This window comes from Mesorhizobium erdmanii (genome assembly GCF_013170725.1).
Classification (GTDB): domain Bacteria; phylum Pseudomonadota; class Alphaproteobacteria; order Rhizobiales; family Rhizobiaceae; genus Mesorhizobium; species Mesorhizobium erdmanii.
In genome coordinates this window covers 6,022,286-6,079,956 of record NZ_CP033361.1, presented here as the reverse complement: position 1 = coordinate 6,079,956, position 57,671 = coordinate 6,022,286, and the positions used below count along the sequence as shown (strand labels likewise).

The window sequence follows — 57,671 nt, the reverse complement described above, 5'->3', positions numbered from 1 at the left end:
GGCCGTAGAAGAGGAGCGCCTTAATCGGATCAAACACTCCAACAAGCTCCCAATCAGTTCGGTTCAGTACTGTCTTTCAGCCGCTGGGGTTCAGCTCAGTGAAATCGATCATGTGGCGTTCTACGCTACCGAAGCCTATTGCAACGCCATGCTCGAAAACATGCTTGCTTCCCAGCCGGACGCCTCCATTCCGTTGGATGCTAAACTGTTGGTGCAGAAGCTGTTGGCGCAGGAGTTCGGTAGCGAGCTCGACGCTTCGCGTATCTCATTCGTAAGTCATCATCAGGCGCACGCCGTGAGTGCATTTGCAATGTCGGGCTTCGAGCAAAGTCTGATTTTCGCGATTGATGGCTCTGGTGATTTCCTGTCGGGGCTCGTGGCGGTTGGATCTGGCACTGGAATTGCCCAACTCGCGACTTTCCCAGAGAACAATTCCCTTGGGCAATTTTATCTCGAGACGATCCGGTATCTCGGCTACGGCTTGTTCGATGAATATAAGGTGATGGGGCTCGCCCCCTACGGCGATCCCGTTCCCTATCGAGAGCTTTTCGAGCAGTTCTATGAACTCTCTGCAAACGGCGAGTATCGCGTCCACCTCGACCGCATCGGTCCGACTTTGCTTCGCAGCATTCAGGTCCGGCAAAAGGGAATGCCATTCACCCAGCAGCATAAGGATGTGAGTGCGTCCTTGCAGGAAGCGCTCGAACGCATCGTGTTTCACATTCTTCGGCATCATCGTGAGGCCACCGGGATGACGCGGTTGTGCCTGGCCGGCGGCGTTGCGCACAATTGCTCCATGAACGGCAAGCTGCTCTATTCAGGACTTTTCGAAGACATCTTCGTGCAGCCCGCATCGCATGACGCTGGCTGCGCATTAGGCGCTGCACTAATCGTGTCTGAAGAGCTGGGCCGCCCCGCGCCGCGTGCGCGATTGCAGGAGGTTTATTGGGGGCCGGATCTCGCGAGCGATCACGCTGTCGAAGAGGAACTAACGGCATGGGCGGGGCACCTGGAGTTTGAACGCACGGAGGAGGTGGCGGATCGGGCAGCCGAGTGGATGGCCGGTGGCGCCGTGATCGGCTGGGTGCAAGGTCGTTCGGAGTTCGGGCCGCGCGCGCTCGGAAATCGCAGCATTCTTGCCGACCCCAGGCCCGCCACGAACAAGGACCGGATCAACGCTATGGTCAAGAAGCGGGAAGGGTATCGCCCGTTCGCCCCATCAGTGCTGGAGGAGGATGCGCGCGAATTTTTCGACCTCCCAGGTAGTGCGTGCGAATTTCCCTTCATGAATTTCGTGGTTCGCGTGCGCGACTCCAAGCGCGGTTTGCTCGGCGCCATCACGCACGTCGACGGTACGGCTCGGCTGCAGACAGTATCGCGCAAGGCCAGTCCGGCCTACTGGGACGTCATCAATGCCTTCAAGCAGCGGACAGGCATCCCAATTCTGCTCAATACGTCCTTTAACAACAATGCCGAGCCCATCGTAGATTCAGTTGCAGACTCGATTGCCACGTTCCTGACGACAGAGTTGGATGGACTTGTGGTCGGGCCGTTCCTCGTGAAAAAACGGGCCGCAACGCTGGAGGATTGGACTGCGCTCGCGGTTTCATTGCCGCCTTATGTATCCCTTCACAAGGTCCGCGCTTACACGGCGCTCGATCGCCAGGAGACCGTCTGCGAAATCCGCACGGATCACTCCAGCCGTGACGGCGTGCGTATTTCCCATGACTTGTTCGATCTGCTGACGCGGATCGAAGGCGAAGCCGTGCTCGCGGATCTCCTCGATACAATTACGCTGGATCAGGCCCAGCGCGAGGCTCTCACAGGAGAGCTGCGAAGGTTGTGGGAGCAGCGCCGCGTTCGCATGCATCCCCCACACGCTGCTCGCGTCCAACAAACCTGATGCCAAACGCTGGACAACAGATAGCAGCTGCCGAAACACCGGTCTGCATCTTCATATGACGGTCTCCAAGGCAAGCGGTGCCGAGATTCGGTTCAACATGAAATATCCGATCTTCGGCCCGCCTATCCTCGGCTTCTGATTGCGCTGGCGCTGTCACTGACTCTGCTGATGTTAGTCCGGAAAGCAGCCGCTTTTGGAGATTCGGCGTATCGAGGGCGAGGCTGCGCGAAGGGTCGCTGGTCATAATGTTCTTGCATCAATTCTTTCAGTTTTCGCTCGGCGATTTTGGTGTCTCCAACGAGGCGCTCATCATCGTCGTCGCTGTTTCCGGGCCGCTCGCGATTTATCTCGTGCTGAAAATATCCGCGTGGCTATCACCGTTGTTCCTTGGCAACGGTGGGCGCGCGCCAGGTCGTCTAATTGGCCAACTCCGCAACGGGGTTGCCTGGCGCGTCGCCAAGTATGAGCAGGAGGCAACTTGCTTTGTGAAGCCGTACATCGCCCTTGCCCTGATTGCGCTGCGCTGGCGATTGAGACGAAAGGCCCGCCCGCATGGCTTGGCTGGTGATTTGATTGTCTCCTTGACCTCTTACCCCGCGCGTTTCCCGACACTGCATCTGACGCTGCGTTGTCTTCTGTCGCAGACGGTTGCACCGGACCGAGTCATTCTGTGGATCGCTGTCGAGGACGCCGCGCAGTTGCCCGCCGAGGTGACAGACCTCAAACGACAAGGTCTCGAGATTCGCCTTTGCCGGGACCTTCGCTCGTACAAGAAAATTATTCCGGCGCTGCTGGCATTTCCAAAAACCTACATCGTCACTGCAGATGACGATGTCTATTATTCGCGCACATGGCTGGAGGAACTTGTCGAAGGAGCCGGCGAAAAGACAGTCGTTTGTCATCGAGCCCACTCGGTTGCGCTGGATGATGCGGGACGCATTCAGCCCTACAGCAAATGGTCATACGACGTCTCTGAAACGGCGGGAATGATTTTCCCAACCGGCGTGGGTGGAGTGCTTTACGGCCCCAAAGCGCTGTCGCCGGAGGTCGTGGATGAGGACATGTTCGCCAGACTCTGTCCTCAAGGCGATGACATCTGGCTGTTCTGGATGGGCCGGCGCGTCCGCAGCACGTACATCAAGACCAATCGCAAGTGGGTCGAATTTCAGTGGAAGGGATCCCAGAGCTCTGCCTTGCATTTGAGCAATGTCGGGGCTGGCGGAAATGATGAGCAAATCGGCAGAATGATGAGCCACTATGGCTTGCCTGCCGCCAAGGGGCTTTCGCCGGATGAGTTGAAGCGGCTACCGTTCAGCGCCGAAGAAATGGTCGCCAGGATCCAGAAAGAGATTGACGAGAAGGGCATCCTCACAGCCGATGAAAGCCGGCTTTTGTGGACCCAAAGCAGCGAGCGTCCTTCCAAATAGAACAGTGCGCGCACCGCAATTTACGTCATTAAGGACGGCCAGATCGGCAGTCAGTATCAATGGTATAACGATCGTCAATGCGCCTCTCACCTGATTAGGGAAGTAACTCGCCCGGCGGTCCCAGCTGGAGCGCGTCATTCCTGGCGAACCAGTGCCCAGCGCTGCAGGTCTGTGGAACTGGAAGACCACCAGATCTTCGGCATACCCTTTATGCAGACCAACAGCCGGTACCGCCATGCATCAGCCGGCATCCCGGTGAACACGTCGAACACGGTCCGTAACCGCTGTTCTCAGGCCACGGCCTTGAGCGGCATAGGCCTGTAGGCCAAGGCAGCAGATCGTTGATCTGGCTTTGTGGATGGCCGGCGACGATCCGGGCGATCATGTCATCGAGGTAGGTGTGTGGCTCGCCGCTGTTGAGCTTGGCGGTTTATGCCGACCGCCGAACTATGCCGATTCGTTTGGTCGAGATCGTTCGGCCTTTGAGCGTTCGTATGGCTTCAGCTTGGCAAGTTCGGATTCCTTCAGCTCAAGATGTGCGTGGAGATAGTCAGCGTCGTTTCCATTGCCTCACAGGCGAACAACTGCCGCGCTTTGGTCCGTCTCCGCCCGAATCAAGCACAGGCACAGTGGTCTCGTCCGCGATAGCTTGTCTGAAGCCTTCAGCCGCCCGAACAGCCGCTCATGCACAGCGTGAAGCAGGAAATACGACGGTCTCTTTTTTCTGGCCGCAAATCGAGCGGGTGCCCTCGAATCGGTCACCTGCCGTCCTTATTGCTGCCAATGAGCATCCCGACCATAACGCCATTGCGGATTTCGCCGGCGCTTTCTTCAGGAAATCGAGGACCTGTTGGTCAAGCTCACCCGGGCGGTTAGCGTTCGCGATCCGGACATCTGTTTCGGGCAATCGCTTGATCGGGATGCGAGTCGAGGAAGGGGAGCTCACCCAAGCCACGGCCGAATGCCCCACGGGCACCTGCGCGATCGCAAGCGCCGTGGTGCTGTGCCATTCGATGCGAAGCGTGAGAGTCTTCTTCAGCCCGCGCAGAACCAGGAAGGCCGACATGGGCGAGAGCGCCGCGCCGGTGATGTTGCGCATGCCCGTTTCGTACAGGGTGTGGAGGGTTTCCGCGTCGCCGAGGATTGCACCGCCAAGGCGGCGGCCTCATTCGCCGCAACGCTTTCGAGCGTAGGTCGAGCTCAGGAAGACGAGTGGTTGAACGGCATCGGGAAAGCCAGCCGGATCGTAGCCGTGATGGATCGCGCGGGTAGCGAAGCCGAATTTGGCCTCGTCCGCAGACTGTGCCAGTTCAGTCTTGGGTTGGTGGGCAGTCTCGGGCATCGACTTCAGACGTGCTCTTGGCTTTCGGAGGGAGTGGCTGCAAACTGGTTCATATGAAATGTCCAAACGGCAGAAAAAAATGGCCCAGTTTCCAGGTCCCGGTGCTTCAACCCGCTCGCATGGCATGGGGGCGCGTCAAATCTACGAAGCGCTTCGCGAGCAGATACTCAGAGGCATCTACGACACCGGCAGCCAACTGCCGTCCTCCCGGGGTCTCGCCGAGGAACTTGGAGTCTCACGAACGACCGTCACCGTCGCTTACGAGCAGCTGGCCGCGGAAGGTTTCATCGACATCCGTCAAGGCGCGCGCCCTCGTGTCGCATCCTCACTGGTCGCACATGAGCTAACCGCCAATCCCCCAAAACGGGTCGGCCCGGACCACTTGTCAAGCTATGGCGAACGGCTGCGTGGCACTCCGCGCTGGCCCAATTACCTGCCGAACCCGCTGAAGGTCGATTTCCGATATGGCGTCCTGGCGCCCTCCGATTTCCCCGCATCGGCTTGGAAGCGCGCGATGAACGCGGCGATGGCGCAGCGGCCGGCACGGCTCGCCTATGACGATCCATGCGGTTCGCGCCGGCTCCGTCAGGCGCTTCAGGGCTATCTCTGGCGCGCCCGTACCGTGCGCTGCAACCCCGAGCAGATCGTCATCGTCAATGGTTCGCAGCAGGGCCTCGATCTCTGCGCGCGCCTGCTGCTCGATCCAGGCGACAGCTTCGTCATCGAGGACCCCTGCTACAGGATGGCGCGCCAGGTCTTTGCCAGTACAGGTGCCACGCCCGTTCCCGTCGAGGTTGACGATCACGGCATGCAGACGGAGCAACTGGCGGGGGTCACGGCCCAGCTGGCCTATGTGACGCCCTCGCATCAGTTTCCGCTCGGCGGCGTCATGCCGATCGCGCGGCGGCATCAGCTTCTGGAATGGGCCCGGGAGCAGGGCGCCTATGTCATCGAGGACGACTACGACAGCGAATATCGCTACGACATCAGCCCCGTTCCCCCGCTGCATAGCCTCGAGGATCATGGGGCGGTCATCTATCTCGGCACCATCTCCAAGACGCTCTCGCCGATGCTGCGCATCGGTTATCTCGTCGTCCCGGAGGAATTCCAGCAGGTTTTCGAAACAGCCAAGCAGTTTGCCGATCGGCATTCTCCGGTGGCGGGGCAGGACTCATTGGCCTCTCTGATCGAGAGCGGCGGCTATGAAAGCCATGTGCGCCGCGTGCGCCGCGTTAACGGCGAACGCCGGGAGGTATTGCTGACCACGCTGAAGCGGAGTTTTTCAGATCGGATAACCGTCCAGGGAGCAGAGGCTGGACTGCACGTCGTCATATGGTTCAACGACCTGCCGCAATCGCGTGAGACGGCGTTGGTCGAAGCCGCCCAATACGCCGGTCTGGGTCTGCACCCGATTTCGCCGCTTTATCATTGGCAGTCGGGAGCAGGCGAAGCCGACCGCGTCGGGCTTGTCATGGGCTATTCCGCCTTGAGCATCCGGCAGATCGAAAAAGGCGTCGAGATGCTGCGGGACGTTGTCGCTCAACATCTGAGATGTTGACGGTTCCGCACGCGGGTTAGAACACATTCGCGGCCGCTCATCGTAAACAGTTCATCGTTGAAACTTATTGCGCAGCCGGGCGACGGCCGCGCTCATGGCCGCCTGAGTTAGGTTGCTGGTGCTTGCCGCCGCCGTGAAGTTGCGCGCGGTCAGCAGTGCATCGAGCCGACAGGAGGTTCAGATCAAAGCCTTTGTCTCATCTATCCGCAAGGTGGATGCTTGTCATCGAAACAATCGATTTTGCCGATTGGACACAGCGTCGTATTGAGAATTCAAGGATGCAGCCCTAAGGGGATTGTCGATGTATGCGTTGGCTCCGAGGAGCATTTTCTGGTGTGTGCCTCCTGGTCTGCGCCGAACATTAAGCGAGCCGATCCCCTTTTCGACCAGGTACGTCGGTGATCGGCGCAAGCTGCATCGCGCCGGCTCGTCGCCACAAGCTCCCCCAAGTAGCGTAGGCGCCTACCTCAAGGATCAACTCGCTGCGGAATCAACTTAAGAGGTTCTGCAGAGACGGCCTGGCGACCATTGTGTCGGCGTTCGCATAGGGTCCCACTCAGAAGTTCAGTTTCTCGACCTGCCGCCTCGCGCGGGAGGACGTGCTCGTCGTGCCGATTGCGCGGCCGATGAGCGAATGGCCGATCGGTACAACAATTGACCGGAAAGGTCCGGAGCTATGAAACATCTTGATGACAGCTGGGAGGTGCAGAGTGAGTGCGCTGACGGCACCGGCCGTCGCAGCGTTTATCTGACGTTTGACGATGGTCCCGATCCATTTTTCACACCACAGATACTCGATGTGCTGGCGCAAAATCGAGTGCCAGCGACTTTCTTCGTCATTGGTGCCTACGCCGCCGAGCACCCGGATCTCATCCAGCGAATGATCGCGGAAGGGCATGAGGTAGGCAACCACACCATGTCTCATCCGGATCTGTCCAAATGCGGCTTGGGCGAAGTGCAACGTGAGGTATTCGAGGCGAACCAGGTCATCATGCTAGCCTGCCCACAGGCCTCGATCCGCTACATTCGCGCGCCATACGGCGCCTGGAGCGAAGAAGTGTTCACTGCTTCAGAGATCGCGGGGCTGGCGGCCCTCCATTGGTCGATAGACCCAAGAGACTGGTCGCGCCCCGGCACCGACGCGATCGTCGATGCAGTGCTCGCCTCGGTACGGCCAGGCGCAGTCGTGCTCTTGCACGACGGATGCCCTCCCGATGAGGCAAGACGGAGCACTCATGCCAGTCTGCGCAACCAGACCGTTATGGCGCTGTCCAATCTGATTCCTGCATTAGAGGCCTGCGGATATGAAATTCGCTCGCTTCCAGAACATCACTGAAATGCGAGATCCCATGAACCTGCTTTCCCAGCCAGTACCTGTGTGATCTCGCATATGAAGGCTTACAGGCCGGTTTACGCCCAGCGGACAAGCACTTCGTCGACATCGGAAGAACTGGTCGGCTCCGACCGTTGGCTAGACGTTTGTTGCCACCTGCTACAACCGAGATCAAGGCGGTCGCCAGGAAAACCTTCGAGATTTTTGCCGAGCTGGATGCGGCAAAGGAAGAACTCGCGGCGTTGGAGAATTTACAATGACGGGCGCTTTTGTCACCCGCGACGGCTCACCATGGACGCCGCACTATCTCACGGCGATCGATGGCGCGACCTGCGTCGGCTGCGGCCGCTGCTTCAAGGTCTGCTCGCGCGAGGTCATGCACCTTCATGGCGTCGATGACGCAGGCGAAATCCTCGGCATCTGCACGGGCGAGGACGACGACTTCGACGGCGAGCTCAACCGCATGGTCATGATCGTCGACCATGCCGGCCGCTGCATTGGCTGCGGCGCCTGCGGCCGCGTCTGCCCGAAGAACTGCCAGACCCACCTTGCGGCCGACAAGCTTGCTGCATGAGCCGGGGACAAGACCAGGAGAACGGCGTTGCCTTTTAGAACCTTTTGTCGCGTCCTGTCGCTGGTCTTGTGCGCCAACGCTGCGACTGTCTACTTTGCCTCCCATTCCATCGGCCGTGCAATCGTGATCACGCTGGCTTCTTCGCTGCTTCTTCAGCTGGCCTATTTCGCAAGCGTGCTCTCTCTGGTCTGGCTGCGACAATTGCTTGAATGTGGTTCACTTTCCGTTAGATCAATTCATTGGGTTTGCCGGAGGCTCACATAGCGCGACCTCCGGCATTGCGGGCTGCGTCGACAAGCAAACAACTCGCATGCCGTCTCCGACATCGGGGGATTCCGGTGCTGGTGGACGACTGGCAGGCGGACGCAGTCTATACCAGCACGAAATGCCTATCCATGCTGCCTGGCCTTGCGCCGATCACCTTTTCGATCGCGCCATCGCAGCGGTGAAGCGGCGCAAGTCGCTAGTCCAGAGCTGGTCCGCTCGGATGGGGCTGCCCGCTGCTATCCTCCTATCACCATACCGTGCCGGGCAATGCGCTTGTGGGCCTACACGAGAGCCTTTCCCGCCTGTTTGGGAAAGAATTGGAGATCGCTCGGACGCGGCACCGCGCCGTCCGTGAACGGCTGGTCGGTATTGCAAGGGCGCGGCGTAGTCTTCGTTGTAGCCAAGGAGCACCGACCCGCCGCAGCTGAATGGGGTTGGATCCCGTAGCCTTCGGCGAGAGCTGGGTCCTAGGCAGCCGTCACCGTTATGTGGGCTACGCCCCACCACTCGGCTGCGAAGGACCGCAGGCCTCCCTCAGCTCGCACACCCCCGCTCTGGACCTGCTCTCCTTGATCGTCACGATGATCCGGCGCGTGTGCCATGTTTCACCAACTGGACCACCTCAATAACTTCTGACTGGCTGTTTCCAACAGGCCAGCTCGCCAGTATCTGACCTGGCAACGCAAGGAGTTTCGCGATGTACATCCCTCCCGCTTTCCGCGACGACGACAAGGAGTGCCTGCGCGCGACCATCCGTGCGGCGCAGCTGGCGAACTTCGTTACCGTCACGGCGGAAGGGCCGCTCTCAACGCCACTGCCCCTCTTCCTTGACGAGAGCGAGGGCGAGCACGGCGTGATCTACGGGCATCTAGCGAAGGCCAATCCCCAGTGCCATGTTCCGCCGCTGGGCGAGGGCTTGGCCATCTTCATGGGGCCGGACGCTTACGTGACGCCGGCATGGTATGCGACCAAGCGGGAAACCGGGAAGGTCGTTCCGACCTGGAACTACATCGCCGTCCACGCCTATGGACCGGTCGAGTTCTTCGAGCATGCGGGAAGACTGCTGGACGTGGTGAATCGTCTGACCGACCACCACGAGAGCGAGCGCGCCTCGCCTTGGGCGGTGTCGGACGCGCCGCCGGATTTTGTACAGGCGCAACTCCGCGGAATCGTCGGCCTGCGCATGCCGATCACGAGGCTAGAAGGCAAGCGCAAAGTGAGCCAGAACCGCAACGCGACCGACCGCGCCGGCGTGGCCGCGGGCCTTGCGGCGAGCGAGCGGGCATCTGACCGCGAGGTCGCCGCTCTCATCCCAGAATAATCATGACTTCGTCGGAATCGACCATCATGTCAGAACTGACCCCACTCGCCCTGTACCTCGCCGCGGCCTCCGTGCTCGCCATCACGCCCGGTCCGGGCATCTTCTACGTTGCCGCGCGCACGCTTGCCGGCGGTCGTGCGGAAGGTATCGCTTCCAGCTTAGGCACGGGGTTGGGGGGCATGATCCACGTCCTCGCCGCAAGCTTAGGTGTTTCCGCGATCGTGCTCGAGAGCTCGGAACTGTTCTCCGCACTAAAGCTGTTCGGCGCCGTCTACCTCGTCTGGCTCGGCTTTCGCACCTTTCAAGCAGCCCGTCGCAAGGGACCGACTGGCAGCAATGACGGCCCCGCGGTGGGGCCAGTCGGACCCCGGCGGGCGTTTCGTGAAGGGGTGATGGTCGAGGCGCTCAACCCGAAGACGGTAGTCTTTTTCCTCGCCTTCATTCCGCAGTTCGTGAATCCGAGCGCAGGGCTTGTAGCTCTGCAATTCGCGGCGCTTGGCTCCGTGTCGATTGCGCTCAACACGCTCGCCGACATCGTGGTTGCCTTGGTGGCTAGCGGCATTCAAGACGGCGCGGCCGCGCGTCCCGGCTTGATCCGCCGCCTGAGGGAGGCGTCGGGCGGCGCGATGATCGCGCTGGGCGTCGGCCTCGCTCTGGCGAAGCAGCCTGCTGCCTGACTTTGAAATCCGATCGGTTGGGCATCTTTCCGGGTTGGCGGGTTCTTGCGGAGTAGCTGGATGGCTGCGAGCCAGCTTCGGTCTTGCACCCATTCAGGTCATCTCTCCGGAGGCGCGGCACCACCCGTTGCGTAAAGTCCGCTCGTAGATGAGAGAAAATACAGTGTGAGAGAAACGTGAGTTCGACTGACTCGCCTGCCTCATACCCATCATTTCAGCCCCTGCGAATCCACGCACGGTAGAAGCCAGTCAGCCGAGAATGACGGCCGTTTCATGAAAGGAAAGCCAAGCCATGCGCCAAGCATCGCCCCGCTTTGCACTCGATCACATGGCGACGCCCGGACTTGACGTCAGGGCACTTTTCGCTTTTGCCCGTGACCAGGGACTGACCGATGTCCAGATCCCCCGACTGTGCAGCAATGCTATTGCACGCAGCATGCCGACGGCTGACGTCCGGTCTGCCGCCGCCGAAGCAGGCGTTGGGATTATTTCCGTCAATGCCTTACAGCGCTTCAACGAGTGGACTCCCGGCCGCAAGGCTGAGGCGAGCAAGCTCGCCGATTATGCGGCGGCCTGCGGAGCCAAGACGCTCATGCTGGTGCCGGTCAACGACGGCACGTGGCCCGCCAATGGCGAGCGCCAAGGCAATCTCCGGGCCGCCTTGAAAGCGCTCAAGCCGATCCTTCAGTCGCGCGGTCTGATCGGTCTCATCGAGCCGCTGGGCTTCCAGACCAGCTCGCTTCGATCGAAGAACGAAGCGGCTAAGGCCATTGCCGCCATTGATGGCCAGTCCGTCTTCCGCCTCGTGCACGACACGTTCCATCACACGCTCGCCGGGGAGACGTTCTTCTCCTGCGACCTGACTGGTCTCGTGCACGTTTCAAGCGTGAACGATCCGATCCACTGGATTTACCCGGATCGCGTGCTAGTCGGTTCCGACAATGGCAGTCAGATCCGGGCGCTGCTTGATGGCGGCTATGCGGGCCCCTTCTCATTCGCTCCGTTTGTCGACGCAGTCCACCCGCTGGACGACCTCGCAGGCGCACTTGCCGCGAGCATCGACCTCGTCCGACACGGGCTATTCGCGCAAGTGCCGGTGTGAAACACGGGAGTAATTAGGGGTGCCTGCGACCCCTTTTGGGGTCCTGCGGAGAAGTCATTCGAGAGGCCTCCTGTAACAATATCTCTCGCATCCAGATGCTTGCCGGATCACTGTTGTGAAGGGCGGGCCATAGGACGGCCTCGGTGAATGCGGGAAGCGGCAGCGGAAGTTCGATGATCCGCAGGGGAAAGGTTTTTTTGAAATGCTCAACCAGCCGTAAGGGCATCGTCGCAATACGAGCTGTGCCTGAGACCATCGGCGGGATCATGCTAAAGGCCTGGACGATAACCTCGACACGTCTCTTGAGACCGTGCTCAAGCAAAAACCGTTCCTCGATGGAGGGCTTCAGCGTCCGTCCGAACTTGACCGCAACGTGCCTCATCGACATGTATCTCTCGAATGTAAGCTGCCCTGGCAGTTGCTTGTTCGTGGAGCAGCCCACGCACACGAGCGTGTCGTCGAACAGCGCCGCTCTTGGATGCGCGCTCGACATGAACAATTCTGGAAAAATTAGAAAGTCGACGTCACCGCGCCGGAGGAGCTCATCGGGGTCGTCGTCGACGGGCAGCAATTCGAAGCTGACGGCGGGTGCTTCGCGTGCAACACGCTCCACGACCTTTTCAAAAAACACGAGTGTGGCAAAATCGGAAAGAATGATCCTGAAGCGGCGATCGGATTGAGCCGGATTAAACGGATCCAAAGAAATAATCGAGCACTGGATCTGCAGGAGTGCGCCGCGAACTGCGGGGGCGAGTGTTTCCGCGCGCGGTGTCAGAACACGTTCACGGCCGCTCGTCGTAAACAGTTCATCATTGAAATAATTGCGCAGCCGGGCGACGGCCGCGCTCATGGCCGGCTGACTTAGGTTGATGCTGCTTGCCGCCGCCGTGAGGGTACGCTCGGTCAGCAGTGCGTCGAGCACGACGAGAAGGTTTAGATCAAGGCCTTTGAAGCGCATTGCCTATCACTTATCCATAGCGTGAATGTTCGCGATCTAAACAATCGATTTTACCAAACTTTCAACGCCCTGCATAGATGACCGCACCTGACATGCACCCGATCACGCCACTGCTTGTGTAGCGTGTGCTGGGAAATGACTTGCAAGTAGGCGGTCATGTCGAACTCTCCGCCTTCTTCCGAAAGGCCTATGGGCGACAGGGGCTTTCAGGCGGTTGTAGCTGGGCCGGTGCAGGGCCCAAGGTTCGCGCAATCGGCTCTGATGTGCACGGCGTAGCGGCTTATTTGGACCTGCTGCGCCGTTTCAGCACGGTTGGCGAGGTTGATTTCTTGGTAAGCGAACGCGGATTGTCCAGGGTGCATCCGGATCTTGAGAGACTCGGAACGAGCCATTCTATCCGCGTCATGCGTCCGACGCCGCAGCAGCTTGGCATTCCATTCGCTTTCGGCACGGCTCGGTACCCGCTGCGGAACCATATTGAGAGGTTCTGCAGAGACGTCTGGCGACCAGGGTGCCGGGCGTTCGCGTGGCCACACCTCATCGCAACCGCCCCTGCGCTCGACGTTCGCGAGCAGGCACTGGGTTTTCGTCCGCTCGGTTGCAGCCGGTCGGCCCTCGATACCACGCCGTGATCCGCGTGAATTTCGATCCTTGCACCGAAACTGGCGCTCGCCGTACCCAGAAACGGCAAGCAGCAACCGCAACAGATAGGCTGGAGTCTGATGCTTGATCACATAACAGTCGGAGCGAAGGGACGCGGCTTGCATCCAGCAGAGACAAACAACCGAAATCTAAGCTTTGATTTCGCCAAAGGTATACTCATTACTTTGGTGGTCGTCGGGCACTTGTTACAATACTGTATCTATCGAGGCACTGAAGCCTTCTGGCTGTCGCCGTATTTCAAGTCTATCTACATATTTCATATGCCCCTCTTTATGGCGATAAGCGGATATCTTTCTTCTGGGGCAATTTTTCGAAAATCATTCAACCAAGGCATCGGTGATCGGGCAACGCAGTTATTACTGCCAATGCTTTTTTGGTGTGTGTTAATTTGGACATTAAAGTCCGCAGTGAGTTTTCCTACGGAGAGTTTAACTAAAGGACTGTTAGATTTGTCGACAGAGGTAGTTGGAACATACTGGTTCATATGGGCGGCTTTTATTTCGTTCTTTCTAATTAGACTCTTTACAACTTTCGGTCGTCTATCGATATGGATCATAGGCCTATCTGCAATTGTTGTCGCACTTGCCCCCGTCACATTCTCAATAACCCCGTTGTTAAGATACACTTACCCATTTTATTGCGTGGGGTTCCTGTCTGCCCAGTCGGTCGGATGGCAGAACAGTATCATCTGGCGAAACAAATGGATTTCGCTGGGTTTGCTTTCGATATCGGCTTTTATATGCTTCCTTTGGTGGGGTAAGGATACTTACGCCTACAACAATCTTGTTTTAATCGAGGATGGAAAATCATTCAAACAAGTATTCCTGATGTTCGCTGGCTCTGCAGCGGCTTCTGCTGTGGCAATGCAGTTTATGTTCCAATGCTGGAGGATAGTTTATTCAACTAGAATGGCTCACTTTGTCGCGGTGGAGCTTGGTCAGGGCACGCTGCTGCTTTATCTGGTCCAGGGTGCCGTGTTTCGCCTCATGGATTTGATAAACTTTGGAGACGTCTGGGATCTCACCACCAGAATCGCGTTCGCTAGTGCGGTTGGAGTGGCGATTGTCGTTATAGCCATGGCAATTCGCAGGGTTACGCGCGACCTTGGATATGTGTCGCGGATCGTTGTCGGAGCCCCGCCGCGTCCAAGTCTGCCCAAATCTCAATCTGTAACCAATTTAGCCACGTGAAAATTCGCATCTGCAATCAACATGTTTCATAGCTCCGGACCTATCCGATCGACTGTTGTACCGGTCGGCCATTCGCTCATCGGCCGCGCAATCCCCTCAACTACGACGAGTACGTCCTCCACGCTCGTGCGCGGCAGGTCGAGATACAACGCCTCTGCGGGGGACCGTAAGCGAGTGCCCACAATGGTCGCGATGACAAGCAACCCCGTTACGGACAGATGAGGCATGCGTTTCAAAGGCCTTGATCTGAACCTTCTCGTCGTGCTCGACGCACTGCTGACCGAGCGCAACCTCACGGCGGCGGCAAGCAGCATCAACCTAAGTCAGCCGGCCATGAGTGCGGCCGTCGCCCGGCTGCGCAACTATTTCAACGATGAACTGTTTACGATGAGCGGCCGTGAACGTGTTCTGACACCGCGCGCGGAAACACTCGCCCCCGCAGTTCGCGGCGCACTCCTGCAGATCCAGTGCTCGATTATTTCTTGGGATCCGTTTAATCCGGCTCAATCCGATCGCCGCTTCAGGATCATTCTTTCCGATTTTGCCACACTCGTGTTTTTTGAAAAGGTCGTGGAGCGTGTTGCACGCGAAGCACCCGCCGTCAGCTTCGAATTGCGGCCGCTCGACGACGACCCCGATGAGCTCCTCCGGCGCGGTGACGTCGATTTTCTGATCCTTCCGGAATTGTTCATGTCGAGCGCGCATCCAAGAGCGGCGCTGTTCGACGAGACATTCGTGTGCGTCGGCTGCCCCACGAACAAGCAACTGCCACGGCAGCTTACATTCGAGAGATACGTGTCGATGAAGCACATTGCGTTCAGGGTCGGCCGCGCGCAGATGCCATCCATCGAGGAACGGTTTTTGCTTGAGCATGGTCTCAAGAGACGTGTCGAGATCATCGTCCAGGCCTTTAGCATGATCCCGCCGATGGTCTCAGGCACAGCTCGTATTGCGACGATGCCCTTACGGCTGGTTCAGCATTTCAAAAAAACCTTCCCCCTGCGGATCATCGAACTTCCGCAGCCACTACCCACGTTCACCGAGGCCGTCCAATGGCCCGCCCTTCACAACAGTGATCCGGCAAGCATCTGGATGCGGCAGATAATGTTGCAGGAGGCATCCCGCATGTGAAGTCGCGGGCTACCATGACGAGGCGCAGCGCGTCCCGCTCACCCTCCCCAAGCATGGCCGCGCGTCGGTTGTCGTCGTTTCGGCCGAGATCTTCGAGCGGCTGATAGCCCGGGATGACCCACGCCGCGCCTACGCCGCCGGCGAGACGCCGACGTTGCTGGCCAATGTCCTTGTGACTGAGCTTGACCGCCAGTCGGCCGAATACGAGGCCGGAAAGAATGACTGACCGCTTTTCCGAGCGTTCGATCGTCTCGCTGGCCTGGCGCTGGCCGCGTGACGAGGGGCGAGAGAATGCCGAAAAGGATCGGCCCGTCTGCCTCCCGATCACAGTTCGAGATCTGAGCGTGAGAGCATCCCGTCATCCTGCCGATTGCCGGTACGCCGCCTTGCCAAGGGTAGGCGGCGCTTGAAATTCCGCCGCTCGAAATCCGCCGCGCGGGTCGAACCGAATCAAAAGCCCCGAGGCATCAGGCGCGCGATCCGCCCGATGCCTGCAAGACCGCACGCTCTGACGGTTAGCAAGCGGCCGTTGTGGCCCACGTAGCGTGTTCTCGCCTGTTGGAGGATCTTTCAAATTCAGGTGGTTACCCACGTGCCAAAGCGGTCGACGGCGAGGCGGTGCGCTTCGGTCCGGCACTATTAGCTTCTCTCGTCGGCACCATCGGTCGAAACGCCGCCGCCGAGCGAATCCACCTGGACAACAACATCCGATCGCACAGAGACGAAGCCTGCAACCGACCAAAATCGTCCGCAGGATCGCAGCGCGCTGCTGATGCGATTGCATCTTTTTCAGCGTGCACTGAGGGCCGCTCTGTCAGCCGGTCTAGGGTTCGCGCTTCGGGCCGAGCAAGAACGCCGTCAGGGCGGCGAGGAACGAGGCGACGGCGCTATAGGCAAAGGCACTGGCAACGCCGGCATTGTCCACCAGCAGTCCGCCGATAACCGCGCCGGCTGCGATGGCCACTTGGAACGTTGCGGCCATCAGCCCACCGGCGCTTTCGGCCTGCCCGGGAGCGGCGTGCAGCACCATCCATGTCTGCAGTCCCACCGGCACCGCGCCGAAGGCAAAGCCCCATACGGCAACCGCAATCGCCGTGGACCAGGCCGATGCCCCCAGCATCAGCAGCGAGACAGCGGCCATCGCTATGAGCAGGGGCGGCAGGGCCGCCACTGCCTTGAGGCTGTGCTCGGCTAGGAATCCGCCTGCCAAATTGCCGAAGAAGCCGCAGATGCCAAAGGCGAGCAACAGGAGCGAGATCGTCTCGATATTGAGCGCGGGAAACTTCTCGAGGAAGGCGCGGATATAGGTGAAGCCGGCGAAGTGCCCGGAGGCGACCAGCAGGACGACCAAAATCGCGACTTTGATCATCGGATTCTTGGCCACATCCAGCAGACTGCGGAAGCTGGCCACTCCGATCGGAGGCAGCCTCGGAATGGTCATGAGTTGCACTAGCAGTGTAACGGCGCCGACGACTGCAGCGATCATGAAGGCGGTTCGCCATCCCCAAATGTCGCCGACATAGGCGCCGATTGGAGCCGCGCAAACGGTAGCGACGGTGACGCCGGTGAGGATGATCGACATGGCCCGCCGCAGGAGGTGACTTGGAACGAGCCGCATCGCCAGCGCTGCCGAAATCGACCAGAAGCCTCCGAGCGCTATGCCGAGCACGACGCGGGCCGCTAGGAGAAACGACAGCGACCCCGCAACGGCCGACAGAACATTCGACAGGATGAGCAGCAGCGTCATCGCCCACATGACAATCCTGCGGTCCAGGCGCTTTGTGATGATGGCCATCGTCGGCGCCGAGATCGCCCCGACAATGGCGGTCATTGTCAGCGCCTGTCCAGCTGCACCCTCGGTGATGCCGAGATCATGCGCGAGCGGCGTCAGCACGCTGGCAGGTAGAAACTCTGCCGTCACAAGCCCGAAGGTGCCTAACGCAAGCGCAATAACCGCACCCCATGCGGGACCAGACCGTTGATCTGGCTGTTCTGGGTCATGCAGAACTCCGTCCATGAAGGCTGTCGCAGATTCGGTCATGAACAGGGTCTCCAGTCTGGATGCGCTGCAACATCGGGCTAGCTGCGTTGACCCGCATTATCGCCAGAAGCGCCTTTCCCCGCGGCGCTGCAAGGAGGAGGGGATGTTCATCGCTTCGCGATATTTGACGGTGCGGTGCGCAATATTGTGGCCGTTTCCTTGAGCCGGACGACGATGTCATCGTCGGAAAGCACGTCATCTGCGATTCTCGGCGATCATCGCCCAAGCTTCGACCGGGTGCGAGTCGCCACCTTGGGAGGAGGCGCTCGCGACGTTGAAAAAATAATTCGGTTCGAACACGCCGCGCGGGGTCAGCATGTATGTGTTCGACTTTACCCGGCTTACCGTTGACTGAGGCACTTTGATCGCGTCGGCGACAGTCCTGAGACCGAGAGGCCGCACTTCGACGCTGTGTTCCAAAAAGGCATGCTCCTGGCGCAGGCGGATAAGCGACAATTGGGCGAGCACCACGCCTTGGTCCGTCAGTCTCGAACCACCCATCGCAAACCCGGAGCAGGGACGTCTGGAGGGGACGTTCGGCGCAAACGTGCTCCCTGGGCGCTTGCATGGAACTTCGCGGTTTTGCCATGGGTCAGTTTATAGCTTTCTACGTGCCTTGATGGGCTCTAACGGATAACAGCAAGCGTTATGCCATTTCACTTGAAGGCACCGATCCGGACTATCTTTTGCCGAATCCCTGTCGGCTTGAGCAGGGGCGCCGTGCCTGGACCGAGTCCGAGTGCGCCGCAAATCGCTTAGGCACCCGGATCGAGCAAAGGTGCTGTACTGTCGGAGTGATCAGAAGACGAAACCGTTCCGGACGGGCCGAGCCGATGCATTGCCGCATGCCGGCCGGCACCGCATCGAGCACGTAAGGCTTTGTCTATAGCGTGTAATTGCGTGCGCAGGATTGCTGCGTCGAGGAAGGTCTTTGACACCTTCTAGCTCTTCAGCACGGATCGCGCCGGTCTCCACGCGGCAAGGATTGAGTTCGGCTGGGCGTCACGGGGTTTGCATGATTGAGATTCCTTGATTTGCTCCCTCGTGCGCCTATCCGAAAACATTGTTGTGTCCGTAGGCGGACAAGAATGTCGCACGCGCGACCAAAAGATCGCCACGGCCGGCCTGCCGGTACGGTGGCCATCTTCGGGAACCGGTGGAGCAATACCCTTCCTCGTCGACTTCGGATGCGGGCTCAGCTGTGCCCGCCGCGCCGCTACGAACGACGCTGACCTTGGCGGATGGCAGACGCTTGAGGCCGGCAGCGCCGTGGTCGAAGCGGTCGGCAATCATCCGAATGTCGATATGGGCGCATGGTGGAAGCCAGACGATATCCTCTTCGATCTCTTGCGCGACAAGGAATTGCTAATTCCATACTCGCCGATGTCGCCGGCAAACATATCGCGGACGCCCATCGCCGAGAAGGTCAAGACCAGCAGAAGATCATCTGCGACTTCCTGTCGGGCGAGAACGGTCGCGAGAAAAGCGACAACTGGCTGCCGCGCCGGAGAATTCCCGGTCGAAAACCACACGAAACGCTGCGGCTTCCGCACCGCCGATAATGGGCCGACGCCCGGCCGCTGTTTACCTCCGAATGAGTCCGACATGCCGAGACGGTTCGTCGATAGCCGCGGGTTTGCGCCTATCCGGGGCGCGTTGGCTGCACGTTCCGCCCCCTTGGACCCCGCATCCGGCTCTAAATCCGGCCGCCAAAGCTCGCCCTTGCCAGCGCGCGATTGCCACGCCGAGATGCCTGCTGGGGCTCCCGGTGCACGGGCACATTAATCGATCCCGGCACGGTGTTGAGTGTTCGGAACCCGCTGCACGTTGTTCCGATCGCTTGTTGTGCTCACTCGATCACGCGCCCTGTCTCCACGCGTCTTGAGGACCATTCCCCTGCGGCTGGCTCATTGACCTATGGGCGGTTCCAGCCCGCCCGAAACCTTCGCCACCAGCTTTTTTCCCCGCCGCGTGACGCGGCTTCCTCGCGCCGCTTCGCTTCAAAAAAGCTGCCCGCTCGGGTCCTTCGCTGCCGCTGCGGCCCTGCCGGGTTCGGGCGGTCCGGACGCGCCCATCACGGTCCGCCATCGCAGGGGAATGGTCCCCGGCGACAGCAAAAGGAGACAGGAAAATGACCGCGATCGGTTACGTCAACAAGCAGGAAAACGGCAGCTACAAAGGCCAGCTCAGGACGCTCAGCGTCCGCGCCGACATCGACATCGTGCCCAATCGGAGCAAGTCCGCCGACAACCATCCCGACTTCCGGGTGCTGACGCAGGGGGTCGAGGTCGGCGCGGGCTGGATCCGAACCGGGGAGACTTCCGGCAACGACTATGTGAGCTTGTCCATCGCCGCACCGGAGTTCGGTCCGCGCAAGCTCTACGCCAATCTCGGCCGCGCCGCCGGCCAAGATGATCACGACACCTACGCCGTCATTTGGAACCCGGCCGACTGACCGGCCGGCTCAAGCCCTCGCGCCGCAATTCGGCGCGGGGGTTTCCCGCCGACGCTCGCCCGAAGGGGTGGCGAAAACTCCCACCCGACTCTTCGCCCGTCCCCACGACGACTTCGTTCGCCGATCCTCGCGGTCGCTTGTCCGAAGCGAAACGAGGACCATCATGGACGACGAAAACGACCGCGCGGCCCGCGCCAAGAAGGGCAGTCCGTTTCTGAATACCGCGCAGGCTGCCTTCTATATCGGCCTGTCCCAGCGCACCCTGGAAAAGATGCGGCTGACCGGCGGCGGCCCGAAATACCGCAAGCACGGCCGCTATGTCCGCTACCACATCGACGAACTCGACGACTGGTCGAAAGGCCGCCCGCCAGAACCCGGCTCCGACGATGACAAGGGCGGGTCCGGCTCAGCCGACGAGGGAGCCCGCTCATGAGCCAGCGGCCTTCCATCCATCTGATCGGCAGCCGTTTGCGGCGCGTTCAGGCGCGCAAGGCAATCGTCATCGCTGCCATTGGCCTGAGCCTGACAGGCTTCACGGCGCTCCCAAAGCCGTCTCCCTTGCTGGTCTGGAACGCCTCGGCTAGCGCGCCGGTCGGTCTCTATCGCGTTGGGTCTGCCACGCCTGCGCGCGGCGATCTTGTGCTCGCCCGCCCGCCTGGCTTCGTTGCCTATCTCGCCGACCAACGCGGTTATCTGCCTCGCAATATACCGCTGGTGAAGCGTCTCGCCGCGCTGCCGGACGAGCATGTCTGCGCCTTCACGAATGCCATCATCATCGGCGACGAGATCGTCGCCCGTCGGCTAAAAATCGACACGCAAGGCCGTCCGCTGCCCTGGTGGAACGGCTGCCGAGCGCTCGCCCATGACGAGGTTTTCCTGCTCGGCAACGCAAAAAATCACTCCTTCGACAGTCGCTATTTCGGGCCGGTGCCGGCCGAAAACATCATCGGGAGGCTGGTGCCGCTATGGACCGAGTGACCCTCCTGATGCTCGGCATGATCGCCCTCGCGCCATGCGCCTGTTCCTCCTCGACCGGCGCTGAGCCAGCCGTCATCTCCCGAAGTCCGCAGTTGCAACGATGGCGGCCCTTCGTATCGGAAGCAAGCGCACGCTTCCACATTCCCCAGGCCTGGATTTGCGCCGTCATCGAGGCCGAAAGCCGCGGCAAGACCGTCCTCGATGGCCGCCCCATCACCTCCCGCGCCGGCGCCATGGGTCTTATGCAGGTGATGCCCGGCACCTATCAGGAGATGCGCGTCGAGCACGGTCTGGGAGCCGACCCGCACGATCCGCGCGACAACATCTTGGCCGGAACCGCCTATCTCAGCGCCATGTATGAGCGTTTCGGATTCCCGGGCCTGTTTGCCGCCTACAACGCTGGACCCGAGCGCTATGAAGGCCATTTGAAGCTTCGAAGGCCGCTGCCGAAAGAGACCGTTGCCTATCTGAAACAGCTTGAGGCGACGGGGATTTCGGCGGCCGACATGAACGAATTCAAAGGCCAATCCGCGACTTCAAAGGGGCGGAACGCTCTCTGCGGGCGCTCTTTGTTCTTCCGTCGCGAGGGCGTTCGCGCCGGGGAAAGGAATGGCGATCTGTTCGTGCCGCTCGGCAGGGATCTCGCGCGGCCAAAGAAGCCAAATGGCTAGCGATGTTGAGGGCATCCGAGAGGGGCCAAGGGCAGAAAAGGCCGGATGCCTAATGCCGCCCGTAATCGGGGCGAGCGCCTCGCCGAGCTGCAAAACTGTGCGTCGACCGCGGATCAACTGGCGATCGCCGACGACTCGGCGGCAAAATCTGCGCCTGTGAAGCAACGCAGGAGGCGAACGATGGAATTCTTTTGCGGACTGGACGTAGCGATGGACGAGACAGCGGTGTGCGTCGTCGACGATCATGGCGTGGTGCATCTCGAGACGACGGCGGTGACAGATCCGGATGCGCTGTTTGCGGTTTTGAAGCCCTTTTTGCCGCGGCTGCGTCGCGTCGGCCACGAGGCGGGATCACTGTCGCCCTGGCTGCATCCCGAGCTCAAGAAACTCGGCCTGCCGGCCGTCTGCCTGGAGACGCAGCACGTGCGCGCCGCGATGTCGGCGCAGCGCAACAAGACTGACAAGGCCGATGCGCTCGGCATCGCCCATATCATGCGCACTGGCTGGTTCCGACAAGCTCATATCAAGTCGGAAAGCTGCTACCGGACGAAGCTTTTGCTGACGCACCGGCGCAATCTGAAGGCAAAGTTCCTCGACCTGGAGAACGCCATCCGACACTCGCTGAAGTCGTTCGGTATCCGTCTCAGCAAGGTCGGGCGAGGGGCCTTTGACCAAGCGGTGCGCGCGGCCGTGGCTGACGATCCGCTATCCGCTGAACTGATGGACGCCATGCTGTCGGCGCGCGCAGCGCTGTGGAGGCAGTATTGCCGCCTGCACGACCTCGTCGTCAAAATGGTGGCACGCAGCGAACTGTGCCGACGCTTCATGGCAATCCCCGGCGTCGGTCCGGTGACGGCGCTCTCGTTCATGACGGCCATTGATGATCCGTCGCGCTTTCGCCGCTCACGCGATGTCGCGGCCTACTTCGGGCTGACGTCACGGCGCTGGCAGTCGGGCACCTCGATCGACGTTCAGGGTCGCATATCGAAAGCCGGCGATGCTGATGTACGACGCTCGCTTTACGAGGCGGCGTCTGGGCTGATGACGCGCTTCAAGGGCTCCGACAAGGTCAAGAGCTGGGGCCAGGCGATTGCTAAACGCTCCTGCCACCGCAAGGCCTGTGTCGCCGTGGCGCGCAAGCTGGCAGTGATCATGCACGCCATGTGGAGCGATGGAACGTTCTATGTCGGCGATCCGGCGGCGAGCCAGGCGGATGCCGGCCGGCGTGCCCATGACAAGGCCCGCAAACTGCTCGGAGCGCATCGATGAGCAGAAGACCGACAGTTGAAACGCATGGCGCCAGCACGCTGACGGGCGCCATCTGACACAAGAGATCCGCTCCGGCGGATGAGGACCGATGCAGACCAGGAACGACGGAACGCACGTTATCTTGCCTGCGGCCGCGCCGATCGCGAGACGGCCGGACCGCGCCGGATTGCCTGTGACGCTGCTCCGTCACTCCGATGGAAAAGTGCGCCACGACGGTTCCCGTGCTGCAAATAAGCAGCGCTGCTACCCCGTCGCAGAGCGCGGAAGACTGCACGGCGCATCGGAACTCAACGCAAGAGTACGGGATCGTGGTGTAGAGCATAGAATAGTGTATTATCGTAGATTGGAAGGAGAACGACGATGGAAAGAAAGTCTCGCAAAATACGACCGATTAAGACGGCAAGATAAAGGCACCGCCTCCATGAGGCGGCGAAGCGTTTGTCTGCACATCGTTTTTGCCGGAGGCTGCCGGCGGCGCCAGGAGGGTGGGCCAGCGAGACGCAGGTTTCGCTTGAATTTGCCCGGAGGCTGGTATGCAGGACGATGAGTTCAGGCCGAAGCTCGGCAAGATCGGCTCGCGCGGATCGAAAGCAGGCAAGCGCTATGCCGGCCAGGTCAAGGCAGCGATCAACCGAGCCGGCGGCCGCCTCCAGCGCGGCGGTCGCTTCACGGGGAGCCGGACAGGCCGCGGCGCGGCGGCGGCCGCGCTGCTCAAGTCACGCGACCGGTATGCCGCCTTCCGGCAGCGGCGGGTGATGGTCAAGGCGCGGATTGTGAAGCTGGCCGGCAAGGGTGCGGACGGAGCGCGTGCGCATCTGCGCTACATCCAGCGCGATGGCGTCACCAGGGAAGGCGAACCCGGCAATCTCTATGGCCCCGGCAGTGATCGCATCGACAGTAAGGCCTTCGTCGATCGCGCGGATAGCGACCGGCATCAATTCCGCTTTATCGTCGCACCGGAAGACGGCATTGAGTATGACGACCTCAAGCCGCTGACGCGGCGGCTCATGGCGCAGGTGGAGGAGGATCTCGGCACCAGGCTCGACTGGGTTGCCGTCGACCATTTCAACACCGGCCATCCGCACACCCATATCATTGTCCGCGGCAAGGATGATCGCGGCGAAAACCTCGTCCTCGCGCGGGAGTATATTTCGAGCGGCATCCGCGAGCGGGCGGCCGAACTGGTGAGCCTCGACCTCGGTCCCCGCACCGACCGCGAGATTGAACAGCGCTTGCGCCAGGAAATGGAGCAGGAACGCTTCACCAGCATCGACCGGCAGCTGCTGCGCATGCGCGATGAGGACCGACTTGTTTCTACGCACGGCCGCGACGCCTTTCGCCAGACGCTGCATCAAGGCCGTCTGCGCAAGCTCGAGCGGATGGGCTTAGCCGAGGAAGTCGACCCGGTCCGCTGGCGCCTGGATGATGAGCTGGAAGCCACGCTGCGCCGCGCCGGCGAACGCGGCGACATCATCAAGACCATGCACCGCGAGCTGACGGGCAAGGGGCTCGCTCGCAGTGCCGCCGATTACCTTGTCCACGATCGACGTGAAGAGCCCTCCCCACGGGTCGTCGGCCGCCTCGTCGCGCGCGGGCTCTTCGACGAAATCAACGATCGGCATTACCTCATCGTCGACGGCGTTGACGGCAAAAGCCATTGGATAGACATCGGCAAAGGCGAGTTGACAGAACCGACGCCCGACGGCTGCATCGTGCGTGTCACATCGAGGGATACCAAGCCCAGGCAAGTCGACCGTACAATCGCCGACATCGCTGCCGCACACGGCGGCCGTTACACCGTCGATATGCACCTCAAGCATGATGCGTTCGCCACCGAAAGCTTTGCCGAGACGCATATCCGCCGGCTGGAGGCGATCCGGCGCTCCACCGGCGGCGTGGAGCGCTTGCCGAACGGCACCTGGATCATCGCGCCGGATCATCTCGATCGTGTCGCGGAATACGAGCGCCTGCGGGCCAGGGTCGAGCCTGTGATCGTCGAGAAGCTCTCTTCAATGCCGCTGGAACGCCAAGTCAGCTTCGAAGGCGCCACCTGGCTCGACCGGAACCTGGTTGCCGAGAGACCGGAGCCGTTGCGCAACTCAGGCTTCGGGCATGAGGTGCGGGAGGCGCATGCCCGTCGGCGGCAGTGGCTGATCGCGCAAGGCCTCGCGCACGAAGAACAGGACCGGGTCGTCTATCGTGCCAACATGATTTCGATCCTGCGCCAGCGCGAGCTGAACCGTGTCGCCGGCCAGCTGTCGGATCAGCTCGGTCTCTCGTATGCCGAAGCGCAGCCTGGAGAACGAATAGAAGGCACACTGCGCCGATCGGTCGAGCTTGCCAGCGGCAAACATGCCGTGATCGAGAAGTCGCGCGAGTTCACGCTCGTGCCATGGAGGCCGGTGCTTGATCGGTACATCGGAAAGGAGGTTTCCGGTGTGGCGCGCGGGGAGGCTATCTCATGGACCCTCGGACGGCAGAGGAGCGGACATAGCGTTTCGTAGTGGCGCGCACATCGCCGCCCGGCGGCAACGAAGAGATCCGCGGGTCTGCTTAGGCGGCGGAAACATCGCTTAGGCGCCCCGGATCACTGAGCCGGTGGCCGTCGCCATGTATTGGGATGCTATGAACCGCTCAAGGTCGCAGCCGTATGTGCAGAGGTTCGTGATTCCGGGCTACATGAAGCAGCGCTACTGAGTGTTCTGGGACAAAAGGGGAATTACGGTTCAAGACAGAGGTGTTCCTTCGCTGCCGAAATCGAACGCCGTGATCGCCGCGCAGTGCTCCGCGACTAGCGTCTGAAAAGCTTCAAAAGCGCGATAGCAGTGGTCCCGCTCGATGGCGAGCAAATTGGCAACCTCATCGAGATTGAGCGGCTCGCTGCCGCCAATACCGTAGCAGATGCGCCCGTCTTCGCCGACGATACGCGTGACCATCGCGCTCATACCGATGAGAAACCGGCTCGAGAAACGATGATTGTAGGCGTTACGGAAGTCCCCGGTGGCCTGCTTGAACGCGCCGCCGGCGATAGGCTCGACGCGGCGCTTGAACGACCGGAATCGTCGCCACCTCCTGCAAATCGGGTCTATATCGTCCAGATAGAGCGCTCGCTCATTCGGGAACTCGTCACGCCACCCTTGCAGATCTTTTGTCCTATCGGCTTGGTGGCACAGATGTCCCGCCGCGAAGGCGAAGCGCGACTTGGTCGCATAAGGCCTCCCGAGAGCGACCGTCCCCAGCGTGTTTATGAACTCATGTGAGACTGCGAGCTTCTCTTTATCGGAGAGTGCGGCCGCGACGCGCGCCCATGCGCGCAGCCGATGCACGTCATGCGTCAGGTCGTTGATGATGTTCGCGAGCTCCGCGGCGTAGTCAGACAGCATGCTGGAATAGGGCATCCAAAACCCGCCGAGCGGATCGGGCAGCGTCCACCAGCGATAGGGCATGAAACGACCGCAGATCTCGCTGAGGTCTAGTTCGTGCCGATAGGCGGTGTAGAGCTGAATTGCCTCTGCAGATTGCTTCTGCGTGAATTCGTCCGGTTCAGGCATTGCGGCCCGCCCAATTGACGACCGACGAGACCAGCTCATCGACTGTGCTGCTTCCGACGCTGATATCGCGGTGCGGTTCGACGCGATGATACTCGCCGAGCGGTGCGGTCCCCGCGGTGAACCCCGTGCGGCGTGCGATGATGTTCTTGGTGCGCCGGTTTTCCTGCCAATAGGTTACGATTGCCCTGTGCTTCGGCTCGTTCGGGCTGCCGGGATGCAGTGCCCGCGCGTCGGGAAAGTGCATGTGGCGATGATGCGCGTGGAGCAGCGTGACATCATAGAGCCGCGCGATGAAGGCCCGCATCTCGTCGACGCTGCCGGAGGTGCCGACATCCTTGCATTCAATGGCTACGCGCGGACGACCTACCGGAATGCCGCCGGCCTTACGGATCTCGGTCCCGACACTGCCGGGCACAATCGAGATGTCGATCTCGTGTGTCGCGGCGCTCCGACCTGCGAATTGAATGCCGTTCCAGATTTCCCACTTCCTTCGGCGGCCCCAGCGAAAGCCGATCACAGTGGCATTGCTTGGCCCCGCCGATGCCGCGGAGACGCCGGTGGGCGCACCGCCGCGTTGAATGAAACGCCGATCGGCATCACCGGGGTGGATGATCGTCCCGTCGGATCGCTGGAGCCAGACGCTGAAGCCCGCGTCTCGTAAGCCGCGCGCGAGGCTGGTCATTACGAATAGCTCGAAGATCCGCCCGGCGCCGGAGGCGTGGTCGAGCGTAGTGACGCGGCCTACGATCGTGTTGAGCGCGGTCTGGACGGCTGGGATCATGTCGTCGCCTGGCCGCGGGCGCGCGTGGTCCACTCCGCCAGCGCAGCATGCAGGGTGGAAAAGTTGTCGCGGGCGCCTGCAACATCGTCACGGCTGCTTTTCCGCTCGCCCTCGAGGTCCAGCAGTACCAATGTCACGTCCTGATCGGTCTTGCCGGATGCCTGTGTCGGTACGTCTTGAGGGTCCTGCCGCTCGATGGTCGCCTCGACGATGAAGTCGAGCGTTTCCAACGACGCCTGCAGCTGTTCGAGCGCCGCGTCGAGCCGCTCTTCGACATAGGCCGCCGCCCATTCTACCTGCTCGTCCGCTGGGATCGGCTTCGGCTCCTCAAGCAGAACGTGCGGCTCGCCGCGGGCTTTGGGTTGGGCATTGCTGCGGACGGACTGGCGCGCCGCCGCGAGCGCTTCTTCGGGTTCATCGGGCAAACGGCCGAGCCGAATTCCTTCGATCAACTCGAAGGCCAACCAGTCCAGCCGGGCTGCCACCAAAGTCTCAATCAATTCGAGCACGCGCGGATCAAGGATCGCCACAACTTTATGCCCCCCAAGCAGATTGATCCCGCAGGTACGAATTTATTCCGGCGGGCACACCGACTGTCGTCGGCGCACCAACTTTCTATGCGGTCCCCATGAATTGTTCTAGCCAAGGGACGACGTTCGACGTCATGCAGAAATTCTCCCCGGTAGGTTCTAGCGTCGGGTCGCTCCTCAACTCAATTTCTTGCCACTCGTTTCGCTGATGTGCCGGTCGAGGGCCCGCAGCGAGTCATCGAAATGCACCGCCCTGAACCAGCCAGGCCCGCGATTGGCAAGCAACTCAAGCTTCACCTGGCCGAGATGCCTACGCTGCCGCTGCCCATCGTATAGCTCGACATAGTCGAGCCTCGTGGGGCAATGCCAGGTCAAGAGTAGTGTCGGGCTCAACGGCAGATGCACGAGGATACCCTGCGCCTGTATCCCATGATCCCCATAGGGAAAGGGATTGGTGAACACGACCGGGTGGTCAGAGATCAATAAGCGCGCCGAGCCCGCTGGTTCAACCAGGCCCGGCATCAACCGGAGAAACGAATTTCGATGGTTGGTGCGCTTGACGAATGCCTCGATCGAGCCGCGCTTGGCATCGGCGTCAGTCGGCGGTGCCAGGTGCGGGTCGTTCAAATCGGCTCCGAGTTTGTCCAGCAAGTCCCGCATTTCTTCGACGAGGACGCCGGGCGTTTCACGGGCCAATTTTGTTCGTAGCATCTGGACCGTTCGAAGGTCCGCCAGCGCCAATACCTGCTGCTCGCCCATCCATGACAAAGAACGGTGCTCCGCGATCTGGGCGACAATAGCTGCTCCGGCATCATCAACCGCGTCGTACATCGCTTCGAAATTGAGCCGTCCGCCATCCCCGGTGATTGTGTTGAAGTCGTTTTCCGAACCCGCGTCCATGATCGATGACGTGAAGCTCTTGCCGGTCGTCTTGTCGAAGACGTGGATCTGGGTCCGGCCCTCGTCGCGCGCAAAGTGACGGAGTTGCGCCTGAGTTACGTAATGGTGCTTTCTGGAAGGCTTGGATGGTTTCGACATAAATTGACGATAAGCTGCACTTGCATGGCGACCAAGGCGGTCGATGTTGGCCTGGAACGACGGTCGGCAAGATAGCCACCTTTTCACAAATCATGTTTGAAAAACCGCTCGTGACACGGAAACACGAGAACGATTTGTGCGAATCTGTCTAATCATATTGAAATATCCGCGCTAAGAGCGGATAATCAGGCATGGTTCACGATCAACGCTCTGCCCTGTCAGCTCATATCGCAAGCCTGCTTTCCGCAGGACAAGTGGTCTTTACGAGCGAACAGGCGGAACGGGCGCTTGGCGTCGGACGTGGTGCGCTTCTCGATGCGGCCGAGCGCCTTCAGCGACGCAAGGCGCTGATCAGGCCTCGGCAGGGGTTCTATGTCGCGGTGCCCCCGCAGTTCGCCTCCTGGGGTGCGCCGCCGCCCCCATGGTACATCGATGCCCTGATGCGCCACGAACAGCAGCTCTATTATGTCGGCTTGCTGAAGGCGGCGGAACTTCATGGAGCCACGCACCAAGCCGTGATGGAATTCCAGATCGTCACCCCAAAACGCATGCCGAAGATCAAGGCGGGCCGCAATCTGATCGTCTTCTATTACCGCAAAGACATCGCAGCAGTGGTGTCGGGCATCGAAGATCGCAAGACGGATACAGGCAGAATGAAAATATCCTCACCCGCCCTCACGGCGCTCGACCTCCTGCGCTACCCACAGGCTGCGGGCGGGATCGACAACGTCGCGACAGTGCTCACGGACCTTGCCGAAAAGATCGATCCGTCCCAACTCGCCGCGCTGTCCGACGCTGCCGAGCGGCCCGTCGTCCAGCGTCTCGGCCACTTGCTGGAACGACTGGGCCATGCGGATCGCGCCAATCCGATGTACGCTGCGCTGACGGCGCGCGGCGCCACGCCGTGGACGGAGCTCGATCGCGATGAAACGCGCGATCCGGATTTCACGCCAGCGCCGCAGGAGCACGACGATCGTTGGCGTGTGGTCGTGCGCCGCACGCCGGAGGTCGATGAATGATTCCCGCTCAGAACATTGTCGCCTGGGGTAACGTCGTTCCGTGGGCCGATCAGCGTCAGGTCGAGCAGGACCTCATCATCAGCCGCGCGCTCATCGACATCTTCAATGACGATCTCCTGTCCGCTGAACTGCGTTTTCGCGGCGGCACGGCGCTGAACAAGCTGCACTTCCCCGAACCGTTGCGCTATTCGGAGGACATAGATCTCGTCCGAACGACCTCTGGTCCGATAGGGCCGATTCTGGATCAACTGCGTGTGGTTCTCGAGCCGTGGCTCGGCCGCGCACAATTCGATCAAAGCCCAGTTGCGCCCAAATTTCGTTTCCGAGTGGAAGGCGAAGACGGAAGCGGCGTGCCAATTCGCCTCAAGGTCGAAATCAACACGCGCGAAATCGAAGCCTACGATCCGCCCCAAGCGATACCGTTTCAGATGGACAACCCTTGGTTTGCCGGCGGGGCCGCGATTCCTACCTTCTCTCGTGAGGAAATGCTGGCCACGAAGCTGCGGGCTCTCCTGCAACGCGACAAGGGACGTGACCTCTATGATCTCTCCCATGCCCTGGATGTGTTCGCCGGACTTAACGTTGATCGGATCACCGAAATGTTCGGCCTCTATCTTCAGTTTGCCGGCCAAGCGATATCCCGGGCTCAGGCCGAGGAACGGATGTTCGCCAAACTGGCAAATCCGCGGCTGCTGACGGATATGCGGCCATTGCTGTCGGCGGCGCAGGCGGAGGCTTTGTCGGACGATGCCGCCAAGGAGGCGTTCGAGCGCGTATTCGAAGAACTGATTGCAAAAATCGCCGGCGACACCTGGGTTCGAACCGAAGAGATGAAGGAGCGGTACGGGCTAATCGGGCAGTCAATTCCGAACGTCCCATAGCGTCCTCCGTAGAGCGTGATCCGTACGATTGCTGCCGCTATCCGGATTGCCCATCGGCTCGAATCGCCTATGCTGGGCCGTGGCTGATCCGGCCATGCCGTCCACGTTGGCGAAGCCCACGGGCAGGAATGATTTGATGACCCCGTCTGAACCTCTCTCCAAGGTGCGCGGGCCAAGTGGACACGCCGCTGCAAGCACCGCCGGAGCGGTTCCATGCGTATCTACTTTTCCGATCTCGTTCGGCCGAAACAGGCCGCAAAATATCTGGCACGCGCTGCGGCCGAACTCAATTTGGCGACCGTACATGAGGCACTCGCCAGGGCGCTCGGCTACCGGGACTGGCATGAGCTCTCGATCTATATCCAGCCCAACAGTCCCGCGGCAACGGAACGCATCAGTCTCGAAGATGTCTTGCGCATCATTCTCGAGCTGGCTGACACCCTCGCCCTCCCGGAAGCCGAGGTGCAACATGCGGTATCGAGAGCGCGGTTGCTGCGAGCAGCCCCATGGTCGATCGACGAGCACATGGTCCTTCGTACCTCCCTCTGGAGGCAGCGTGTGTTCGGCCCGCCTGGTCGTGGCAAGCCCGGAACCATCGTGAGGGACAAGGCCTATGGTTCCAAGACCCCGGCCTACCTTCGCTATCCCGGCCGTCCAACATACCTGCTTTTCGACACGGGATTTGGTGAGCGGGCCGACTTCGAGGTGGCAACACCGCGCTCCCCACTCCCGGACTTCGTGCCATCACGGATCTGGTTGCCCTACGGGATCTGGAAGCTGAGCGATGGATCGGAAGTCCCGTTCTCGCGCGACTATCTGCCGATGTGGCGCATTTCGAACCATCGAACCGAGCGCATTGCGCCGTGGCTTTGGATCAAAAATATTGTCGAGGAAACGCGTTTCGCCAACTCTGGAACCGCTACATGGGCCTTCCGGCCCGGCGCGCGAAGGGGCGGTCAGCTACTTGCAGAGGCATCACATTTCCGAGTTGCCGCGGCTGACCGACATCATGCCCCACCTCTTCGAGCCCGAGGTTGATTCTTTCCCGGACGGCGTTGCTCGCCTCTATGCCACTCGACCCGGGATCGAGGCCCAGACGCCCTACGCGGAGCTTAACACCCGCATTTTGGTTTAATCGCAGTTTGTTGCCATCGCAAAAAGCAGGGCGGCCTCGAATCTGCTAGGCAGAAGTATTCAGGGGGCAAACCATATGGCTGCAGTCAACAAGAAGAGTAATCCGCCGCTAGAGTCACGTTTCAAATTCGCAGAAGACTCGTTTGCTCGGTTGACGGGAGGATGGGATTCTCACCTGCGCACTGCTGTCGGCACTGCGGACGGCGAGGCGTACCTACTGCGCTTGTTCAAGAAGACGGGCACGGCGCTCGACGATGATCTGCGGGCAATTGTCGCCCGTGGACTGAGACGGATTCGACGGGTACTTTCTTCTCGTCGTGCTCGAGACGTGCTGGTTGAGGTTCTCGAAGTTGCGGAAGACCAACACGAGCTCGCCATCGTCATGGTCGACCCCGGCAGTCCGGTTTCCGGAGCATCACAGCGCCGGAGGGCAAAGGAGGGGCGCTATCTGACGAGCGCAAGTCGTGGGGCCTTCTGGCGGAATATGGTCCGCGTCGCAGAAGCGCTCGCGCTGTGTCACGACGCCGGCATCGTGCACGGCGGCGTCAGCATGCATTCGATATTTTCACACCGAGACGACAGTGCCGATTATCGCCTCGGTGGTGTCGAGGCATGCGTCCACATTTCGGATGGCGATCTCGGAGATTCCGGGCACCTGCTTCGCGCCTCTGCTACGATCTCGTTCCGGCAGGACTGGATCGACCTGGCCGCGGTTGCAGGCGCGCTCCTCGGCCTCGAAGGCGACAACCCTCCGGCGCTTCTGTCCGTGGAACGCCGAATGCTGGAACGGCTGGCCACTCCACCGCAGTTTCAGCTTTTCGATGGCGCTGTAGTTCTCGACGAGCTGCGAAACGTCGTGATCGAACTCGACAGGGTCGGCTCGAGCTCCGATGGGGAACTGGTTCTCTATCCCTCACGGGGTGTGGTTCAGAGCGATTTGCCGGCCCTTTCTTCGGGCACCATACCCGCGGCCGATGGGGCAGCGATCATGCAGTTTGTTGCCGATGATCTGCTGTCGGCCGGCGTCCGCCTCGTCCCGGCTGGACAGGACACAGCACGCCTCATGACCGATCTCGCGATCTACAATATTCGCCTCATGAGCGACTCCGTCGGAATGATCGAAGGTGCGCACCAGCGTCGTCCAAATGAATGGATGCATGGCGCGGTCGAAATTGTTCATCGAATACACCTGTCAAGAAACAGAACGGGCGCCGAAGAGCGGGTTCAAAACCTCGGACCAGGCGCCAAGCGGTGGCGCGACCTCCTGGAACCCGTCCGGTCCGCCGACGCGACGGCGGACGTTCCAATATGGTTCGCTCTCATCCTCCTCGAAGCTTTCACCCTGCTGAGGGAACAGTTTCGACTCTATCCCGTCGACGTCATCGCCCCAGCCAACGCGGAAGCCAGCGTCGTCTGGCTGGCGCCCCACGATGACGCAGAGCGTGACGCTCAGCGCGAAACGATGGGGTTGCGTCCGGCGGCCGAAGCGCTGAGGCGCGAGTTGAAGGATGACGACGGAAAAGCCAACTGGACGCTGTCACAATCGGCGCGCCTCGCGATGGGCCGCGAGCGCGTGCCTGAACTCAGCTACGAAGGCAGCGGTCTGATTAAGGGGAAAACCGCGTTCGCTTTCGGAACCAATCTGTCGATTCAAGCCGGGCAACGGCTTTTTCTCCGGCCTCGCAAGGACACTGGCGCCGAACGGGCCATCCGACGACGGCTGCAGAATATTGTGGCCGCCAGATCCAATGTCGAGCTTCTGAGGGCTTTGGATGATCCGGCGCAGGTTGCGATGGATGAGGTGTTGCGCGACATCGCGGCACCCGGCCCGCCACCCGCCGACGCCGACATGGAGACGTCCAAGATCGAGGCATGGGGGTCAATCGTCGACGGCAGATCCATCAATGTGGTCGTTGGGCCGCCCGGCGTGGGCAAGACCTTCTTGATCTCACATCTCGTAAAAAGCATCCTTCATCAAACGCCCGATGCTCGAATCCTTGTTTCGTCTCAAAATCATGAGACACTCGTCCACATGGAGGACGAGCTTCGAAAGTTCCTCCCTGCGACCTCCACCATCGTCGTTCGTGTCGAGCGATCGCGCTCCAGCGAGAAAGAGAGCACGCTGAGGCGGAGCTCGCATTCTTTGTTGCGCTCCGTTTCGAAGCCGGACCCGGCCAGCGCTGCAATCATGACGAACCAGCTCAATCAGATCATCCAGGCGCTCAAACCTGTAGATTCGTCTGAGCAGTCGATCGCCGACCGCGCCTTGCGTGACACCGACAATCTGATGCTGCGCTCGTCAGATGTGACGCTTGCAACCACGTCGTCGCATATTCTTGAGGAGATGATCGCCGACGGCGACCAGTTCGACTGGGTCTTTATCGAGGAAGCAGCGCGGGCCAACGGCGCCGAACTGATCGGCGCCCTGCTGCTGGGGAACCGCAGGGTAATGATCGGCGATCACAATCAGCTGTCTCCCTTCGACGCGGCGGATCGCCAGAAGTTCTACGATGCAAGCCGGGCCGGCGAACTCCTGCGTGACGCGAAGGAGAAACTCGCCGCCATCTCCGACCTGCCGAGCGAGGTGGAGTTTGCCCTCGAGACGCTTAAGGCAGATCAGTTTCTGCTCAGCGACGTTCTCGCCATCGCGTCTCGGCTCGAAGAGCCCTTCAGATCGATTGCCGCGCGAGAAGAGATCAGGGCTGGGGACACCGGGCGCCCCAGTACGATCGCCAACACGCTTCGCGAGCAGAGCCGTATGCACCCGGCCATATGCGAGCTGGTTTCCAACACGTTCTACAAGCGGCTGCTGGTTTCCTCCGATCGGGTGAAGGCTCGCAAGCCGGCCGTTGAGTGCGCCGACGGGTTTCCCGCTTCTCCGGTCGTTATTCTGGACATGCCCTCGCTGAGCGTGGTCAAGAGACGCGCATTCGAGCAAACGGTGAAGCGCTCAATTCGCAACGAGGTTGAGGCGACAGCGCTGCTGGCCGCCATGAAGAAGCTGCGGCCCGTCATACGTGAGGGCGCGCCCGTGCCGACGCTCGTGGTGCTGTCTCCGTATACGGCCCAGGTCCATCACCTCGAACGACTGCTCAAGCCTGAGATCGACGTGTCCGCGGGCACCCTCTTCGGCTTCGCCAGCCCGCGAGGCGATGCAAAGTTCGTTTACACCAGCGACAGTTTCCAGGGCGGCGAAGCCGATGTCGTCGTCGCCAGCCTTGTGCGCAACAACGTCCTCGTGGGCACGAGAGCCCTTGGCTTCATCAAGAACCCTCAGCGCCTGAACGTTTTTCTCAGTCGCGCCAAGCACAAGCTCGTTCTCGCAACCAGCCGGCAGTTCATTCGTAATGCAGTAGAGGGGATCGACCCCGACGGGGTGAACGACGAACTCAGCTTTCTGCGGATCATGCTCGATGAAATCACACGCTTGTCCCAGGCCGACTTTCCGTCGGTAGGCAAAGGCGCCTGCGTTATCCCTGTCGATGAACAGGGGAGGCTATCCCAGTGAACAACATCTACATCCCGGCTTGGCACTATCGGGCACCCGGCATCGTGCAGCGGACCTGGGGATGGAGCCCGATCGAGGAAATGATTCTGCTGTCATTGGATCGAAGCCCGGGCACGATCAATGATGTCTCCCAGACGCTCAAGATCCCCCGACAGGTGGTCGGTTCGACCGTCGCCCGTCTCATGCAATTCGGCCTCGTCGAGGTCCGGATGTCACCGCAACCTGTCCTCGCCGCCAGCAGTGTCGGTCATGACTTCATACGGACCGGGCGCGCGCTTCCCGAACGCTCGACCGACCGCGAGATCGGCATCAGCGTCGTCTACGAGAAGGTCGGACTATCCGTTTTCAGGACCAGGGACATTGACACGGTCGCCGTCACCAAACTTCCTGCCACGGGCGCAATCATCAGGTTTCCGGATGGTGAGCCACCCGAGACGCACTACTCGATGATGCAGCGCGTCAACGAATTCATGGTCGGTATGCTCAGGCAAGGCGAATGGCTGCGGGGCGTACAAGCGAACAGCTCCTTCCTGGAGCCGAAATTTCTCGTGCTCGATCTCGACGAGGTGGCCGCCGGCGTGTTTCCGCAAGGGGCGAGCGACCAGCTCGTCGAAGCCCTCAAGACGACGATTAAGACCGGCGTTCTACCGAAAACCACGACCCCGCCGCCGGAGCGCCCCGCAACCATCGAGACCCGATTTGGTGTCGACCAGCTTGTCGTTGGCGCCGAGCAGCACTTGCAGCGTTTCGAGCAGATTGTCGGCGCCGCCACCTCCAACATATTCGTCCTGTCCACTTTCGTGGCCTCGCAGTCCGACGAAAAGGGCAGGGATCGCCGCGAACGCATCGTGCGATCACTAGAGGATGCGTGCAGGCGGGGGGTCAGATGTCACCTCTTCTTCGGCACTTCGCTCGATCGTGCCAAGCACGCCACGGCCATGCAGGAACTCTTTCTCCGCTTGTCCGCCACGAGGCAGACAAGGGGCTATCTCCTGGTGCAGAGGGATCCTGTCGACAGCCATGCGAAGTTCCTCGTAGCCGACGACGGTCACGATGGAGCAGTTGTGCTGATGGGCTCTTGCAATTGGCTCCACTCTCCGTTCTCGGCCGTCGAAGTCTCGGCGGAACTCAGGGAATCCCAGGCGGTGGCGGAGGGGCTGGATCTGCTCCGCGAGATAGTCTCCAAACTTTCCAGTGCCAGCCGATCGGTGGAAGCACTACAGTTCATGGTGTCCGAACTGCGGCGTCAGCGAAACATGCTGTCGACCCCCGAAGACGCACAGGCACCCGCCGCAACATTGACGATCCTGCATGCCGCCGACCACCAACGCCTGCTGCGCGTCGCCGCCCACGATGCGCAACAACGCTTCGTCTGCTGTACGAACAAAGTCGGTGCGAACATGGTGCCGGCGCTCTTCGATCCCGCCGAGGTCGCTGGCCGGCGACTCAGCGACGTCCGCATCTACTATTCGCGCCGTACTGGCCCGGTGAAGCGCAGCCATGTAACGAAGCACCGAGAACGGCTCCACGGGATAGTGGACCTCATCGGTGTGCCCGAACCGCAGCTGCATGCGAAGTTCCTGGCCTGGGACAGTGATCACGTTGTCGTCAGCAGTTTGAACTGGGGCTCGCAGTCAGGTCTTGAGGACAACCCACTGGATGAAATCGGCCTCTATCTGGAGGGCCCGAACTTGGCAACGTCGTTGCTCGATAGATTCGAAGCCGAATGCAGATGACGCCCCTCATTTCACCGGCTCCGCGTGATCGCAAGTGGGAAACTGACTGCAGCCGAGAAAGCGACGATTGGCGGGCCCGATTCTCTGTACAAGGTGGCCGGCGCGACATGTTGGACATTGACGCAGAGCGGCACCGTCGATTGTCTCAAAGCGGAGGTTGTCGCCAGCGATTTCGGAGAGCTCGCCGACGTATCGAGACGGTTCGCGGCTGTTGGTGAGCAGGAACACGCCGCGGCTTGCGCGGGTCAGAGCGACATAGAACAGGCGCCGTTCCTCAGCATACTCAAATGTCTCAGGTCGCGGCATGACCAGGTTGAGTGGTTCGTCATCCTCGATCCGGCTTGGCACCCCATAGTCGCCTTCACTGACATCGAGCAAAATCGTGTAGTCGGCCTCCAGCCCCTTGGCACGATGGAACGACAGTCCCGACACTTCGATGTTCTCGAAATCGGGCTTTGCTTCCTTGAACGGGTCGTGCTGATTGTAGCGCCAGAGCACCATCACCTTGAGCTTCTGGCGCCCATCGCCGCGCCATTGCTCCGAGCGACCGCCGAGGACAGCGTCGAGACGCTTCAGCAGCCGCCAGCAGGCGACGCCGAAGTCGGGCTTCCCCCGCTCGTTCTCTATCGGAACGACACGGATCGATCGAGCGACGGGGGGCCGTGTCGACCGCACTGACTTTTTCAGTTGCGCCGGATTGCGCTGCACGAAGCTCGCGGCAGTCTCGGCGATGAGCTGGTTGCAGCGATAGGTCTGCTCGAGCTGGCCCTGCCAGCTTGCGCCGAAGTTTGCCTCGAACTGCGTGAAAATGGTGATGTCGGAGCCTGCAAAGCGATAGATGGACTGCCAGTCGTCACCGACGGCGAAGATCTTGGTGAACGCCTTCTGGTGCTTCAGCGCCTTGATGAGGTTTGCACTCGGCTCGGAAATGTCCTGGAACTCATCGGCGAGGATCAGGGCATAGGTGCTCTGGTACCGCCCAGTTTCCACGAGGCGCGTCGCATTGGCGATCATCGAGTCGAAGTCGATGCGATTGGCCGATCCAAGGACCGGGTTTACCAATGGCCTCAGTGGCAGCTAATTCTGGACTGGCGTTAAGTGGTTGGATCGGCGTGGAATTTAACCGGTCAACCCGCTTACGGTCGGCAACGGATTGGTCAACCCAAGACCCCTGGATTGGTAGACCAAAGCAGCAGCCCAATCGACCAAGATTCAGCTCTGTACTTCCCCACAATCCTTTGAGACAGATGGCGTCAGAATGTAATCGTGGCAACGTGCGCGCGACAGCGTCCTGACTTAATTCCGGACTGCAACAGATAATTCTGGACGCCACAGTGGAATTGCGCCACCGGGCAGCAGCCTAGGGAATCGCACCAAGAATCAGGCCTGGCGCAAACTTCGAGCGGGCCCTGTGCTTGGGCGCTGACGCACGGCGCCGCTGGCCCTGCCGACCGCGAGCCGAGCTCGGCCGGTGCGCCGATCGGTTGGTGGCGCTAGCACCAAAGCTTCGTGCCAAGGCAGGGGAAACGATCCAGAAGGAGGCTGGAAGCCTGTCGCGTTTTGCGTCGCGCCGTTTGTTTGAGCGGCTGCGGACAAGTGCTCAGGGGCAGGGGAGCATGAAAAAGCTGGGGGCATCACGCGGCCATTTTCGCCTCGTTCAGTGGTAGTCGCCGTTCCTCGCACCAGCATTTGAGTCGCTGTCGAGCGTGCGGTCCGCGAGTTCGCAGTTGCATGAGGAGATGAACGCCGCCCGGCGTCCATTGCCCTTCCGTATGGGTCAATACGGTCAGGTCGCCTGCCATCATTCCAGGACAGGACAACTGATAAAGAAGGTCTCGCCGGTCTGGCGCTGACGTCCACTGTCCGACACTGTTCTGTCGCCTTTTGTTGGGTCCGCGACACCGGCCTATTTCGCTGAGCTCCTGTCTAGCCTCAGGCTAATCCGCTGAAAAGCAATCACAATGTTTTTTCTTCTGCTGGGTCGGCCAAATTGGCACGAGTTTTGAAACTCCTTCGTTGCGAGCCGGGAGCCGCCGACCGACCTTCATTTGGTGGATGACACCGCGATCGATGGATCGAAGAAAGAAAAGCAAAATGTCAAATCCGCATCAGATAGCATTCTATGGCAAGGTGGCCTCGGCGAAACCGCCCAGTACCCAAACAGGCTGCCGCCCTTGTCGACCCTTGCGCAGGAAGTCTTGATGGCCGGCTGCGACTCAAAGGCCCACCACACTCGCCTTGATCCTGAACTCGAAAGCTCAGGATAGAGTTCTGCATCTCTCCGCGCGGTATGCCTAGATAGTTACACGTTGGCCGATCTTGATAATCCGTCGGGCTACGCCGCGGAGGACGTCTCCATGCCGTCTTACGTTATTCGCTGCAGCGCCTTCCGCCCTTCCATCGCTTAGAGAGTGAAGTGCCACCATGACCGAACAATCCTTGCCGACGCTGCCGATGTGGCGCGTCGATCACATCGAGCCCTCGCCTGAGATGTTGGCGCTACGCGCCAACGGTCCGATCCACCGCGTGCGCTTCCCCTCCGGGCACGAAGGCTGGTGGGTGACAGGCTACGACGAGGCCAAGGCGGCGCTGTCCGACGCGGCGTTCCGGCCGGCGGGAATGCCGCCGGCGGCATTCACCCCGGATTCGGTGATTCTCGGTTCGCCGGGGTGGCTGGTCTCGCACGAGGGGGGCGAGCATGCCCGGTTACGCACGATCGTGGCGCCGGCCTTCAGCAACCGCAGGGTGAAGGTGCTCGCGCAGCAGGTCGAGGCGATCGCCGCGCAGTTGTTCGAGACGCTGGCGGTCCAGCCCCAGCCCGCCGACCTGAAGCGCCACCTCTCCTTTCCGCTGCCGGCCATGGTCATCAGCGCGCTGATGGGCGTGCTCTACGAGGATCACGCCTTTTTCGCCGGGCTGTCCGACGAAGTGATGACGCACCAGCATGAAAGCGGCCCGCGCAGCGCGTCGCGCCTGGCCTGGGAAGAACTGCGCGCCTACATTCGCGGCAAGATGTGGGACAAGCGCCAGGATCCGGGAGACAACCTGCTGACGGATCTGCTCGCGGCGGTCGAGCAGGGCAATGCGACCGAGGAAGAGGCGATAGGCCTGGCGGCGGGCATGCTGGTGGCGGGGCACGAGAGCACGGTCGCGCAGATCGAATTCGGCCTGCTGGCCATGTTCCGCCATCCGCAACAGCGCGAACGCCTGGTCGGCGATCCATCCCTGGTGGATAAGGCGGTGGAGGAAATCCTGCGCATGTACCCGCCGGGCGCGGGCTGGGACGGCATCATGCGCTATCCGAGGACCGACGTGACTATCGCGGGCGTGCATATTCCCGCGGAGAGCAAGGTGCTGGTCGGCCTGCCGGCGACGTCGTTCGATCCGCGCCATTTCGACGACCCGGAAATCTTCGACATCGGCCGCGACGAGAATCCGCACCTGACGTTCTCCCACGGGCCGCACTACTGCATCGGCATGGCGCTGGCCAGGCTGGAACTCAAGGTGGTGGTCGGTTCGATCTTCCAGCGCTTTCCCGCGCTGCGCCTGGCCGTGGCGCCCGAAGAACTGAAGTTGCGCAAGGAGATCATCACTGGCGGGTTCGAGGAGTTGCCGGTGCTCTGGTGATGCGCGGACGCCGCCCGGAATCGCGACCTTCTCCGCAATTTGCCGGCGCGCGTTGCGCGCGCCGGTCAGATCAGCCAGCCAACAGGAAACCACGATGGACGTGCAAGAAACCACGGCAGCATGCCGGGACGCCTTCGCCGAACTGGCGTCGCCAGCGTGCATCCACGATCCGTATCCGTTCATGCGGTGGTTGCGCGAGCACGATCCGGTGCATCGTGCGGCGTCGGGCCTCTTTCTATTGAGCCGCCACGCCGACATCTACTGGGCGCTCAAGGCCACGGGCGATGCGTTTCGGGGACCGGCGCCGGGCGAACTGGCGCGCTATTTCCCTCGTGCGGCGACCAGCCTGTCACTCAATCTGCTGGCGTCCACGCTAGCGATGAAGGACCCACCGACGCATACGCGTCTGCGCCGGCTGATCTCGCGCGATTTCACCATGCGCCAGATCGACAACCTGCGGCCGAGCATCGCGCGCATCGTCGCAGCGCGCCTGGACGGCATGGCGCCCGCGCTGGAGCGCGGGGAGGCGGTGGACCTGCATTGGGAATTCGCGCTGGCCTTGCCCATGCTGGTCTTCGCCGAACTGTTCGGCATGCCCCAGGACGACATGTTCGGGCTCGCCGCCGGCATCGGCGCCATTCTGGAAGGCCTGAGCCCACACGCCAGCGATCCTCAGCTCGCCGCGGCGGACGCGGCCAGCGCCAGGGTGCAGGCCTACTTCGGCGACCTCATACAGCGCAAGCGCACCGATCCCCGCAACGACATCGTGTCGATGATGGTCGGCGCGCACGACGACGATGCCGACAAGCTGTCGGATGCGGAGTTGATCAGCATGCTGTGGGGCATGCTTCTAGGCGGCTTCGCCACCACTGCTGCGACCATCGACCATGCGGTCCTGGCGATGCTGGCGTATCCCGAACAGCGGCACTGGCTGCAGGGAGACGCCGTGGGGGTGAAGGCATTCGTCGAAGAAGTCCTGCGCTGCGACGCGCCTGCCATGTTCAGCTCCATTCCGCGTATCGCCCAGCGCGACATCGAACTGGGCGGCGTGGTGATCCCGAAGAACGCGGACGTGCGCGTGCTCATCGCGGCCGGCAATCGCGACCCGGACGCCTTCGCCGACCCCGACCGCTTCAATCCCGCGCGGTTCTACGGCACCACTCCTGGCATGTCGACCGACGGGAAGATCATGCTGAGCTTCGGCCACGGCATCCACTTCTGCCTCGGTGCGCAACTTGCCCGGGTGCAGTTGGCCGAGAGCCTGCCGCGGATCCAGGCGCGCTTCCCCACGCTGGCATTGGTCGAGCAGCCGACCCGGGAGCCCTCCGCGTTCCTTAGGACGTTTCGCGCGCTGCCGGTGCGGCTGCATGAGGGGGGCTGAGATGCGCGTCGTGATCGATCAGGATCTGTGCGGAACCACCGGGCAGTGTGCGCTGACGCTGCCGGGCACCTTTCGCCAGCGCGAACCGGACGGCGTGGCGGAAGTGTGCGTGGCGACGGTCCCGCAGGCGCTGCACGCCGCCGCGCGGCTCGCCGCCAGCCAGTGTCCGGTCGCCGCCATTCGGGTCATCGAAAGCGACGCTGGCGAGCGCGCCAGCGCCGACCCTGCGCCTTCTCCGGCGCAGGCTGAGCGGCATGCCGCGAAAGACCAACGCAACCCAGGAGGACGGTTTGAAGGCAAGGTGGCCGTGGTGACCGGCGCCGGCGCCGGCATCGGCAAGGCATGCGCCCTCGCCATCGCGCGCGAGGGCGGCAACGTGGTGGTGGCCGACATTGATGGCTCGGCGGCCGTCGCCTGCACCGCGCAGATCGCGGCCGAAGCGGGCCACGCGCTGGCCCTGGCCATGGACATCGCCGATGCGCAGGCGGTGGCAGCGCTGTTCGAGACGGCGGAGCGGCACTTCGGTGGGGTCGACCTGCTGGTGAACAACGCGAGCGCCATGCATCTGACACCGCGTGACCACACGATCCTCGACCTGGACCTGGCGGTCTGGGATCAGACCATGGCGACCAATCTGCGCGGCACGCTGCTCTGCTGCCGGCAGGCCATCCCACGAATGATCGCCCGCGGCGGTGGCGCGATCGTCAACATGTCGTCGTGCCAGGGGCTCAGCGGTGACACCGCACAGACGTCCTACGCCGCGTCGAAGGCGGCGATGAACATGCTATCGGTCTCGCTCGCCACCCAGTACGGTCATGCGCAGATCCGCTGCAACGCGGTTGCGCCGGGTCTCATCATGACCGAGCGTCTCCTCGCCAAGCTGGACGAGCGCATGCAACGGCATCTGAGCCGGCACCAACTCCTGCAACGCGTCGGCCGCCCCGAGGACGTGGCCGCGCTGGTGGCGTTCCTGCTCTCCGACGATGCTGCGTTCATCACCGGCCAGGTCCTGTGCATCGACGGCGGCATGCTGGCGCATGTGCCGACGTACGCCGACGGTGGCAACAGCCGCGCCGCGCGGCCTGCCGGCGACACCGCCAAAGCGGCCACGGCGCCCCGCTGCTGATGGACATGCTGCTCAACCCGCTGGACCGTCGGCACCGGCTGCGGGACGACATCCCGGTCGTGCCCGGCGCTTTCCCCCTGGTCGGACATCTTCCCGCCATCGTATGCGACCTGCCACGCCTGTTGCGGCGCGCGGAATGGACGCTGGGCAGCCACTTCTGGCTGGATTTCGGCCCTGCCGGACACCTGATGACCTGTGTGGATCCGGATGCGTTTGCATTGCTCCGGCACAAGGACGTGTCCTCGGCGCTGATCGAAGAGATCGCGCCCGAATTGCTTGGCGGAACGTTGGTCGCCCAGGACGGCGGCGCGCACCGGCAGGCGCGCGACGCGATAAAGGCGGCGTTCCTGCCCAAGGGGCTGACCCAAGCCGGCATCGGCAACCTGTTCGCGCCCGTCATCCAGGCGCGGGTGCAGGCGTGGCGCGACCGCGGCGACGTAACCATCCTGCGCGAAACCGGCGACCTGATGCTCAAGCTCATCTTCAGCCTCATGGGAATCCCAGCGCGGGACCTGCCGGGATGGCATCGCAAATACCGGCAACTGCTGCAGTTGATCGTCGCGCCCCCGGTCGACCTGCCCGGACTGCCCTTGCGGCGCGGCCGCGCCGCCCGCGACTGGATCGACGCGCAGTTGCGCCAGTTCGTCCGCGACGCGCGCGCGCATGCCGCGCGCACTGGGTTGATCAATGACATGGTGAGCGCCTTCGATCGCGACGACGATGCGCTTTCCGACGACGTCCTGGTCGCCAATATCCGCTTGCTGCTGCTTGCCGGTCACGACACCACCGCCTCGACGATGGCCTGGATGGTGATCGAGCTGGCGCGGCAGCCTGGGCTGTGGGACGCCCTGGTCGAGGAGGCGCAACGCGTGGGCGCGGTGCCGACCCGGCACCCGGACCTGGCGCAGTGTCCGGTCGCCGAGGCGCTGTTCCGCGAGACGCTGCGCGTGCATCCGGCGACCACGCTCCTGCCGCGTCGCGCGCTGCAGGAATTGCAACTCGGCCAACGGCGCATTCCCGCGGGCACCCCTCTGTGCATCCCGCTGCTGCATTTGTCGACCTCGGCGCTGCTGCACGAGGCGCCTGATCAGTTCCGCCTGGCGCGGTGGCTAAAACGCACGGAGCCGATCCGGCCGGTGGACATGCTGCAGTTCGGTACCGGCCCACACGTCTGCATCGGTTACCACCTAGTGTGGCTGGAAATGGTGCAGTTCTGCATCGCCTTGGCACTGACCATGCACAAGGCCGGGGTGCGGCCGCGGTTGCTGAGCGCCGCCGAAAAAGGTCGGCGCTATTTCCCGACCGCACATCCGTCCATGAAAATCCGCATCGGATTCTCATGAGCTGGCATCGCATGCCCCGTGTGGCGAGGCAGCTGCGCCGGCGACGCGCGGCAATGCTGCACTCGGCGCGCGCGCTCGGGGCGACGCCGCCAACACCGCGGCGGCTCGGACGCTCGCCGTGGCCGTGCCAGGTACAAGGACATGAACGACATGCAGACCGATTCCACGCTACACGACGACGCGCAGGCGCGCGGCGCATCCGGCAGGCTGCCGCCCGAGATCTGGATGCAGGACGGCGCAAGGCGGGTCGAACAGGCGCTGGCGCGTCTTCTCTGCGCCGAAGACGACGGTGAGACCGAGCTGATGGCGGCGATGCGCTACGCCACCTTGCATGGCGGAAAGCGCACCCGCGCCTTGCTCTGTCTGGCTACCGGCGCACTGGCCGACACGCCGGCGCACATGCTCGACGATGTCGGCGCCGCCATCGAGATGATGCACGCCTGTACCCTGGTCCACGACGACCTGCCCGCAATGGACGATGACGTGCTTCGCCGCGGCCTTCCGACCGTGCACGTCAAGTTCGGCGAAGCCACTGCGATCCTGGTCGGCGATGCGCTGCAGGCGCACGCCTTCCTGACCCTGGCGAGCCTGGATGCGCCGGGCGACAACCGTATCGCGCTCGTGCGCGAACTGGCGCAGGCGGTGTCCGCCGAGGGTGCCGCAGGCGGGCAGGCCATGGATCTGTCGCTGGTAGGAAAGCACGTCGAGCTGGACAGGATCGTGGCGATGCACCGGATGAAGAGCGGAGCACTAGTGCGCGCGTCCGTTCGCATGGGCGCGCTATGCGCCATCGCGGAGGATGCCGCCCATGCTGCGCTGTACTGTGCGCTCGATCGCTACTCCGCCTGTTTCGGCCTGGCGTTGCAGGTGGTCGACGACATTCTCGACGCGACAGCGGATACCGCGACGTTGGGCAAGACCCCCGGCAAGGACGCAGCGGCGCAGAAGCCGACCTGTGCGTCGATCATGGGTCTGCAGGCAGCGCGCCAGTTGGCGCTGGATCTGTTGCGCGACGCCGGGGAGTCCATCGCCCCGCTGGGAACGCGTGCAGAACGGTTGGCGCAGATGCTGCAGCGGGCCAACGCGTATCTGTTCAAGCACGCGCCATGCGCATGAGCGCGCCCGTCCGCATGGAGACGCCCCTGTGCCGCTGCGATCGATCGGCCGGCGTGAGCGGTTCATGCTGCACTGTGTCCAAGTCGGCGGCGGCGATCGCAGCGGTTGCCCAGCACAGCCGCGGCGCACGCGGCGCACGAGGCGCACGCGGCGCGCTGCGCGCAAGCCTATACGGCGGATCGGCCCCAGCATGGGGCGCGTCGCCGCGCCGGAGCAGGGCGGCCGTCCGGCGCTGCCCGTGCGTCGGGCCGCGACGGGCCTGCGGCGACATGCGCGGCGTCTGCCCGATCCTGGTTCCCGTCAACTGTCTGCAGAAGGAACATACCGCGTGAACGCGCTGTCCGAACAGATCCTTTCCGAATTGCGCCACCTGCTGATCGAGATGAGCGACGGCGGCAGCGTCGGTCCGTCCGTCTACGACACGGCGCGAGCTCTGCAGTTCCACGGCAACGTCACCGGTCGGCAGGAGGCATACGCGTGGCTCATCGCGCAACAACAGGCCGATGGCGGATGGGGAAGCGCGGACTTCCCGCTGTTCCGCCATGCGCCCACCTGGGCGGCGTTGCTGACATTGCAGCGTGCCGATCCTCTTCCCGGCGCTGCCGACGCAGTCCAGGCTGCAACCCGGTTCCTCGAGCGCCAGCCCGATCCCTACGCGCATTCGGTGCCGGAAGACGCGCCGATCGGCGCGGAGCTGATCCTGCCGCAGTTGTGCGGCGAGGCCGCATCCTTGCTGGGCGGCGTGGGGTTTCCGCGCCACCCGGCGCTGTTGCCGTTGCGGCAGGCGTGCCTTGTCAAGTTGGGCGCGGTGGCGACGTTGCCGAGCGGCCATCCGTTGCTGCACTCCTGGGAAGCCTGGGGAACGTCGCCGACCACCGCATGTCCGGACGATGACGGCAGCATTGGCATCAGTCCGGCGGCCACGGCCGCGTGGCGTGCGCACGCCGTAACAGATGGGAGCACGCCGCAGGTCGGGCGCACCGACGCGTATCTGCAGGCGGCATCGCGGGCGACGCGCAGCGGCATCGAAGGTGTCGTTCCCAACGTCTGGCCGATCAATGTGTTCGAGCCATGCTGGTCGCTGTACACCCTGCATCTGGCCGGGCTGTTCGCGCATCCCGCGTTCGCCGATGCCGTGCGCGTGATCGTCGCGCAGCTCGACGCCCGCATGGGCGTGGGCGGTCTGGGCCCGGCCTTGCACTTCGCAGCCGATGCCGACGACACCTCCGTTGCGTTGTGCGTCCTGCGCCTTGCAGGTCGCGAACCGCCGGTCGATGCGTTGCGCGATTTCGAAGTCGGCGAGCTATTCGTCACCTTCCCCGGCGAGCGCAATGCCTCGGTGTCGACCAACATCCATGCCCTGCATGCGTTGCGACTGTTGGGAAAGCCCGCCGCCGGTACCAGCGCTTACGTCGAGGCCAATCGCAACCCGCACGGTCTATGGGACAACGAAAAATGGCACGTTTCGTGGCTGTATCCCACCGCGCATGCTGTCGCTGCGCTGGCGCAAGGCAAGCCCCAGTGGCGCGACGAGCGCGCGCTGGCAGCGCTGCTGCAGGCGCAGCGCGATGACGGCGGCTGGGGCGCCGGTCGCGCGTCCTCATTCGAGGAAACCGCCTATGCGCTGTTCGCGTTGCACGTGATGGACGGGAGCGAAGAGCCGACAGGGCGCCGGCGCATCGCGCAGGCGGTGGCGCGTGCGCTGGAGTGGATGCTCGCCCGCCATGTGGAGCATGCATTGCCGCAGACGTCGCTGTGGATCGGCAAGGAACTGTATTGCCCCACCCGGGTCGTGCGCGTGGCCGAACTCGCCGGGTTGTGGCTGGCGCTTCGTTGGGGGCGGCGCGTCCTGGCCGAGGGAGCAGGAGCGGCGCCATGATCCAGACCGAACGCGCGCTGCAGCAGGTGCTGGAGTGGGGGCGTTCCCTGACAGGGTTCGCCGACGAGCATGCCGTGGAAGCGGTCAGGGGCGGCCAGTACATCTTGCAGCGCATCCACCCGAGCCTGCGCGACACCAGCGCCCGCACTGGCCGCGATCCGCAGGACGAAACGCTGATCGTGGCGTTCTATCGCGAACTGGCGCTGTTGTTCTGGCTCGACGATTGCAACGACCTTGGCCTGATCGCGCCGGAGGAGCTCGCCGCGGTGGAGCAGGCGCTGAGGCAGGGCGTGCCGTGCGCGCTCCCCGGATTCGAGGGCTGCGCTGTGCTGCGCGCTTCGCTGGCCGCGCTCGCCTACGATCGCCGCGACTATGCTCAGCTTCTCGACGATACCCGGTGCTACTGCGGGGCGCTGCGCGCCGGACACGCGCAGGCGGCAGGGGCGGAACGCTGGTCCTACGCCGAGTACCTGCACAACGGCATCGATTCGATCGCCTACACGAACGTGTTCTGTTGCCTATCGTTGCTGTGGGGGTTGGACATGGCGACCTTGCGCGCGCGTCCGGCGTTTCGCCAGGTCCTGCGGCTCATCTGCGCAATAGGGCGCCTGCAGAACGATCTGCATGGACGCGACAAGGACAGGTCGGCCGGCGAGGCCGACAACGCGGCGATCCTGCTGCGGCAGCGCTATCCGGCTATGCCTGTGGTGGAGTTCCTCAACGACGAGCTGGCCGGCCACACGCGCATGCTGCACCGGGTGATGGCGGAAGAACGCTTTCCCGCGCCGTGGGGACCGTTGATCGAGGCCATGGCGGCCATCCGCGCGCAGTACTACCAGCCCTCTACCAGCCGCTACCGCAGCGACGCTGCGGGGGGAGGCCAGCGTGCGCCGGCCTAAACGCGCGGGAGGCGGCGGCGTGCGCGCGCTGCCGTCGGTCCGATCCGACGCAACGCCGTCGCCTGATGCGACGGTTGGGGCGAGCATGAGCGACATCGCCCTGAGCAGGCGCAAGGACGACCATCTGGACATCGTGCTGGATCGGCGAACGGCGCCGGCCACGGTCGCCGCCGGGTGGGAGTACATCCGTTTCGAACACTGCGCATTGCCCGAGTTGGACCTGACGCAGATCGACCTGCGCGCCTCGCTGCTGGGCAAGACCATGCGCGCGCCGCTGCTGATCAGCTCGATGACCGGCGGCATGCCACGCGCCGAGGCCATCAACCGGCATCTGAGCGAGGCAGCGCAAGCCTTGGGGATCGCCATGTGCGTCGGTTCGCAGCGCGTGAGCCTGCAATCCCGCAACTCGCAGGGGCTGACGCGCGCGCTGCGCCGCCTGGCCCCAGACATTCCCTTGCTGGCCAATATCGGCGCCGCGCAACTGCGCGAGGCCGACGGCCTGGACCTGGCGCGCCGGGCGGTGGATGCGCTGGAGGCCGATGGACTCATCGTCCATCTCAATGCGCTGCAGGAAGCGGTACAGCCGGAGGGCGACCGGGACTGGCGCGGCGTCCTGGCGCAGATCGCTCGCGCCGCGCGCAGCGTGGACGTGCCGATTGTGGCCAAGGAAGTGGGGTCGGGCCTGTCCGCCTCGGTGGCCTGTGCGCTCGTCGAGTCGGGCGTGGCGGTGATCGATGTCGCCGGTGCCGGCGGCACCAATTGGGCCGCGGTGGAGGGCGAGCGCGCCCGCGATGCCGCCGACCGTGCAGTGGCGATGTCATTCGCCGACTGGGGGATTCCGACCCCGGCCAGCGTGCAGGCGGTACGTCGGGCGCTGCCAACGGTGAAGCTGATCGCGTCGGGCGGGATCCGCGACGGCGTGGACGTGGCCAAGGCCATCCGCCTGGGCGCGGACACCGCCGGGCAGGCGGCCGGCGTGCTGCGCGCGGCGACGGTGTCCACCGAGGCGGTTGTCGCACATTTCGAGATCGTCATCCGCCAGTTGGCCGTCGCCTGCTTCTGCACCGGCTCGGCTGATCTGGCGGCGTTGCGTCAGGCGCGCTTGTTGCCCTCGGCACATCTGCCCGCCGGTTGATGCCGGCGTCGCTCGTACGTGGCGGCGGGCGCCTAGCAAGTTGCTGAATACCTACGCCAAAGATAGACTACTGATCACCTTGGCGAGGCGGTTCAACGCGCGGGAGCTCGTGATCACCAGAAGGGAAGTCGATGCCCAGGACGTGGCTTGGTTGGAGACGCCAAGGATCGTCAAACTGACGATCCTTGTAACGTGGTCGGGGATCGACAAAGACAGGATCGAACCGGTCTCGTCACGATAGCGGAACGATCGCGCCAGAGGAAGCATTCGGTTCTGCCACAGCATCGGTCAGGCAAAAATAGGTTGCGTTGCGCAGATAAAATGCCCTGATCTTGACCATTCCTCCAAAGCACGTGGGCGGGGAGAAATCTCATACAACTGGCAGCGAAGGGGGGCTCGGCCCAATGAGCGGGGTGGCGCGTGAAGAAGTTAATCCGGCGTCATCGGCAACGTTTGCGCCGCTCGAGAATTCAACTTTCCGTCCGATCTGGATTGCCACACAGGTATCCAGTCTAGGGTGGCTGATTCAAATGGTCGCCATCAGTTGGCTGATGGCGACCATTTCGACATCGGATGTGATGGTCGCCTTGGTGCAGGCTTCGACGACGTTGCCCACATTCCTCCTGTCAATCGTCGCCGGCGCCCTAGCCGACAATTACAGCCGCCGCAATCTCATGTTCGCTGGCTGGTGCGTGATCGCATTGTCCTCGATGATGCTGACTGTTGTTGCAGGCCTCGGAATTTTCAATCCATGGATGGTTCTTGCATTCAGCTGTTTGGCCGGAGTAGGCGCCGCTTTCACCGACCCCGCCTGGCACGCGTCGGTCGGCGATATCCTGCGCAAGCGCGATGTTCCGGCCGCCGTCACGCTTATCTCGGTCGGATATAACGCCGTCCGAAGCATCGGTCCAGCTCTCGGTGGCGTCGTGGTTGCTTCCTTTGGCCCTTTGACGGCTTTCGCCGTGGCGACGCTTACGTATCTGATGCTGCTGTGGACCATAGGGCGCTGCAAATGGCATGTTCGCTCGTCACCGCTGCCGAGTGAACCATTGACCACTGCGATCCATGACGGAGCGCGCTTCACCGCCCTGTCATCCGAAATCAAGGCAGCAATTGCCCGCAGTGCCCTTTTTGGCCTGACGAGCATCTCCATACTAGCGCTCTTGCCTCTCGTCGCCCGCGATCAGCTGGGGGGAGGGCCAATCGTTTACGGCATCCTGATGGCCGGCTTCGGGACCGGCGCCTTGTTCGCCGGCATCTGCAACAACACTCTGAGACGGAGGCTGTCCCAGGAACGTTTGACGACTCTGTCGTGCATCGCCTGTGCGGCTTGTTGTCTATCGCTTGCTTTCACCCCCTCGGTGGCGGTGGCGGTTATCGCGCTGGCGCTCGGCGGCGCGGGCTGGGTCGTGACCTGGACCGGGCTGGACGTGAGCGTCCAGTTGGCGAGTCCAAGGTGGGTCGTTGGTCGCACGCTCTCGATCTATTATGCTCTTTCATCCGGCGGCATCGCGGCTGGCAGCTGGCTGTGGGGTACGGTGGCCGAGAGCAATTCGCTAAGCTCGGCTCTGGAGCTTTCAGGTGGCGCGCTGCTGCTGGTCGCCGGCACCGGCTTCCTGCTGCCCATCCGTCAATGGAAAGACTCCGATCAGGCCCCTCTTGGCTTCGAAACGCCTCAGGTTGCCCTGGAATTGAAACCACGAAGCGGGCCGATCGTCGCCAAGATCGAATATTCAATACCCGAAGCAAATGTCGAAGCGTTCCTGGAGCAGATGCGGGAACGCCGGCGAGTACAAAGCGGCGTCGGTGCGCGACACTGGAATCTCCAGCGCGACCTACAACAGCCTTCGCATTGGACAGAAACCTTCCGCACCCCGACCTGGATGGACTACCTTCGCCTGAACCACCGCCTTACGGCAGCCGACAAGGAGTTGGACCAGCGTCTCCTCGCATTGCATCTAGGAGAGCTTCCTCCTCGAACCACACTTGCGATCGAGCGGCCGACCGGAGCTGGCCGCAAGCGGGACCAATCGATGCGGTTCTTTTTCCGGCGTTGACATTCGTCCAGGCGTCCGCGCTGGTGAGACAGGATAGGTTGGAAACGAGCCAACGCTCTCACCATCCGTTTTGCAGATCGGCTTCGATCCTGGGCGGCTCAGACGTATCCTTGTCGGAGAGATTCCTCGGCACTCGAGCGTCTTGGAGCGCGTTGCGCTCAAGCTCACCGGCACCTGTTCGGTGCGTTCTCAAACAGAGCAATGGCTTTTCGCGCCGCAACCCCGAGGCGGGCTTGTAATTTTCGCTTTTGCTGGGGTTAACTCCAAAGTACGAGATATGAACAGGATCGGCTTCACGGCCCGTCTGGTTCGCAGTGGCCACAGAGGAATACACAGATATGGCGACCGGAACAGTGAAGTGGTTCAACAGCACCAAAGTTTTTGGCTTCATCCAGCCCGATGACGGCGGTCAGGACGTTTTCGTCCATATTTCAGCTGTAGAACGGGCTGGACTTTCAAACCTCGTTGATGGGCAGAAGATCAAGTACGACATCGAGCAGGACCGCCGTAGCGGCAAGTCCTCCGCAGGTAGTCTCAGCAAGGTAGGCTGATTTTCTCGTCGGACCCGCAGAGTGCGAAGGCGTCACGCAAACGGTGAATCACGAACGCTCTCGCCGCAAACCCCTTCCGCCCGGAAATCTGCCCCGGTTACGGCTCTCAGCGTATCCCAGAGTTGGGAGAAGCTTCTGCGAGACTACAACTGTAACATCATATCGGTTCCGCAGGTCAAGCTTCGGTGGTAACCTCATTGGGTCGAATAATGACTTTGGAGGCCGAGCAATGGATCGCGATAACAAAAGGGCACGCGCAGCTGCAAGTTCATCCCAAGACGTGGGGAATCGCAGTACTCTCCGTGACCTTCCATACGGACCATTGACCCATGTTGCAGAACGGCTGGTAACCGCTAACCCGCGCGATACAGCGCGAAATCTTGGGACCTTCAAAGAACTCGGGAGGCGAGAGCGCATAGCCGTTCGGGGCACTCGAACCGAGCCAGAAACTGACCTCGCGAGATTTGAAACGCGGACCAATCAGCTTGGACGATCAGCCGTCGATCTGGGGGACAAATTGACTGCCGGGCTGGGGCACACCTCGGATGAAGTAGCATTGGAGCTATTCAGAGCAGTCAGTAACGTATCCCATTACCTTAGGCCAGAGACGCAAGATAGCATTGTTAATCGCATTGGCAACATGGCCCCACCTTCGCAAGCTAACGGAGCGCTTTACGCTGCGCAAAACTTCAGCAAGTTTAACGCTGAAAATAAATCTCGCATTTTTGATCAGGCCGCTGAATTGGCTACCGATCCGGATGGCCACGTCAGGTCGACAGCATCCAATGCTATGTACGCGATGTATCACCAGTTAGATCCAAATCAACAGGCCCAAGCTCACTCAATTCCCGGCATGCAAGACATCTTGCCGCAGATGAGTCCTCCGCGGCATGCAGCAGAGGAACGCAGTGCGGATCTGGACGCCCACATAGCAGGTCTTGAAGCTGAAGTCCGTGCGGCAGGTGCGCAAATCTCCTATGAACAGCGGCAGCGGGGTGGTGAAATCGGGCAGTCCCTAAGCCACGCCTACAATCACGCCCGCGAGGATCTAATGGCTGCCTCCAGAAGCAGAGATCGCTCCGGCCGTTGAGGTCTCGGCCATGGCAGTAACGCTTCCTCTCCCGAATTCCGTTCACGGCCTTGCCATCTCCAATTCGCTGGCCGTTGACGTACCTGCTTAGTGTAGCTTTCAAAGACCACGCCTGCCGGGTGGTGCGATGCAAACGTCGCACCACCCGCTGCGGCATCGATCTGTCGAGCGGCGACATCGCGCGACGTCGGTTCGGTGTCTGAAGCAAGCGCAGCATTAGCTACGGCTAATCCGGCAATGGAACAATGTCTTCAACAAAAACGACGCCCCCAAACATAGCTCTTAGCATCGCGTGCTCGCTCGCCTTGGGCTTCTGCGCGGCAAGTCTGTACGCAACGTTCCGCCACGGGGGTAGCGGCGAGGCTTTGATGACGTTTGACGTCCGTGCCTTTTGGTTTGAGACGCCGTTCTATCTGGGTTTCGCAACCCCTGTCTTCTATCGGGGCGTAGCTATCGTGCTCGCAACGTCGGCGGTCGTCTTGCTGATTCAGCAGGTCGTATTGCGGCGCAAACTCGAACACCACGGGACGGCGCGTTGGGCTCGAGTCGACGAAATGCGATGCACCGGATATCTGCGACGATATCGTAGCGTGACAGGGCCGGTATTTGGGAAGACAAGTGGCCCTTTCTGGCCTGGCTACTACCTGACCAATGGCGAGCAGCCTCACAGCCTCATCGTTGCACCGACCCGCGCCGGCAAGGGCATCGGCATAGTCATTCCAACGCTACTTACATTCAAAGGCTCAGTGATAGCTCTCGACGTCAAGGGGGAGCTCTTTGAGCTCACCTCTAGGGCGCGCAAAGCCACAGGCGACAACGTGTTCAAATTCGCGCCGCTGGATTCGGAGCGGCGCACCAACTGCTACAATCCGCTGTTGGACCTTATAGCGCTGCCTCCGCAGCTGCAATTCACCGAAGCCCGCCGCTTGGCCGCAAACCTGATCACGGCAAAGGGGGAGGGCGCGGAAGGTTTCGTCAGCGGCGCGCGAGATATCTTTGTCGCGGGGATCCTTGCCTGCATCGAGCGGGGCACGCCAACAATCGGCGCCGTCTATGACCTCTTCGCCCAGCCGGGGGAGAAGTTCAAGCTCTTCGCGCAACTCGCCATGGAGACCCGGAACAAAGAGGCACAACGCATCTTCGACGACATGGCGGGGAACGATACAAAAATCCTGACCTCCTACACGTCCGTCCTCGGCGATGGCGGGCTCAATCTGTGGGCGGATCCGGCTGTAAAGGCAGCGACAAGTCGCTCGGACTTTTCGGTCTATGATCTTCGCCGTCGCAGAACGTGCATCTATCTGTGCGTCGGTCCGAACGACCTTGAGGTGATCGCGCCTTTGATACGCCTGTTCTTTCAGCAAATCGTTTCAATTCTACAGCGGTCGCTGCCCCGCCAAGATGAAAAGAACGAGGTTCTCTTTCTGCTCGACGAGTTCAAGCACTTGGGTAAGCTGGAGGCGATCGAGACCGCAATTACGACCATAGCGGGCTACAAGGGTCGTTTCATGCTCATCATCCAAAGCCTTTCGGCACTGACGGGGGCCTATGGAGAGGCTGGCAAGCAGAATTTTCTGAGCAATACCGGCCTGCAAGTGTTCATGGCCACTGCCGATGACGAGACTCCAACCTACATTTCCAAAGCCATCGGTGAATACACGTTTGAAGCCAAGTCGATTTCCTACAGCCAGGCGCGAACGTTCGATTGGAACATTCAGAATTCACATCAAGGTGCACCGCTGTTGCGTCCCGAACAGGTTCGGCTGCTCGATGAAGACTACGAGATTGTTCTCATCAAAGGCCTGCCACCATTGCAATTGAGGAAGGTGCGATATTATTCGGATCGCATTCTGAAACGCATCTTCGAAAGCCAGACAGGCGCCCTCCCGGAGCCGGCACCCTTGATGGAAGCTCATCCAGATGACACTGACGGTTAAGCGCCCGTCTCGCGTATCCCGTCCCTCGGCGATCAGAAACTCCACTACAGGTGAACGGCTATGGGAATTTGCATCTCCAAATCCTCCGGATCGACTCGACAGTCGCCGCGAGAATCCACGGCGTCCGGCTTTGAGAGCAGCATATCAGCGCTGAGGGTCTCCCTGGGCACGCCTGCCGACAGGTTGCGACGGGGCGGAGATGCGCCTCTGGAGCCACATCAGATCCAGCAGGCCGCCTATCATATGGGAGCGTGTGTCGTCGGTGACGACGTCACCAGCCCGATAAGACTCGCGACAGCGGGGCAAACAGTTCACGACGTTCGCCTGCTGCTCAAGCATGGCCGGGGAAACGTTAAGGTGGACGACATTCCCTCTCGCGGCCACAACAGCATCGGATCGTCGGTTGCAATGATGGGAGCAGACGACAACATTAAGGTTGCAGTGGCCGTAGTCATGGGAGCGGCGTGCTGCAATCAGAACGCTCCCCTTTCCGCTATCGTCCACGCCCCACACATGGCGGCCGACGAGTGGAGTATGACCTCTAGTGCTTCCGTGTCAATGAAACAGATAACCGACGAAGGTGATGAGATCCCAGTCAAGTTAGGTCACATTTGGAACGAACTGCGGCGCGGAAGCCGCGACCCGAGGTCGACCGTGGTTATGGATGCCTGGGCCAACGGCCCCGCTGTTCGGTTGAAAGACAGCGCATGGAGCGGAGTGCCGGTCAAGGAGGGTCATTGGTCGATGGACAAAAGCACCGCCGAATTCCTGAAAAACCGTGTTGAGGGGTTGATTCCGTTCGTGCATCCGGACACAAATGAACAGACTGCCAACGATTTGCGCCGGAAGCAAAACGAACCCACTTCGTGGAAAAAATATGCAGAAGTACAAGTGATCTCACCCGAGTTCGCCGATAGTGTACGCAACGCATTGTCCCGTATTCCTGAAGACCAACAAAAGGAAATCGCATCACGGATGATTCAGGAAGCCTACGAAGTGGATCCTTCCTCGCGCACGCACCAAGACGCAGTGGAATCAGTTCTGGTCGCCGCCAACCAACTGGACTCGCTGCCCCGGCCTCCTGTCGAGCCGCCGGAATTGGCGGCGTATCACCAGTTCGTCGCAAATCAACAGACCCAAGCTCACGCAGTTCCCGGCATGCAAGACATCTTGCCGCAGATGCCTCCGCCGCAGCATGCAGCAGAGGAACGGAATGCGAATCTGGACGGCCACATAGCAGGTCTTGAAGCTGAAGTCCGTGCGGCAGGTGCGCAAATCTCCTATGAACAGCTGCGGCGGGGTGGTCAAGTCGGGCAGCCCATAAGCCACGCCTACAATCACGCCCGCGAGGATCTAATGGCTGCCTCCAGAAGCAGAGATCGCTCCGGCCGTTGAGGTCTCGGCCATGGTAAGTGACGGTTTCTCCTCGAATCCCGTTCGGCCTTGCCATCTCCAATGCGCTGGCCGTTGATGTACCTGCCTTAGGGGCAGAAACACGTCTGCCGTGTGGCGCGATGCAAGCATCGCACCACACGCTCCGGCATCGATCTGTGGAGCCGCGACATCGCGCGACGTCGGTTCGGTGTCTGAAGCAAGCGCAGCATTAGCTACGGCTAATCCGGCAATGGAACAATGTCTTCAACAAAAACGACGCCCCCCAACATAGCTATTAGCATCGCGTGCTCGCTCGCCTTGGGCTTCTGCGCGGCAAGTCTGTACGCAACGTTCCGCCATGGGGGTAGCGGCGAGGCTTTGATGACGTTTGACATCCGTGCCTTTTGGTTCGAGACGCCGTTCTATCTGGGTTTCGCAACTCCTGTCCCTCTTCGCCCAGCCGGGGGGAAGTTCAAACTCTTCGCGCAACTCGCTATGCAGACCCGGAACAAAGAGGCACACGCATCTTCGACGACATGGCGGGGAACGATACAAAAATCCTGACGTCCTACACGTCCGTAGCTATCGTGCTCGCCACGTCGGCGGTCGTCTTGCTGTTTCAGCAGATCGTATTGCGGCCCAAACTCGAACATCACGGGACGGCGCGCTGGGCGCGAGTGGATGAAATGCGACGCACCGGATATCTGCGACGTCTCGGCGATGGCGGGCTCAATCTGTGGGCGGATCCGGCTGTAAAGGCAGCGACAAGTCGCTCGGACTTTTCGGTCTATGATCTTCGCCGTCGCAGAACGTGCATCTATCTGTGCGTCGGTCCGAACGACCTTGAGGTGATCGCGCCTTTGATGCGCCTGTTCTTTCAGCAAATCGTTTCAATTCTACAGTGGTCGCTGCCCCGCCAAGATGAAAAGAACGAGGTTCTCTTTCTGCTCGACGAGTTCAAGCACTTGGGTAAGCTGGAGGCGATCGAGACCGCAATTACGACCATAGCGGGCTACAAGGGTCGTTTCATGCTCATCATCCAAAGCCTTTCGGCACTGACGGCCTATGGAGAGGCTGGCAAGCAGGATTTTCTGAGCAATACCGGCCTGCAAGTGTTC

At 61.6% G+C, this 57,671-nt stretch carries 47 protein-coding genes and 7 pseudogenes (2 of these 54 running past the window's edge); 41 read left to right on the top strand and 13 right to left on the bottom strand.

What is annotated here, in order from left to right; translation table 11 throughout:
* Both EB233_RS29240 and EB233_RS29235 read left to right on the top strand, forming a co-directional pair.
* Positions 1-1,903, top strand: partial view of a carbamoyltransferase family protein gene (locus tag EB233_RS29240; RefSeq protein WP_064987407.1) — the 3' portion only. It extends 119 nt beyond the left edge of the window; 1,903 of the gene's 2,022 nt are visible here — the last part of the coding sequence; its start codon lies off the left edge, out of view; its stop codon occupies positions 1,901-1,903.
* A gap of 245 nt (positions 1,904-2,148) precedes the next feature.
* The gene (locus EB233_RS29235) at positions 2,149-3,330 is read left to right on the top strand and encodes a glycosyltransferase family protein (protein ID WP_064987329.1); all 1,182 of its coding nucleotides are present in this window, start codon (positions 2,149-2,151) and stop codon (positions 3,328-3,330) included.
* 325 nt (positions 3,331-3,655) lie between these two features.
* Here EB233_RS29235 and EB233_RS29230 read toward each other — a convergent pair.
* The 3 genes and pseudogenes from EB233_RS29230 to EB233_RS31955 form a co-directional block, all read right to left on the bottom strand.
* Positions 3,656-3,760, bottom strand: a pseudogene (locus tag EB233_RS29230) (transposase domain-containing protein); the annotation flags it as partial.
* 145 nt (positions 3,761-3,905) lie between these two features.
* Positions 3,906-4,035, bottom strand: a pseudogene (locus EB233_RS32365) (IS66 family transposase); the annotation flags it as partial.
* A complete protein-coding gene (locus tag EB233_RS31955; RefSeq protein ID WP_064987330.1) occupies positions 4,013-4,429 on the bottom strand; it encodes a PLP-dependent transferase in 417 nt (138 codons plus the stop codon). The pseudogene EB233_RS32365 and the gene EB233_RS31955, both read right to left, overlap by 23 nt.
* A gap of 322 nt (positions 4,430-4,751) precedes the next feature.
* On the opposite strand from EB233_RS31955, the gene pdxR reads away from it, so the two are divergent.
* Complete coding sequence (gene pdxR / locus EB233_RS29220) at positions 4,752-6,230, top strand: MocR-like pyridoxine biosynthesis transcription factor PdxR (protein WP_081288681.1); 1,479 nt, start codon at positions 4,752-4,754, stop codon at positions 6,228-6,230.
* Positions 6,231-6,244: 14 nt separating this feature from the next.
* Here pdxR and EB233_RS29215 read toward each other — a convergent pair.
* Positions 6,245-6,411 (bottom strand): annotated as a pseudogene (locus EB233_RS29215) (LysR family transcriptional regulator); the annotation flags it as partial.
* A gap of 418 nt (positions 6,412-6,829) precedes the next feature.
* Between EB233_RS29215 and EB233_RS32360 the strand changes: the two are divergent.
* From EB233_RS32360 to EB233_RS29175, 7 genes are all read left to right on the top strand, one after another.
* A complete protein-coding gene (locus tag EB233_RS32360) occupies positions 6,830-6,910 on the top strand; it encodes a hypothetical protein (protein ID WP_080643698.1) in 81 nt (26 codons plus the stop codon).
* Positions 6,907-7,566 (top strand): chitooligosaccharide deacetylase NodB, encoded by a 660-nt coding sequence (nodB, locus tag EB233_RS29205; protein ID WP_019856461.1) that lies wholly within the window; start codon positions 6,907-6,909, stop codon positions 7,564-7,566. Before EB233_RS32360 ends, nodB begins: the two co-directional genes overlap by 4 nt.
* Positions 7,567-7,819: 253 nt before the next feature.
* Positions 7,820-8,137 (top strand): ferredoxin III, nif-specific, encoded by a 318-nt coding sequence (fdxB, locus tag EB233_RS29195; RefSeq protein ID WP_064987333.1) that lies wholly within the window; start codon positions 7,820-7,822, stop codon positions 8,135-8,137.
* A gap of 123 nt (positions 8,138-8,260) precedes the next feature.
* Positions 8,261-8,401, top strand: a complete 141-nt coding sequence (locus EB233_RS32355; RefSeq protein ID WP_244277790.1) for an exopolysaccharide production repressor protein — start codon at positions 8,261-8,263, stop codon at positions 8,399-8,401.
* A 700-nt stretch (positions 8,402-9,101) separates the two neighbouring features.
* Entirely contained in the window at positions 9,102-9,725 is a 624-nt protein-coding gene (locus EB233_RS29185; protein ID WP_064987334.1) for an FMN-binding negative transcriptional regulator, read from the top strand.
* A 26-nt stretch (positions 9,726-9,751) separates the two neighbouring features.
* Entirely contained in the window at positions 9,752-10,402 is a 651-nt protein-coding gene (locus tag EB233_RS29180) for a LysE family translocator (protein WP_019856469.1), read from the top strand.
* Positions 10,403-10,694: 292 nt separating this feature from the next.
* Positions 10,695-11,504 carry a TIM barrel protein gene (locus tag EB233_RS29175; RefSeq protein WP_064987335.1) on the top strand — a complete coding sequence of 270 codons (810 nt, stop codon included), beginning with the start codon at positions 10,695-10,697 and terminating at the stop codon, positions 11,502-11,504.
* A gap of 13 nt (positions 11,505-11,517) precedes the next feature.
* Here the strand turns inward: EB233_RS29175 and EB233_RS29170 are convergent, their stop codons facing one another.
* A complete protein-coding gene (locus EB233_RS29170; protein WP_064987336.1) occupies positions 11,518-12,462 on the bottom strand; it encodes a LysR family transcriptional regulator in 945 nt (314 codons plus the stop codon).
* Between the two features lie 125 nt (positions 12,463-12,587).
* Here EB233_RS29170 and EB233_RS29165 point away from each other — a divergent pair, with 125 nt between their 5' ends.
* Together EB233_RS29165 and nolL are read left to right on the top strand one after the other, a co-directional pair.
* Complete coding sequence (locus EB233_RS29165; protein ID WP_244277774.1) at positions 12,588-13,094, top strand: GNAT family protein; 507 nt, start codon at positions 12,588-12,590, stop codon at positions 13,092-13,094.
* Positions 13,095-13,184: 90 nt separating this feature from the next.
* Positions 13,185-14,315 carry a nodulation factor fucose acetyltransferase NolL gene (gene nolL / locus EB233_RS29160; RefSeq protein WP_064987337.1) on the top strand — a complete coding sequence of 377 codons (1,131 nt, stop codon included), beginning with the start codon at positions 13,185-13,187 and terminating at the stop codon, positions 14,313-14,315.
* 26 nt (positions 14,316-14,341) lie between these two features.
* Here the strand turns inward: nolL and EB233_RS29155 are convergent, their stop codons facing one another.
* Positions 14,342-14,542: a GNAT family protein gene (locus tag EB233_RS29155; RefSeq protein WP_019856473.1), complete on the bottom strand. Its 201-nt coding sequence runs from the start codon at positions 14,540-14,542 to the stop codon at positions 14,342-14,344.
* Here EB233_RS29155 and EB233_RS29150 point away from each other — a divergent pair.
* Complete coding sequence (locus tag EB233_RS29150; RefSeq protein WP_064987338.1) at positions 14,541-15,446, top strand: LysR family transcriptional regulator; 906 nt, start codon at positions 14,541-14,543, stop codon at positions 15,444-15,446. The two genes, EB233_RS29155 and EB233_RS29150, sit on opposite strands and share 2 nt — an antisense overlap.
* An 823-nt stretch (positions 15,447-16,269) precedes the next feature.
* Here the strand turns inward: EB233_RS29150 and EB233_RS29145 are convergent.
* Positions 16,270-17,487 carry an MFS transporter gene (locus EB233_RS29145; RefSeq protein ID WP_064987339.1) on the bottom strand — a complete coding sequence of 406 codons (1,218 nt, stop codon included), beginning with the start codon at positions 17,485-17,487 and terminating at the stop codon, positions 16,270-16,272.
* A 57-nt stretch (positions 17,488-17,544) separates the two neighbouring features.
* Positions 17,545-17,955: pseudogene (locus EB233_RS29140) on the bottom strand (RNA polymerase factor sigma-54).
* Between the two features lie 845 nt (positions 17,956-18,800).
* Here EB233_RS29140 and EB233_RS29135 point away from each other — a divergent pair.
* The 7 genes from EB233_RS29135 to rlxS all read left to right on the top strand — a co-directional run bounded on the left by EB233_RS29135 (position 18,801) and on the right by rlxS (position 25,364).
* Positions 18,801-19,049 carry a hypothetical protein gene (locus tag EB233_RS29135; RefSeq protein ID WP_155765427.1) on the top strand — a complete coding sequence of 83 codons (249 nt, stop codon included), beginning with the start codon at positions 18,801-18,803 and terminating at the stop codon, positions 19,047-19,049.
* A gap of 569 nt (positions 19,050-19,618) precedes the next feature.
* Positions 19,619-19,942, top strand: coding sequence for a DUF736 domain-containing protein (locus tag EB233_RS29130; RefSeq protein ID WP_019856479.1), 324 nt, complete (start codon positions 19,619-19,621; stop codon positions 19,940-19,942).
* A 163-nt stretch (positions 19,943-20,105) separates the two neighbouring features.
* Positions 20,106-20,375: a helix-turn-helix transcriptional regulator gene (locus EB233_RS29125; protein ID WP_006328932.1), complete on the top strand. Its 270-nt coding sequence runs from the start codon at positions 20,106-20,108 to the stop codon at positions 20,373-20,375.
* Positions 20,372-20,920: a S26 family signal peptidase gene (locus EB233_RS29120; RefSeq protein ID WP_019856480.1), complete on the top strand. Its 549-nt coding sequence runs from the start codon at positions 20,372-20,374 to the stop codon at positions 20,918-20,920. The genes EB233_RS29125 and EB233_RS29120 overlap by 4 nt, the downstream gene beginning before the upstream one ends.
* Positions 20,908-21,591: a lytic transglycosylase domain-containing protein gene (locus tag EB233_RS29115; RefSeq protein WP_019856481.1), complete on the top strand. Its 684-nt coding sequence runs from the start codon at positions 20,908-20,910 to the stop codon at positions 21,589-21,591. The genes EB233_RS29120 and EB233_RS29115 overlap by 13 nt, the downstream gene beginning before the upstream one ends.
* A gap of 180 nt (positions 21,592-21,771) precedes the next feature.
* Positions 21,772-22,860 (top strand): IS110 family RNA-guided transposase, encoded by a 1,089-nt coding sequence (locus EB233_RS29110; protein ID WP_064987342.1) that lies wholly within the window; start codon positions 21,772-21,774, stop codon positions 22,858-22,860.
* Positions 22,861-23,393: 533 nt separating this feature from the next.
* The gene (gene rlxS, locus EB233_RS29105) at positions 23,394-25,364 is read left to right on the top strand and encodes a relaxase/mobilization nuclease RlxS (protein ID WP_064987343.1); all 1,971 of its coding nucleotides are present in this window, start codon (positions 23,394-23,396) and stop codon (positions 25,362-25,364) included.
* Positions 25,365-25,586: 222 nt separating this feature from the next.
* On the opposite strand, the gene EB233_RS29100 is transcribed toward rlxS, so the two are convergent.
* From EB233_RS29100 to EB233_RS29085, 4 genes are all read right to left on the bottom strand, one after another.
* Positions 25,587-26,411, bottom strand: coding sequence for a hypothetical protein (locus EB233_RS29100; RefSeq protein ID WP_081288672.1), 825 nt, complete (start codon positions 26,409-26,411; stop codon positions 25,587-25,589).
* On the bottom strand, positions 26,404-27,192 hold the full coding sequence (locus tag EB233_RS29095) for a hypothetical protein (RefSeq protein ID WP_065141595.1): 789 nt from the start codon (positions 27,190-27,192) through the stop codon (positions 26,404-26,406). The genes EB233_RS29100 and EB233_RS29095 overlap by 8 nt, the downstream gene beginning before the upstream one ends.
* Positions 27,189-27,722 carry a hypothetical protein gene (locus tag EB233_RS29090; RefSeq protein ID WP_064987345.1) on the bottom strand — a complete coding sequence of 178 codons (534 nt, stop codon included), beginning with the start codon at positions 27,720-27,722 and terminating at the stop codon, positions 27,189-27,191. Before EB233_RS29090 ends, EB233_RS29095 begins: the two co-directional genes overlap by 4 nt.
* Before the next feature lie 177 nt (positions 27,723-27,899).
* Positions 27,900-28,760, bottom strand: a complete 861-nt coding sequence (locus EB233_RS29085) for a DUF4238 domain-containing protein (protein ID WP_064987346.1) — start codon at positions 28,758-28,760, stop codon at positions 27,900-27,902.
* Positions 28,761-28,951: 191 nt separating this feature from the next.
* Between EB233_RS29085 and EB233_RS32295 the strand changes: the two are divergent.
* From EB233_RS32295 to EB233_RS29060, 6 genes and pseudogenes are all read left to right on the top strand, one after another.
* A pseudogene (locus EB233_RS32295) lies at positions 28,952-29,077 on the top strand (hypothetical protein); the annotation flags it as partial.
* Positions 29,078-29,200: 123 nt separating this feature from the next.
* Entirely contained in the window at positions 29,201-29,779 is a 579-nt protein-coding gene (locus EB233_RS29080) for a type IV toxin-antitoxin system AbiEi family antitoxin (protein WP_343064842.1), read from the top strand.
* Positions 29,776-30,660, top strand: a complete 885-nt coding sequence (locus tag EB233_RS29075; RefSeq protein WP_064987348.1) for a nucleotidyl transferase AbiEii/AbiGii toxin family protein — start codon at positions 29,776-29,778, stop codon at positions 30,658-30,660. The genes EB233_RS29080 and EB233_RS29075 overlap by 4 nt, the downstream gene beginning before the upstream one ends.
* 213 nt (positions 30,661-30,873) lie before the next feature.
* A complete protein-coding gene (locus tag EB233_RS29070) occupies positions 30,874-31,698 on the top strand; it encodes a hypothetical protein (RefSeq protein WP_244277775.1) in 825 nt (274 codons plus the stop codon).
* Between the two features lie 172 nt (positions 31,699-31,870).
* Positions 31,871-35,302: a DEAD/DEAH box helicase gene (locus tag EB233_RS29065; RefSeq protein ID WP_425487723.1), complete on the top strand. Its 3,432-nt coding sequence runs from the start codon at positions 31,871-31,873 to the stop codon at positions 35,300-35,302.
* Entirely contained in the window at positions 35,299-37,038 is a 1,740-nt protein-coding gene (locus EB233_RS29060) for a phospholipase D-like domain-containing protein (RefSeq protein WP_064987349.1), read from the top strand. The genes EB233_RS29065 and EB233_RS29060 overlap by 4 nt, the downstream gene beginning before the upstream one ends.
* Positions 37,039-37,044: 6 nt before the next feature.
* Here the strand turns inward: EB233_RS29060 and EB233_RS29055 are convergent, their stop codons facing one another.
* Positions 37,045-38,100 carry a UvrD-helicase domain-containing protein gene (locus EB233_RS29055; RefSeq protein WP_279626502.1) on the bottom strand — a complete coding sequence of 352 codons (1,056 nt, stop codon included), beginning with the start codon at positions 38,098-38,100 and terminating at the stop codon, positions 37,045-37,047.
* Positions 38,101-39,462: 1,362 nt separating this feature from the next.
* Here EB233_RS29055 and EB233_RS29050 point away from each other — a divergent pair.
* The 15 genes and pseudogenes from EB233_RS29050 to EB233_RS28985 form a co-directional block, all read left to right on the top strand.
* A complete protein-coding gene (locus EB233_RS29050; RefSeq protein ID WP_064987350.1) occupies positions 39,463-40,665 on the top strand; it encodes a cytochrome P450 in 1,203 nt (400 codons plus the stop codon).
* Between the two features lie 94 nt (positions 40,666-40,759).
* Positions 40,760-42,046: a cytochrome P450 gene (locus EB233_RS29045; protein ID WP_064987410.1), complete on the top strand. Its 1,287-nt coding sequence runs from the start codon at positions 40,760-40,762 to the stop codon at positions 42,044-42,046.
* Position 42,047: 1 nt separating this feature from the next.
* A pseudogene (locus EB233_RS32350) lies at positions 42,048-42,329 on the top strand (ferredoxin); the annotation flags it as partial.
* Between the two features lie 18 nt (positions 42,330-42,347).
* Positions 42,348-43,172 carry an SDR family oxidoreductase gene (locus EB233_RS29040; RefSeq protein WP_064987411.1) on the top strand — a complete coding sequence of 275 codons (825 nt, stop codon included), beginning with the start codon at positions 42,348-42,350 and terminating at the stop codon, positions 43,170-43,172.
* Positions 43,172-44,515, top strand: coding sequence for a cytochrome P450 (locus tag EB233_RS29035; RefSeq protein ID WP_064987351.1), 1,344 nt, complete (start codon positions 43,172-43,174; stop codon positions 44,513-44,515). The genes EB233_RS29040 and EB233_RS29035 overlap by 1 nt, the downstream gene beginning before the upstream one ends.
* A gap of 150 nt (positions 44,516-44,665) precedes the next feature.
* Positions 44,666-45,631, top strand: a complete 966-nt coding sequence (locus tag EB233_RS29030; RefSeq protein WP_064987412.1) for a polyprenyl synthetase family protein — start codon at positions 44,666-44,668, stop codon at positions 45,629-45,631.
* A 328-nt stretch (positions 45,632-45,959) separates the two neighbouring features.
* Positions 45,960-47,510 carry a hypothetical protein gene (locus EB233_RS29025; RefSeq protein WP_064987353.1) on the top strand — a complete coding sequence of 517 codons (1,551 nt, stop codon included), beginning with the start codon at positions 45,960-45,962 and terminating at the stop codon, positions 47,508-47,510.
* Positions 47,507-48,409: a terpene synthase family protein gene (locus EB233_RS29020; RefSeq protein WP_019856505.1), complete on the top strand. Its 903-nt coding sequence runs from the start codon at positions 47,507-47,509 to the stop codon at positions 48,407-48,409. The genes EB233_RS29025 and EB233_RS29020 overlap by 4 nt, the downstream gene beginning before the upstream one ends.
* Positions 48,410-48,494: 85 nt before the next feature.
* Positions 48,495-49,544: a type 2 isopentenyl-diphosphate Delta-isomerase gene (fni, locus tag EB233_RS29015; RefSeq protein WP_019856506.1), complete on the top strand. Its 1,050-nt coding sequence runs from the start codon at positions 48,495-48,497 to the stop codon at positions 49,542-49,544.
* A gap of 404 nt (positions 49,545-49,948) precedes the next feature.
* On the top strand, positions 49,949-51,601 hold the full coding sequence (locus tag EB233_RS29010) for an MFS transporter (RefSeq protein ID WP_064987355.1): 1,653 nt from the start codon (positions 49,949-49,951) through the stop codon (positions 51,599-51,601).
* Positions 51,602-51,939: 338 nt separating this feature from the next.
* Complete coding sequence (locus EB233_RS29005) at positions 51,940-52,152, top strand: cold-shock protein (protein ID WP_064987413.1); 213 nt, start codon at positions 51,940-51,942, stop codon at positions 52,150-52,152.
* Positions 52,153-52,669: 517 nt separating this feature from the next.
* Positions 52,670-53,242, top strand: coding sequence for a hypothetical protein (locus tag EB233_RS29000; protein ID WP_244277777.1), 573 nt, complete (start codon positions 52,670-52,672; stop codon positions 53,240-53,242).
* 245 nt (positions 53,243-53,487) lie between these two features.
* Complete coding sequence (gene virD4 / locus EB233_RS28995; RefSeq protein WP_064987357.1) at positions 53,488-55,179, top strand: type IV secretion system ATPase VirD4; 1,692 nt, start codon at positions 53,488-53,490, stop codon at positions 55,177-55,179.
* A gap of 357 nt (positions 55,180-55,536) precedes the next feature.
* On the top strand, positions 55,537-56,574 hold the full coding sequence (locus tag EB233_RS31680) for a type III secretion protein (protein ID WP_179948858.1): 1,038 nt from the start codon (positions 55,537-55,539) through the stop codon (positions 56,572-56,574).
* 674 nt (positions 56,575-57,248) lie between these two features.
* A pseudogene (locus tag EB233_RS28985) lies at positions 57,249-57,671 on the top strand (type IV secretory system conjugative DNA transfer family protein); its annotated part runs 390 nt beyond the window's last position; the annotation flags it as partial.

Bases quoted from the DNA above. Each gene is read 5' to 3' on its own strand.
- EB233_RS29010 (WP_064987355.1), top strand. From the start codon at position 49,949: ATGAGCGGGGTGGCGCGTGAAGAAGTTAATCCGGCGTCATCGGCAACG.
- virD4 (WP_064987357.1), top strand. From the start codon at position 53,488: ATGTCTTCAACAAAAACGACGCCCCCAAACATAGCTCTTAGCATCGCG.
- nodB (WP_019856461.1), top strand. From the start codon at position 6,907: ATGAAACATCTTGATGACAGCTGGGAGGTGCAGAGTGAGTGCGCTGAC.
- EB233_RS29125 (WP_006328932.1), top strand. From the start codon at position 20,106: ATGGACGACGAAAACGACCGCGCGGCCCGCGCCAAGAAGGGCAGTCCG.
- EB233_RS29180 (WP_019856469.1), top strand. From the start codon at position 9,752: ATGTCAGAACTGACCCCACTCGCCCTGTACCTCGCCGCGGCCTCCGTG.
- EB233_RS29075 (WP_064987348.1), top strand. From the start codon at position 29,776: ATGATTCCCGCTCAGAACATTGTCGCCTGGGGTAACGTCGTTCCGTGG.
- EB233_RS29145 (WP_064987339.1), bottom strand. From the start codon at position 17,487: ATGACCGAATCTGCGACAGCCTTCATGGACGGAGTTCTGCATGACCCA.
- EB233_RS29185 (WP_064987334.1), top strand. From the start codon at position 9,102: ATGTACATCCCTCCCGCTTTCCGCGACGACGACAAGGAGTGCCTGCGC.
- EB233_RS29115 (WP_019856481.1), top strand. From the start codon at position 20,908: ATGGACCGAGTGACCCTCCTGATGCTCGGCATGATCGCCCTCGCGCCA.
- EB233_RS29150 (WP_064987338.1), top strand. From the start codon at position 14,541: ATGCGTTTCAAAGGCCTTGATCTGAACCTTCTCGTCGTGCTCGACGCA.
- EB233_RS29175 (WP_064987335.1), top strand. From the start codon at position 10,695: ATGCGCCAAGCATCGCCCCGCTTTGCACTCGATCACATGGCGACGCCC.
- EB233_RS29050 (WP_064987350.1), top strand. From the start codon at position 39,463: ATGACCGAACAATCCTTGCCGACGCTGCCGATGTGGCGCGTCGATCAC.
- EB233_RS29120 (WP_019856480.1), top strand. From the start codon at position 20,372: ATGAGCCAGCGGCCTTCCATCCATCTGATCGGCAGCCGTTTGCGGCGC.
- EB233_RS29135 (WP_155765427.1), top strand. From the start codon at position 18,801: ATGGTGGAAGCCAGACGATATCCTCTTCGATCTCTTGCGCGACAAGGA.
- fdxB (WP_064987333.1), top strand. From the start codon at position 7,820: ATGACGGGCGCTTTTGTCACCCGCGACGGCTCACCATGGACGCCGCAC.
- EB233_RS29130 (WP_019856479.1), top strand. From the start codon at position 19,619: ATGACCGCGATCGGTTACGTCAACAAGCAGGAAAACGGCAGCTACAAA.
- EB233_RS29235 (WP_064987329.1), top strand. From the start codon at position 2,149: ATGTTCTTGCATCAATTCTTTCAGTTTTCGCTCGGCGATTTTGGTGTC.
- EB233_RS29085 (WP_064987346.1), bottom strand. From the start codon at position 28,760: ATGTCGAAACCATCCAAGCCTTCCAGAAAGCACCATTACGTAACTCAG.
- EB233_RS29045 (WP_064987410.1), top strand. From the start codon at position 40,760: ATGGACGTGCAAGAAACCACGGCAGCATGCCGGGACGCCTTCGCCGAA.
- EB233_RS29020 (WP_019856505.1), top strand. From the start codon at position 47,507: ATGATCCAGACCGAACGCGCGCTGCAGCAGGTGCTGGAGTGGGGGCGT.
- EB233_RS29035 (WP_064987351.1), top strand. From the start codon at position 43,172: ATGGACATGCTGCTCAACCCGCTGGACCGTCGGCACCGGCTGCGGGAC.
- EB233_RS29070 (WP_244277775.1), top strand. From the start codon at position 30,874: ATGCGTATCTACTTTTCCGATCTCGTTCGGCCGAAACAGGCCGCAAAA.
- EB233_RS29170 (WP_064987336.1), bottom strand. From the start codon at position 12,462: ATGCGCTTCAAAGGCCTTGATCTAAACCTTCTCGTCGTGCTCGACGCA.
- pdxR (WP_081288681.1), top strand. From the start codon at position 4,752: ATGGCCCAGTTTCCAGGTCCCGGTGCTTCAACCCGCTCGCATGGCATG.
- EB233_RS29005 (WP_064987413.1), top strand. From the start codon at position 51,940: ATGGCGACCGGAACAGTGAAGTGGTTCAACAGCACCAAAGTTTTTGGC.
- EB233_RS29100 (WP_081288672.1), bottom strand. From the start codon at position 26,411: ATGCCTGAACCGGACGAATTCACGCAGAAGCAATCTGCAGAGGCAATT.
- EB233_RS29095 (WP_065141595.1), bottom strand. From the start codon at position 27,192: ATGATCCCAGCCGTCCAGACCGCGCTCAACACGATCGTAGGCCGCGTC.
- EB233_RS29155 (WP_019856473.1), bottom strand. From the start codon at position 14,542: ATGCCTCATCTGTCCGTAACGGGGTTGCTTGTCATCGCGACCATTGTG.
- rlxS (WP_064987343.1), top strand. From the start codon at position 23,394: ATGCAGGACGATGAGTTCAGGCCGAAGCTCGGCAAGATCGGCTCGCGC.
- EB233_RS29065 (WP_425487723.1), top strand. From the start codon at position 31,871: ATGGCTGCAGTCAACAAGAAGAGTAATCCGCCGCTAGAGTCACGTTTC.
- EB233_RS31955 (WP_064987330.1), bottom strand. From the start codon at position 4,429: ATGCGCAACATCACCGGCGCGGCGCTCTCGCCCATGTCGGCCTTCCTG.
- EB233_RS29110 (WP_064987342.1), top strand. From the start codon at position 21,772: ATGGAATTCTTTTGCGGACTGGACGTAGCGATGGACGAGACAGCGGTG.
- fni (WP_019856506.1), top strand. From the start codon at position 48,495: ATGAGCGACATCGCCCTGAGCAGGCGCAAGGACGACCATCTGGACATC.
- EB233_RS29080 (WP_343064842.1), top strand. From the start codon at position 29,201: ATGCGCCACGAACAGCAGCTCTATTATGTCGGCTTGCTGAAGGCGGCG.
- nolL (WP_064987337.1), top strand. From the start codon at position 13,185: ATGCTTGATCACATAACAGTCGGAGCGAAGGGACGCGGCTTGCATCCA.
- EB233_RS29030 (WP_064987412.1), top strand. From the start codon at position 44,666: ATGCAGACCGATTCCACGCTACACGACGACGCGCAGGCGCGCGGCGCA.